62 protein-coding genes, 1 pseudogene and 2 riboswitches (1 of these 65 cut by a window edge) are annotated in these 55,339 nt (G+C 48.3%); of the genes and pseudogenes, 28 read left to right on the top strand and 35 right to left on the bottom strand.

What is annotated here, in order from left to right:
- Positions 1-84: 84 nt before the first annotated feature.
- Positions 85-885, bottom strand: a complete 801-nt coding sequence (locus FC07_RS06025; RefSeq protein ID WP_057904226.1) for a helix-turn-helix transcriptional regulator — start codon at positions 883-885, stop codon at positions 85-87.
- A gap of 120 nt (positions 886-1,005) precedes the next feature.
- Between FC07_RS06025 and gap the strand changes: the two genes are divergently transcribed.
- Entirely contained in the window at positions 1,006-2,028 is a 1,023-nt protein-coding gene (gene gap, locus FC07_RS06030; RefSeq protein ID WP_057904227.1) for a type I glyceraldehyde-3-phosphate dehydrogenase, read from the top strand.
- A gap of 17 nt (positions 2,029-2,045) precedes the next feature.
- Here the strand turns inward: gap and FC07_RS06035 are convergent, their stop codons facing one another.
- The 4 genes from FC07_RS06035 to deoC all read right to left on the bottom strand — a co-directional run bounded on the left by FC07_RS06035 (position 2,046) and on the right by deoC (position 5,026).
- A complete protein-coding gene (locus FC07_RS06035) occupies positions 2,046-2,489 on the bottom strand; it encodes a GNAT family N-acetyltransferase (protein WP_057904228.1) in 444 nt (147 codons plus the stop codon).
- Between the two features lie 144 nt (positions 2,490-2,633).
- Positions 2,634-3,374, bottom strand: coding sequence for a GntR family transcriptional regulator (locus FC07_RS06040; protein WP_057904229.1), 741 nt, complete (start codon positions 3,372-3,374; stop codon positions 2,634-2,636).
- A gap of 72 nt (positions 3,375-3,446) precedes the next feature.
- Positions 3,447-4,295 (bottom strand): aldo/keto reductase, encoded by an 849-nt coding sequence (locus tag FC07_RS06045; RefSeq protein ID WP_057904230.1) that lies wholly within the window; start codon positions 4,293-4,295, stop codon positions 3,447-3,449.
- Positions 4,296-4,309: 14 nt separating this feature from the next.
- Positions 4,310-5,026: a deoxyribose-phosphate aldolase gene (deoC, locus tag FC07_RS06050; RefSeq protein WP_057904231.1), complete on the bottom strand. Its 717-nt coding sequence runs from the start codon at positions 5,024-5,026 to the stop codon at positions 4,310-4,312.
- A 176-nt stretch (positions 5,027-5,202) separates the two neighbouring features.
- On the opposite strand from deoC, the gene FC07_RS06055 reads away from it, so the two are divergent.
- The 5 genes from FC07_RS06055 to FC07_RS06075 all read left to right on the top strand — a co-directional run bounded on the left by FC07_RS06055 (position 5,203) and on the right by FC07_RS06075 (position 9,193).
- The gene (locus FC07_RS06055) at positions 5,203-5,817 is read left to right on the top strand and encodes a TetR/AcrR family transcriptional regulator (protein WP_057904232.1); all 615 of its coding nucleotides are present in this window, start codon (positions 5,203-5,205) and stop codon (positions 5,815-5,817) included.
- Between the two features lie 71 nt (positions 5,818-5,888).
- Positions 5,889-6,422 (top strand): nitroreductase family protein, encoded by a 534-nt coding sequence (locus FC07_RS06060; RefSeq protein ID WP_057904233.1) that lies wholly within the window; start codon positions 5,889-5,891, stop codon positions 6,420-6,422.
- A 90-nt stretch (positions 6,423-6,512) separates the two neighbouring features.
- Positions 6,513-7,835 carry a replication-associated recombination protein A gene (locus tag FC07_RS06065; protein WP_057904234.1) on the top strand — a complete coding sequence of 441 codons (1,323 nt, stop codon included), beginning with the start codon at positions 6,513-6,515 and terminating at the stop codon, positions 7,833-7,835.
- A 50-nt stretch (positions 7,836-7,885) separates the two neighbouring features.
- Positions 7,886-8,326 carry a hypothetical protein gene (locus FC07_RS06070; RefSeq protein ID WP_057904235.1) on the top strand — a complete coding sequence of 147 codons (441 nt, stop codon included), beginning with the start codon at positions 7,886-7,888 and terminating at the stop codon, positions 8,324-8,326.
- 66 nt (positions 8,327-8,392) lie between these two features.
- Entirely contained in the window at positions 8,393-9,193 is an 801-nt protein-coding gene (locus tag FC07_RS06075; RefSeq protein ID WP_057904236.1) for an HAD family hydrolase, read from the top strand.
- Positions 9,194-9,389: 196 nt separating this feature from the next.
- Here the strand turns inward: FC07_RS06075 and FC07_RS06080 are convergent, their stop codons facing one another.
- Entirely contained in the window at positions 9,390-9,704 is a 315-nt protein-coding gene (locus FC07_RS06080) for a DMT family transporter (RefSeq protein WP_057904237.1), read from the bottom strand.
- Positions 9,705-9,877: 173 nt separating this feature from the next.
- Complete coding sequence (locus tag FC07_RS06085; RefSeq protein ID WP_057904238.1) at positions 9,878-10,789, bottom strand: ketopantoate reductase family protein; 912 nt, start codon at positions 10,787-10,789, stop codon at positions 9,878-9,880.
- A gap of 136 nt (positions 10,790-10,925) precedes the next feature.
- On the opposite strand from FC07_RS06085, the gene FC07_RS06090 reads away from it, so the two are divergent.
- Both FC07_RS06090 and FC07_RS06095 read left to right on the top strand, forming a co-directional pair.
- Positions 10,926-11,420 carry a TetR family transcriptional regulator gene (locus FC07_RS06090; RefSeq protein ID WP_057904239.1) on the top strand — a complete coding sequence of 165 codons (495 nt, stop codon included), beginning with the start codon at positions 10,926-10,928 and terminating at the stop codon, positions 11,418-11,420.
- 82 nt (positions 11,421-11,502) lie between these two features.
- Positions 11,503-12,564, top strand: a complete 1,062-nt coding sequence (locus FC07_RS06095) for a hypothetical protein (RefSeq protein ID WP_057904240.1) — start codon at positions 11,503-11,505, stop codon at positions 12,562-12,564.
- Between the two features lie 38 nt (positions 12,565-12,602).
- Here the strand turns inward: FC07_RS06095 and FC07_RS06100 are convergent, their stop codons facing one another.
- From FC07_RS06100 to FC07_RS06130, 7 genes are all read right to left on the bottom strand, one after another.
- Positions 12,603-13,829, bottom strand: coding sequence for a dicarboxylate/amino acid:cation symporter (locus tag FC07_RS06100; protein WP_057904241.1), 1,227 nt, complete (start codon positions 13,827-13,829; stop codon positions 12,603-12,605).
- A gap of 16 nt (positions 13,830-13,845) precedes the next feature.
- Positions 13,846-15,027, bottom strand: coding sequence for a M20 family metallo-hydrolase (locus FC07_RS06105; RefSeq protein ID WP_057904242.1), 1,182 nt, complete (start codon positions 15,025-15,027; stop codon positions 13,846-13,848).
- The gene (locus tag FC07_RS06110) at positions 15,027-15,791 is read right to left on the bottom strand and encodes a thiazole synthase (RefSeq protein ID WP_057904243.1); all 765 of its coding nucleotides are present in this window, start codon (positions 15,789-15,791) and stop codon (positions 15,027-15,029) included. The genes FC07_RS06105 and FC07_RS06110 overlap by 1 nt, the downstream gene beginning before the upstream one ends.
- 5 nt (positions 15,792-15,796) lie before the next feature.
- Entirely contained in the window at positions 15,797-16,450 is a 654-nt protein-coding gene (gene thiF / locus FC07_RS06115; RefSeq protein ID WP_057904244.1) for a sulfur carrier protein ThiS adenylyltransferase ThiF, read from the bottom strand.
- Between the two features lie 17 nt (positions 16,451-16,467).
- Positions 16,468-16,665 (bottom strand): sulfur carrier protein ThiS, encoded by a 198-nt coding sequence (gene thiS / locus FC07_RS06120; RefSeq protein WP_057904245.1) that lies wholly within the window; start codon positions 16,663-16,665, stop codon positions 16,468-16,470.
- 141 nt (positions 16,666-16,806) lie between these two features.
- Positions 16,807-17,430, bottom strand: a complete 624-nt coding sequence (gene thiE, locus FC07_RS06125; protein WP_057904246.1) for a thiamine phosphate synthase — start codon at positions 17,428-17,430, stop codon at positions 16,807-16,809.
- Between the two features lie 66 nt (positions 17,431-17,496).
- Positions 17,497-17,587: riboswitch (TPP riboswitch) on the bottom strand.
- 124 nt (positions 17,588-17,711) lie between these two features.
- On the bottom strand, positions 17,712-18,116 hold the full coding sequence (locus FC07_RS06130; protein ID WP_057904247.1) for a winged helix-turn-helix transcriptional regulator: 405 nt from the start codon (positions 18,114-18,116) through the stop codon (positions 17,712-17,714).
- Between the two features lie 119 nt (positions 18,117-18,235).
- On the opposite strand from FC07_RS06130, the gene FC07_RS06135 reads away from it, so the two are divergent.
- The gene (locus tag FC07_RS06135) at positions 18,236-19,213 is read left to right on the top strand and encodes an aldo/keto reductase (protein WP_083483222.1); all 978 of its coding nucleotides are present in this window, start codon (positions 18,236-18,238) and stop codon (positions 19,211-19,213) included.
- Between the two features lie 45 nt (positions 19,214-19,258).
- A complete protein-coding gene (locus FC07_RS06140) occupies positions 19,259-20,119 on the top strand; it encodes an aldo/keto reductase (protein ID WP_057904249.1) in 861 nt (286 codons plus the stop codon).
- A gap of 51 nt (positions 20,120-20,170) precedes the next feature.
- On the opposite strand, the gene thiC is transcribed toward FC07_RS06140, so the two are convergent.
- From thiC to FC07_RS06165, 5 genes are all read right to left on the bottom strand, one after another.
- Positions 20,171-21,469: a phosphomethylpyrimidine synthase ThiC gene (gene thiC, locus FC07_RS06145; RefSeq protein WP_057904250.1), complete on the bottom strand. Its 1,299-nt coding sequence runs from the start codon at positions 21,467-21,469 to the stop codon at positions 20,171-20,173.
- Between the two features lie 132 nt (positions 21,470-21,601).
- Positions 21,602-21,713: riboswitch (TPP riboswitch) on the bottom strand.
- Between the two features lie 150 nt (positions 21,714-21,863).
- Entirely contained in the window at positions 21,864-22,514 is a 651-nt protein-coding gene (locus FC07_RS06150) for a TetR/AcrR family transcriptional regulator (RefSeq protein WP_057904251.1), read from the bottom strand.
- 19 nt (positions 22,515-22,533) lie between these two features.
- A complete protein-coding gene (locus FC07_RS06155; RefSeq protein WP_057904252.1) occupies positions 22,534-24,156 on the bottom strand; it encodes an ABC transporter permease in 1,623 nt (540 codons plus the stop codon).
- The gene (locus FC07_RS06160; protein ID WP_057904253.1) at positions 24,143-25,054 is read right to left on the bottom strand and encodes an ABC transporter ATP-binding protein; all 912 of its coding nucleotides are present in this window, start codon (positions 25,052-25,054) and stop codon (positions 24,143-24,145) included. Before FC07_RS06160 ends, FC07_RS06155 begins: the two co-directional genes overlap by 14 nt.
- A gap of 217 nt (positions 25,055-25,271) precedes the next feature.
- Positions 25,272-26,678 (bottom strand): DHA2 family efflux MFS transporter permease subunit, encoded by a 1,407-nt coding sequence (locus FC07_RS06165; protein WP_057904254.1) that lies wholly within the window; start codon positions 26,676-26,678, stop codon positions 25,272-25,274.
- Between the two features lie 501 nt (positions 26,679-27,179).
- On the opposite strand from FC07_RS06165, the gene FC07_RS06170 reads away from it, so the two are divergent.
- The gene (locus FC07_RS06170; protein WP_057904255.1) at positions 27,180-27,938 is read left to right on the top strand and encodes a DeoR/GlpR family DNA-binding transcription regulator; all 759 of its coding nucleotides are present in this window, start codon (positions 27,180-27,182) and stop codon (positions 27,936-27,938) included.
- A 290-nt stretch (positions 27,939-28,228) separates the two neighbouring features.
- Here FC07_RS06170 and FC07_RS06175 read toward each other — a convergent pair whose 3' ends face one another.
- Together FC07_RS06175 and FC07_RS06180 are read right to left on the bottom strand one after the other, a co-directional pair.
- On the bottom strand, positions 28,229-28,912 hold the full coding sequence (locus tag FC07_RS06175; protein ID WP_057904256.1) for a type 1 glutamine amidotransferase domain-containing protein: 684 nt from the start codon (positions 28,910-28,912) through the stop codon (positions 28,229-28,231).
- A gap of 238 nt (positions 28,913-29,150) precedes the next feature.
- The gene (locus tag FC07_RS06180; RefSeq protein ID WP_057904257.1) at positions 29,151-29,972 is read right to left on the bottom strand and encodes a MurR/RpiR family transcriptional regulator; all 822 of its coding nucleotides are present in this window, start codon (positions 29,970-29,972) and stop codon (positions 29,151-29,153) included.
- Positions 29,973-30,057: 85 nt separating this feature from the next.
- On the opposite strand from FC07_RS06180, the gene FC07_RS06185 reads away from it, so the two are divergent.
- Both FC07_RS06185 and FC07_RS06190 read left to right on the top strand, forming a co-directional pair.
- Positions 30,058-30,720: a ribose-5-phosphate isomerase A gene (locus FC07_RS06185; protein WP_057904258.1), complete on the top strand. Its 663-nt coding sequence runs from the start codon at positions 30,058-30,060 to the stop codon at positions 30,718-30,720.
- 1 nt (position 30,721) lies between these two features.
- Positions 30,722-31,699, top strand: a complete 978-nt coding sequence (locus FC07_RS06190) for a Gfo/Idh/MocA family protein (protein WP_057904259.1) — start codon at positions 30,722-30,724, stop codon at positions 31,697-31,699.
- Here FC07_RS06190 and FC07_RS06195 read toward each other — a convergent pair.
- Entirely contained in the window at positions 31,696-32,136 is a 441-nt protein-coding gene (locus tag FC07_RS06195) for a MerR family transcriptional regulator (RefSeq protein ID WP_057904260.1), read from the bottom strand. The two genes, FC07_RS06190 and FC07_RS06195, sit on opposite strands and share 4 nt — an antisense overlap.
- Before the next feature lie 110 nt (positions 32,137-32,246).
- On the opposite strand from FC07_RS06195, the gene FC07_RS06200 reads away from it, so the two are divergent.
- Positions 32,247-33,200, top strand: coding sequence for an aldo/keto reductase (locus FC07_RS06200; protein WP_057904261.1), 954 nt, complete (start codon positions 32,247-32,249; stop codon positions 33,198-33,200).
- Positions 33,201-33,244: 44 nt separating this feature from the next.
- Here FC07_RS06200 and FC07_RS06205 read toward each other — a convergent pair whose 3' ends face one another.
- Complete coding sequence (locus tag FC07_RS06205) at positions 33,245-34,156, bottom strand: NAD(P)H-binding protein (RefSeq protein WP_057904262.1); 912 nt, start codon at positions 34,154-34,156, stop codon at positions 33,245-33,247.
- Positions 34,157-34,296: 140 nt separating this feature from the next.
- On the opposite strand from FC07_RS06205, the gene FC07_RS06210 reads away from it, so the two are divergent.
- The 7 genes from FC07_RS06210 to FC07_RS15845 all read left to right on the top strand — a co-directional run bounded on the left by FC07_RS06210 (position 34,297) and on the right by FC07_RS15845 (position 39,332).
- Positions 34,297-34,866, top strand: coding sequence for a TetR/AcrR family transcriptional regulator (locus tag FC07_RS06210; RefSeq protein WP_057904263.1), 570 nt, complete (start codon positions 34,297-34,299; stop codon positions 34,864-34,866).
- A complete protein-coding gene (locus FC07_RS06215; protein WP_057904264.1) occupies positions 34,863-35,441 on the top strand; it encodes a TetR/AcrR family transcriptional regulator in 579 nt (192 codons plus the stop codon). The genes FC07_RS06210 and FC07_RS06215 overlap by 4 nt, the downstream gene beginning before the upstream one ends.
- A gap of 176 nt (positions 35,442-35,617) precedes the next feature.
- On the top strand, positions 35,618-36,628 hold the full coding sequence (locus FC07_RS06220; protein ID WP_057904265.1) for an NAD-dependent epimerase/dehydratase family protein: 1,011 nt from the start codon (positions 35,618-35,620) through the stop codon (positions 36,626-36,628).
- Between the two features lie 71 nt (positions 36,629-36,699).
- Entirely contained in the window at positions 36,700-37,542 is an 843-nt protein-coding gene (locus FC07_RS06225) for an aldo/keto reductase (RefSeq protein WP_057904266.1), read from the top strand.
- A 248-nt stretch (positions 37,543-37,790) separates the two neighbouring features.
- On the top strand, positions 37,791-38,684 hold the full coding sequence (locus FC07_RS06230) for a metal ABC transporter solute-binding protein, Zn/Mn family (RefSeq protein WP_057904267.1): 894 nt from the start codon (positions 37,791-37,793) through the stop codon (positions 38,682-38,684).
- On the top strand, positions 38,685-38,954 hold the full coding sequence (rpsN, locus tag FC07_RS06235) for a 30S ribosomal protein S14 (RefSeq protein WP_057904268.1): 270 nt from the start codon (positions 38,685-38,687) through the stop codon (positions 38,952-38,954).
- 228 nt (positions 38,955-39,182) lie between these two features.
- On the top strand, positions 39,183-39,332 hold the full coding sequence (locus tag FC07_RS15845; RefSeq protein ID WP_155797828.1) for a hypothetical protein: 150 nt from the start codon (positions 39,183-39,185) through the stop codon (positions 39,330-39,332).
- Positions 39,333-39,365: 33 nt separating this feature from the next.
- On the opposite strand, the gene FC07_RS06240 is transcribed toward FC07_RS15845, so the two are convergent.
- Positions 39,366-39,935: an NAD(P)H-dependent oxidoreductase gene (locus FC07_RS06240; RefSeq protein WP_057904302.1), complete on the bottom strand. Its 570-nt coding sequence runs from the start codon at positions 39,933-39,935 to the stop codon at positions 39,366-39,368.
- A gap of 153 nt (positions 39,936-40,088) precedes the next feature.
- On the opposite strand from FC07_RS06240, the gene FC07_RS06245 reads away from it, so the two are divergent.
- The gene (locus FC07_RS06245) at positions 40,089-40,439 is read left to right on the top strand and encodes a winged helix-turn-helix transcriptional regulator (RefSeq protein ID WP_057904269.1); all 351 of its coding nucleotides are present in this window, start codon (positions 40,089-40,091) and stop codon (positions 40,437-40,439) included.
- On the opposite strand, the gene FC07_RS06250 is transcribed toward FC07_RS06245, so the two are convergent.
- The 4 genes from FC07_RS06250 to FC07_RS06265 form a co-directional block, all read right to left on the bottom strand.
- Positions 40,436-41,053 carry a response regulator gene (locus FC07_RS06250; protein ID WP_057904270.1) on the bottom strand — a complete coding sequence of 206 codons (618 nt, stop codon included), beginning with the start codon at positions 41,051-41,053 and terminating at the stop codon, positions 40,436-40,438. The two genes, FC07_RS06245 and FC07_RS06250, sit on opposite strands and share 4 nt — an antisense overlap.
- Position 41,054: 1 nt before the next feature.
- On the bottom strand, positions 41,055-42,281 hold the full coding sequence (locus FC07_RS06255) for a sensor histidine kinase (protein WP_057904271.1): 1,227 nt from the start codon (positions 42,279-42,281) through the stop codon (positions 41,055-41,057).
- A gap of 74 nt (positions 42,282-42,355) precedes the next feature.
- The gene (locus FC07_RS06260) at positions 42,356-44,389 is read right to left on the bottom strand and encodes an ABC transporter ATP-binding protein/permease (protein WP_057904272.1); all 2,034 of its coding nucleotides are present in this window, start codon (positions 44,387-44,389) and stop codon (positions 42,356-42,358) included.
- Between the two features lie 108 nt (positions 44,390-44,497).
- Entirely contained in the window at positions 44,498-45,175 is a 678-nt protein-coding gene (locus tag FC07_RS06265) for a TetR/AcrR family transcriptional regulator (RefSeq protein ID WP_057904273.1), read from the bottom strand.
- Positions 45,176-45,239: 64 nt separating this feature from the next.
- Between FC07_RS06265 and FC07_RS06270 the strand changes: the two genes are divergently transcribed.
- The 3 genes from FC07_RS06270 to FC07_RS06280 all read left to right on the top strand — a co-directional run bounded on the left by FC07_RS06270 (position 45,240) and on the right by FC07_RS06280 (position 49,134).
- The gene (locus FC07_RS06270) at positions 45,240-47,918 is read left to right on the top strand and encodes a YhgE/Pip domain-containing protein (protein WP_057904274.1); all 2,679 of its coding nucleotides are present in this window, start codon (positions 45,240-45,242) and stop codon (positions 47,916-47,918) included.
- 119 nt (positions 47,919-48,037) lie between these two features.
- The gene (locus tag FC07_RS06275; RefSeq protein ID WP_057904275.1) at positions 48,038-48,556 is read left to right on the top strand and encodes a flavodoxin family protein; all 519 of its coding nucleotides are present in this window, start codon (positions 48,038-48,040) and stop codon (positions 48,554-48,556) included.
- A gap of 56 nt (positions 48,557-48,612) precedes the next feature.
- A complete protein-coding gene (locus FC07_RS06280) occupies positions 48,613-49,134 on the top strand; it encodes a flavodoxin family protein (RefSeq protein ID WP_057904276.1) in 522 nt (173 codons plus the stop codon).
- A gap of 69 nt (positions 49,135-49,203) precedes the next feature.
- On the opposite strand, the gene FC07_RS06285 is transcribed toward FC07_RS06280, so the two are convergent.
- The 5 genes from FC07_RS06285 to FC07_RS06305 form a co-directional block, all read right to left on the bottom strand.
- Positions 49,204-49,869: an ABC-2 transporter permease gene (locus tag FC07_RS06285; protein WP_057904277.1), complete on the bottom strand. Its 666-nt coding sequence runs from the start codon at positions 49,867-49,869 to the stop codon at positions 49,204-49,206.
- Positions 49,866-50,720 (bottom strand): ATP-binding cassette domain-containing protein, encoded by an 855-nt coding sequence (locus FC07_RS06290; RefSeq protein WP_057904278.1) that lies wholly within the window; start codon positions 50,718-50,720, stop codon positions 49,866-49,868. Before FC07_RS06290 ends, FC07_RS06285 begins: the two co-directional genes overlap by 4 nt.
- A complete protein-coding gene (locus FC07_RS06295) occupies positions 50,721-51,086 on the bottom strand; it encodes a GntR family transcriptional regulator (RefSeq protein ID WP_235807470.1) in 366 nt (121 codons plus the stop codon).
- Between the two features lie 132 nt (positions 51,087-51,218).
- Positions 51,219-51,725, bottom strand: a complete 507-nt coding sequence (locus tag FC07_RS06300) for a cysteine hydrolase family protein (RefSeq protein ID WP_057904280.1) — start codon at positions 51,723-51,725, stop codon at positions 51,219-51,221.
- Positions 51,726-51,954: 229 nt separating this feature from the next.
- Entirely contained in the window at positions 51,955-52,653 is a 699-nt protein-coding gene (locus tag FC07_RS06305; RefSeq protein ID WP_057904281.1) for an SDR family NAD(P)-dependent oxidoreductase, read from the bottom strand.
- A gap of 89 nt (positions 52,654-52,742) precedes the next feature.
- Here FC07_RS06305 and FC07_RS06310 point away from each other — a divergent pair, with 89 nt between their 5' ends.
- From FC07_RS06310 to FC07_RS06320, 3 genes are all read left to right on the top strand, one after another.
- A complete protein-coding gene (locus FC07_RS06310) occupies positions 52,743-53,183 on the top strand; it encodes a MerR family transcriptional regulator (RefSeq protein WP_057904282.1) in 441 nt (146 codons plus the stop codon).
- A 139-nt stretch (positions 53,184-53,322) separates the two neighbouring features.
- Entirely contained in the window at positions 53,323-53,526 is a 204-nt protein-coding gene (locus FC07_RS06315; protein ID WP_057904283.1) for a hypothetical protein, read from the top strand.
- Between the two features lie 6 nt (positions 53,527-53,532).
- Positions 53,533-54,465 carry a serine hydrolase domain-containing protein gene (locus FC07_RS06320; RefSeq protein ID WP_083483225.1) on the top strand — a complete coding sequence of 311 codons (933 nt, stop codon included), beginning with the start codon at positions 53,533-53,535 and terminating at the stop codon, positions 54,463-54,465.
- A gap of 119 nt (positions 54,466-54,584) precedes the next feature.
- On the opposite strand, the pseudogene tnpA reads toward FC07_RS06320, so the two are convergent.
- Together tnpA and FC07_RS06330 are read right to left on the bottom strand one after the other, a co-directional pair.
- Positions 54,585-55,059: pseudogene (gene tnpA / locus FC07_RS06325) on the bottom strand (IS200/IS605 family transposase).
- An 83-nt stretch (positions 55,060-55,142) separates the two neighbouring features.
- Positions 55,143-55,339, bottom strand: the end of a protein-coding gene (locus FC07_RS06330; protein WP_057904285.1) for an MDR family MFS transporter. The gene runs 1,213 nt beyond the window's last position; the window shows 197 of its 1,410 coding nt (coding positions 1,214-1,410); its start codon lies off the right edge, out of view; it ends in the stop codon at positions 55,143-55,145.

Here is a 55,339-nt window from a genome sequence, read left to right on the forward strand (position 1 = left end):
AAGCCATGATTGCTTAATTCAAAATCTAAATTGTCTAACTTTTCTATTGCACTTCAGGTTGAAGTTGACTTGGCGGGCGCTTTTTTAGGTTGCGGTTGCAAGCGACTTTAGTTTGGCCAAGGTTGCCGCGTCCCCAGCGTTTTCAAAGACCACATACTGTTCCGTTGCTGGTAGTTGTAACACAGTTTCAAGCAAATATAGCTCCCCATAATTCGGCAAATTAAATAACAACGGTTGGGTTTTAAAATCAGTGACCGTTAAGGCGGCCCAAGTTTGGTTAAAGATCGGGTCAGCCTTGATTGACGTGTAAACTTGATACCAGAAAGGCGACTCAGGTGCTAAACTGTAATACTGGCGAAAAACGGCGGTGGCATAAGCTGCGTAGTGGGCCCACTCGGTGAGTCCAGTGCGAAATTGAGCTTGGTGAAACGTGCGCCAGAGCCAATTATTTTGTAAAGCAGTGGTAAGCGGCCCAAATAAGGCCTGGTAACTGGCATTGGCTGCTAAAATGGTAAACTGTTGATCCATGATCAAAGCCGGTGTTGGCAGTTGCGCGTCAATGAAAGCCAAGGTGGTCGCAGCCACTTCTGTATGGTGGGTTAAAGGCGAGGTTAAGCCAATTAAGTTGAAAACATAGTCCATTTCAGCTTGACTAAATTGCAGAACTTGGCCCAAGTTTGCCAGCACAGCGCCTGAAGGTGTTACGCCAGCACGGCCTTGTTCAATGCGGCTATACCAGTCTACGCTCACGTTGGCCCAGGCAGCGACCTCATCGCGGGTTAGGCCAGGGGTACGGCGCTTGCGCTTTGCCGTCACCGGAAAATGAGCTAAAACAGCATGCGTGCGTTTGTAGCGCAAAAAATGGCCTAAAACTTGTTCATTCATTAAAATTCCCCCAAGGTAGGATGATTTATCCTAGGATCAAGTCGAACTTCCTGTTGTGGTGTTTCATTTCTATACTATAACTGTTCAAATCAATGAACAACCGTATAGGAGGGATTTTGGATGACAGTAAAAATTGGTATTAACGGTTTTGGCCGTATTGGGCGCTTAGCCTTTCGGCGGATTCTGGCACTTCAGGCAACCAGTGACATTGAAGTGGTTGCAATCAACGATTTGACCAACCCTGCGTTGTTGGCCCATTTATTAAAATATGATAGCGCTCATGGGACATTGGCGGCTGAAGTGCATGCAACTGAAACGGCATTGGTGGTGGCTGGTCACACATATCCGGTTTACGCTGAACCTCAAGCCGACCAGTTGCCGTGGGTGGCTAACGATGGCGTGGACCTGGTGTTAGAATGTACCGGCTTTTATACCAGTGCGGCTAAGGCACAAGCGCATTTAGCGGCTGGGGCCAAACAAGTCCTGATCTCGGCACCAGCAGGTGACACCGTTAAAACAGTGGTGTATGGTGTTAACGACAATATTTTAACCGCCACTGATCAAATTGTATCAGCCGGCTCTTGTACCACAAATTGCTTAGCACCGATGGCCGATGCGTTGGACCGAGAATTTGGCGTTCAGGCTGGGACCATGACGACCGTTCACGCTTATACAGGGACCCAAATGATTTTGGACGGCCCTGTACGTGGCGGTAATTTACGAGCTGCTCGTACTGCTGCCAGCAGTATCATTCCCCATTCATCAGGAGCCGCTAAAGCCATTGGCCTAGTGTTGCCCCGTCTAAATGGTAAATTACAGGGACATGCCCAACGGATCCCGGTGCCAGATGGGTCATTAACGGAATTAGTGACGGTGTTGAACACGGCTAACGTAACCGTAGACTTGATCAATCAACGGTTGAAGCCGTACACCACTGATAATCCAAGTTTCGGCTGGAATGCTGATCACATTGTTTCAGCTGATGTGGTAGGGACCACATTTGGTTCGATTTTTGACCCGACTCAAACCGAAGTCGTTACGGCTGGCACCACACAGCTTGTTAAAACGGTGGCTTGGTATGATAACGAATTTGGGTTTACATGCCAACTGGTGCGGACCTTGTTGAAATTGGCTACATTATAAGCGAAAAAGGCGTATTTTTACGCCTTTTTTACTTGCACCATATCCACATGGGGAATGCCATCTTCCAAATAAGTTTCTGAAACGGGCTTGAAACCAAAGGAACCGTAAAAATCCCGTAAGTAGTCTTGCGCCTGAATTTTAATCGCTTGATCAGGATAGCGCTGGGTAATGGCATCAATCGTGGCGGCGACAATTTGTCGACCATACTGCTGACCGCGAAAGGCTTGTGCCACCAGTACTCGGCCAAAGCTGATGTGTTGGCCGTCGTCGTGGGGGATGATGCGGGTGTACGCCACTAGTTCCGTGCCGTGCCACAGCATTACATGAGTGGCGGTGGTGTCTTTGGCGTCCACTTCTTGGTACGGGCAATTTTGTTCCACTACAAACACAGCGACTCGCGCTTGCATAATGGTGATCAGTGCCGCCGGTGTCAGTTCAGCGGTGGTTTTAATTTCTAGCATATTTAACCTACTTTCTCAAAAAAAGCCGGTTAACACCTGCCTCGCAATTTGCATTGCGCCCTAATGGCAAGGTGTAACCGGCTTAGCCGTCTGATCCGGGGGTCAAACGGTGCATGATTTTTTAGTTAGTATAACAGATAACGGCTAGTTGCGCCAAACTGACTGTAAGCTCTGATTTTGATCAATATCAAATACGAAATAATTCAAATCGCCACGGTATTTGGCAATCGAATATTCTAAAGTGGTGCCATCGGCGGTGTGACCTTGGGTGTGAAAATAAAATAGTGGCGCTTGTTCAGGAACGTTGAGCAAAGCTGCCGTGGTTTCATCTGCGGCCAGCACTTCCAGCTTGCGCCGCACATTGGTAATGGCTAACTTGCGGCTAGCCAGCTCAGCATAAAGTGAGCGCTGGGTAAAATCGATTTGGGCTAAAGTGGCCAATGGTGCTACTGGCAAATAAGAGGTAACCAATACCACCGGCTGGTTGTTGGCAAAACGCAGCCGCAATAATTTATACACTGGGGCCGTTTCAGCCAACCCTAATGCAGCTTGGACTTCGGCAGTGGCTGGTTCTTGTTGAAACAACAACACTTTGGTTTGCGTGGTGAGGCCTTTAGCGGACATCTCTTGATTGTAGCTTTGGATCACATGGGTAAATTCTTGGGCAATTTTGGTGCGCTTAACCATGGTGCCACGTTTGCGCTTTTTTTCCAAATAGCCTTGGTCCACGAGTTGCTGAATCGCTTGACGGACCGTGGGGCGACTGACCCCAAATTGGTCGATTAGCGCCATTTCTTTGGGGATCAGGCTACCTTCTGGATAAGTGCCATTTTGAATTTTCGCTAGCAAATCCCGAGCAATTTTTTTGTATTTAGGTTCTGACATGATGCACCTCTTTTTCAATAGGACAGGACCTATTATAACAAAAAACAAGCCTGAATTGGCTTGTTCATGGTGCTAGAATTTGCGATTATCTGGATCTTTGGCCAAACCGGCCACGCCATGCAGGCTATCAATGGTAGCCATATCTTCAGCGGTGAGTTCAAAATCAAACAGTTGGGCGTTTTCTTGGATTCGGGCGGTGTGCACGGATTTTGGCAATGGAATGAAGTCGTGTTGCAGGGACCAACGCAGTACCACTTGGGCCACGGTTTTACCGTATTTAACGGCTAAGTCTTGCAAAGCAGGCACTTCAAAAATTTTGCCGGTGCCCAGTGGACTGTAAGCTTCATTAACCATGCTATGAGCGTTGTTGTAAGCCACCAGTTCAGACTGTAAGTCAGATGGATTTAAGAAAATCTGATTGACCATGGGGTTAACGGTAGCGTTTTGATAAAGCACGTCCAAATGGTGTTGGCGGAAGTTCGATACCCCAATGGCCCGGGCTTTCCCTGCCTGTAAAATGGCTTCCATGCCACGCCAAGTTTCAGCAATATCGTCTTGCCAATGGTCTCGAGATTGGATCGGGTTCGGCCAGTGCACCAAATATAGGTCCACGTAATCCACGTTTAGTGCCAGCAAACTTTTGTCGATGGCGGCTAAGGCTGGTTGATAGCCGTGGTCAGGGTTCCACAATTTGGTGGTTAAAAATAAATCAGCACGCTTCACACCTGATTTGTGAATGCCAGCGCCTACACTGGCTTCGTTGCCATAAGCGGTGGCAGTGTCGATGTGGCGATAGCCGGCGTTTAACGCAGCCAGCACGCTTTGTTCGGCAGTTTCACCATCAGGCGTTTGCCAAGTGCCAAAGCCAACGATTGGAATTTGAACACCGTTACTTAAAGTTTTTGTGGTTGTTAATGCCATGAAAATCGTCCTTTCTAACGTTGCATCTCAATGCTGTTAACGTGATCGACCGCCATGCGTTGTTTTAAAGCATTGATGATCTTAATGCCAGCGCTGGTCCCAATGCGGTCGGCACCAGCTGCAATCATAGCCAAAAAATCATCAGAATTGCGAATCCCGCCAGCCGCCTTGACTTTTACGTGAGGTCCGACCGTTTGTTTCATTAAGCGCACATCCGTTACTGTAGCGCCGCCAGTGCCAAAGCCAGTGGCGGTTTTAATGAAATCTGGTTGGACCTTTTTGGCAATGGTCGCCGCGCGCGTGATTTCAGCTTTGGTCAGGTAACAGTTTTCAAAAATGACTTTGCAAGGCACATTTGCGGCATGACAAACTTGTACGATTTGGGTCATTTCGTCGGTGATATAGGCGTCATTGCCGGCTTTTAGTTCGGTGATATTTAACACATAATCAATTTCATTAGCGCCGTTGGCAATCGCATCTTGGGTTTCAAAGACCTTTGCGGCAATGGTGGTTTGGCCTAGTGGAAAGGCAATCGCGGCACCGGTATCAATGTCGGTGCCTTTTAAGGCCTCCGCACAACGTTTGGCTTGGACTTGGTTGATCGCCACCATCTTGAAATGGTAGTCTTTGGCTTCTTGACACAGCTGTGCCATATCGGCTGGGCTGGCGTCAGCGTGTAAGTTGGTGTGGTCGATCAAACGGGCAAAATCATCTAGGGTATAAGCAGTCATGAAAATTACCTCCTATATGTTATGACATAATAAAGATAACCTACGCTATTTTAAAAGTCAAATCAGATATATCGCGAATAGTTTTATATTAAGTCATGACAATAACGACAAATTGTTGGATGGGCCGTCATTTGTGATAAGATAACTAAGAAGACGATCAAGGGGGAAAACCGAAAATGGCAACGCAAAAAAGACGGCGGGGGGCCGCGTTACAACAAGCCTTGTTGGAAAGTGCTTGGGCAGAGTTACAGGAAAAAGGTTACGCAGCTGTGACCATGGCTGGCGTGGCAAAGCGGGCAGCAACGACGAAAACCGTGTTGTATCGCCGGTGGCCTAAAAAGGTCAACATGGTCATTGCTGCCGTCCGGGCCCATCTGCCGTCTGTGCTGCCAGCGGTGCATGATACCGGTAGTTTAGCGGGAGATCTTTACGATTTATTAGCGCAAATTGCAGCGCTGTTTCAAGCGATTCCTAAGGGGGTCTTAACGGGAATCGTCAAGGATGCCGTGGCCCAAGTTGATTTAAAGCGGTTATTTGCGTTGATGAATCAAGGCGACGGTCAGGATTGGCCGACGCCGACAATTTTAGTCACGGCGGTGAATCAAATTTTGCAGCAAGCCACCCAACGGGGAGAGCTTAATGGCGCGGCAATTTCGGCTAAACAACGAAATCTATTTAATTTGTTATTGGTAAATGCTGTGCTAACAGAACAAGTGCAACCAGCTGAATTGCGTGCGCTAGCCGATGACGTGCTGTTGCCATTGTGGCGCCAAGTGGGTCAGGTGAAATAAAGTTGAATCCGATTTTAAATAGCTTATAATAAGTAAGTGTTCAATTCCGATTTTAGAAAGGATCGATTTTAATGGAAACAATGACAACAATTACCAGCCGCAAGGCCATTCGCAGTTACACCGGCAAAAAGCCTTCCGAAGCGGCAATGCAACAGATCTTAACCGCTGTCCAAGCTGCCCCTGTGGCCATGGGTGGTTATGACAAATTACACGTTACCATTATTGAAAATCCAGCAATTTTAAAGGCCATCGACGCAGCTGGCGCCAAGTTCTTTAAAAAGCCAGACGCTCATCCTTTATATGGTGCGCCAATCTTAGTCTTGATTTCAGCAAAACTTGGCATGGGACCTGCTTTAGGCAATGCGGACTACGCCAGCGCTGGCATCTTAGTGCATAACATGGCGTTAGCCGCAACGGACCAAAATGTGGGCAGTTGTTACATTTGGGGTGCGGTAATGGGCATGAATCAAGATGCTGATTTGGTGGCCAAATTAGACTTACCAGCAGGCTTTGTTCCTTGTTGTGGGGTCACCCTGGGTGAAACCACAGAAACATTTGCACCACGGGAAATTCCTGCTGGCCGGTTAGCGATTACAAAATTATAATGCTCAGCAACCAGCGTCGATGGCGCTGGTTTTTAATTCGGTTGAAAACGAACATCAGTTCTGGTATGATCATATCAAGGGGGTCAGGTCATGAAACAAGAATCATTATTTGAAGCCAACAATGCGGCATCAGAACCACTGGCAGCGCGAGTCCGCCCGCGCACTTTACAGGCCTTTGTCGGGCAGCACCAGCTGTTAGGACCAGGTAAAGTGCTGCAAACCATGATTGAAAGTGACCGACTACCTTCCTTGATTTTTTGGGGCCCGCCAGGCACCGGCAAAACCACGCTAGCTGAAATTATTGCCAATCAAACCCATGCCCGTTTTGTACGCTTTTCAGCGGCTAATGGCAGTGTGGCGCAAGTGAAAAAAGCCATGGCTCAGGCCGCTGAGCATCAAGAACTAGGCGAACGCACGGTGATGTTTATTGATGAAATTCATCGTTTCAATAAAGCCCAACAGGACGCGTTTTTACCTTACGTGGAAGCGGGGGCAGTCACCTTGATCGGGGCGACGACGGAAAATCCGTCTTTTGAATTGAATTCAGCGCTATTGTCACGGGCCAAAGTATTTGTGTTACAGGCGCTAAGTCCTTTTGAGCTGGTGCAGTTGTTGCAACAGACTTTAGCACACCCGCAGGCTTTTCCTGACTTAACCGTCCAGATTCAGCCTACCGAGTTGCAGGCGATTGCTGACTTTGCCAATGGGGATGCCCGGCGTGCGTTAAATACCTTAGAAATTGCGGTGTTAAATGGTCAACGGGATGGGCAAACGGTCACCGTTGATGCCGCCAGTCTGGATCAATTAACCAACCAACGTTTGTCCCGTTATGACAAAAAAGGTGATGAACACTATAACTTGATTTCGGCGCTGCACAAGGCTATGCGCAACAGTGACACCGATGCGGCAATCTACTGGCTGTCCCGCATGTTGGCTGGCGGGGAAGAACCACTTTATATTGCCCGGCGCTTAGTGCGCTTTGCGTCAGAAGACATTGGACTAGCGGATACCAATGCGTTAAACGTGGCGGTGAATGTGTTTCAAGCTTGTCAGTTTTTAGGGATGCCGGAATGTGATGTGCATTTAACGGAGGCCGTCACTTATTTAGCGTTGGCCCCAAAATCCAATGCGATTTACCGGGCCCGGGAGAAGGCCAAACAAGACGTGCACCGTTATCCCAATGCAGAAGTGCCGCTGCAAATTCGCAACGCCCCAACGGCTTTAATGAAGGCATTAGATTATGGCAAAGGCTATCAGTACGCCCATGACACGGCGGCCAAGTTAACGGACATGCAAACCATGCCCGATGAATTGATTGGCGAAACATACTATGAACCCACGGATCAAGGCCGGGAGCCGCGGTTTAAGGAACGTTTAGCCGCCATTAAGCGCTGGCATTTGCAACAAAAATAACTGAAACGTTGTTGGTTTGCGGAGTTTATCCTTAGTGAGGTGAATAAACAATGCGACAACAATTAGGCGCATTAGGCGCAGCAGAACGGCATCAATTTGTCGGTACTTTTAAGCGTTACGGGTTTAAAACAGATTACGGACATGCTAAACCAACGCTTTTGTTGGTTGACGTGACATTATTACCCGATCAGTGGTTAACGGATCACGCATGGTTTAATTTAACCAAAGGTTTTGCCACATTAGGCCAGTTACAATCAGGGGATCAAGTTCAATTTAACGGTCGGGTGGCACGTTATCAAAAGGGTTATCGTGGCCACAATTTTGAACGGCGCCAGGCAGCCCCTTTGCGCTGGGATTACAAAATTGAGCGCCCGACTAAAGTCCAGTTAGTCGACGCAACCTTGCAGCGACCACCTTTGCCGACAACCCAATTTGAGTTGCTCCAAATGATTGCACAAGCGACTGAAACCACACGCTATTTGCCTTGGTAGGGATTTGACGTTGCTGGTAGCACATGGGATACTGGGGGCATTATGTTGTAAAGGAAGTTATCCGTTGTGCACAATGTTAAATTAATGGCCTCTGATATGGACCATACCTTATTAACTGAGGCAGGGGCGTTACCACCACATTTTGGCGATTATTTAGATGCGTTAGCCGCTAAACAGATTAAATTTGTGGTGGCTTCTGGTCGGCCGCTGTATACGTTGCAGGACCTATTTCCAGAACATGGGGATCAAATGGTATTGATCTCTGATAATGGGGCAGTGATCGCAAATGAAGGCCAAGTGATTGCGAAAACACTGATTCCAACGGCTGAATTGTTAGAAATTTGCCAATTTGTTAGCGCTGAGCTTGCCGGACATCCATTATTATGCGGGATTCACGGGGCAGTAGCTGCTCAGTCCGACCAGCAATATGACGCCGTTTATCGGGAATTTTATCATCAGCTAGACTATTTAGCTGACTTGCAGCAATGGTCTGGTGAGGGCGATAAAATTACCGTTTATTTTCCCGAGGGCAATGCTGAGACCGTTTTTCAGACGGTGCTGGCACCGCGTTACGGGAAATGCTATTCGGTTGCAGTTAGCGGTCCCAATTGGGTGGACATTATGCCGCAACATATTAACAAAGGCCAAGCCATGGCAAAAATCAGCCAGCTGTTCCACATTGACGCGGACGAAATGGTGGCCTTTGGTGATACGTTTAACGACGCAGAAATGTTGCAATATGTGAAGTATGGGTACTTGGTGGCCAACGCCAATCCGGGGATGTCCCCTTACGCCCATTACCACACAGCTAGCAATGATGACTACGGCGTGGTCCAAGTCATTAAGCAAGTTTTAGCCGACCAATAGAAAATGCGATTCTCGTTTGAGAGTCGCATTTTTTAGCATAAGACTGGACAATCAGCGGAAAGGAGACCTTTGCGACAGCAAAGGTACCTTATAGACCTTAGCTGGTGCCATGTGTCTTGCGGTGCGGTCTGCCGCCACAAGACTGGACAACCAGTGGAAATCAGACCTTTGCGACAGCAAAGATACCCTATAGTTTTTAGCTGGTCAATTTAATACCAATTAACCCAATCAACAAGAACGCCACAAAAACCCAAGTAATCGGGTTGATGCGATCACCTAGTAGCAACACGCCAACGGCCACACTGCCAACAGCGCCGATGCCGGTCCAAATGGGATAGGCCAAGCTCATAGGGAGCCGCTTAATCGCCAGCGTGAGAAAGACGAAACTTAACACCATGCCAATGACGGTTACACTGGCAAAGCCCAACTTGTGGAAGCCGTCGCTTAGTTTGAGACAAGTGGCCCACACCACTTCAAATAAACCTGCAATCAATAACTGTAACCATGCCATCATAAAAACTCCATTCTGCCATTAAAAAAGCACCACTGATCATCCTATTAAGCCTAAAGGATGATTAGCGGTGCCCACTACCCGGCGGTAGTTTTATTGCATTCAGCTTAACAGATTGAAAATCGGGCGTCAATGATTGTTGATGAAGGCCTAATAACAGGCAGTCACAAGTTTTACGCAGTTGGCTTAAAAATTCTAGTTGCTTGTTGTGCTAAGCGCTGAAAAGCCGGTGTGGCGCGTTGTTGCTGTACTGAAAATTCAGTGAAGCGCTGATTTAACGCGGCAATTTCTTTAAAATTACCAGCAGCCAGTTTCAAAATAGGGGTGTGGTACAGCAGGCGCAATCCTAGGTTCATCACCCAAGGCGTTGCGATGAGCCGCTCCTGCCAGTGAGGACGTTGTATGTGACGGTCAATCAGTAATGCTTGTAGCTCACCAAAGGCATGTGCTGCGACTTTGAAATAAGGGCGGGCTTTGTGTGCATCCGTTTGGTACAGCATATCAAAATTGTTTAAAACAGTGATCAAGGCCGCGTGTTGGGCGAGCCAGTCAAATAGATCTAGGCGTTGTCCCCAGGTGTAGGCCGTCTTTTGAAAAATCTGGTGTAAGGTGGCTTGTGGAACGGGCGCTTGACTGCCAGCAATCACATCTAAGTGGCCTTTGCCAAAGCGTAATACGTTGATTTGGGCGCCTTGCCGGGTGCCACCTGTGTTTTGAAAGCCAAAATACAGTGCTTTTTGTGGTAATGCTTGTTGTAAGGGTTCTGGTGTAAGCTGGTTGCCAATCAGCAAAATCTGGTGACTACAATTTGCTTGAAGGACGGGGACGACAGTTGGAAAATCGTTGTATTTCATGGTTACAAAAATAAAGTCGTAGGCGTCGTCAGCGGCCAATGTTTGAATCACATGAATTGGGGTTTGCGTGGTTTGATGCTGTAAAATATGGTGCAGGCGCAGACCGTGTGTGACGAGCTGCTGATAGCGGGGACCGCGGGCTAAAATGGTGACGTGGTTTTGCGGATTGTTACAAAGTTGAGCGGCTAAAAAGCTGCCTTGAATCCCAGCGCCATAAACTAAAAGTTTCATGAGCAACACTTCTTTCTGGACAGTTGTTGTTTAATCAATTGATGTCGCTTATTATAAAAGGGACCGAATCAGGCAACAACCAACAATATTGGGATTGTGTTGCTTAATCAACGATTATCAGAAAGTGGGTGGCGCAATGGACCGCCGTAAACGAAAAACACAAGCTTTATTAAAGGAAACGTTATTAAGCTTATTACATCACCAAACGTTTAACAGCATCACGATTCGCCAATTGTGTGATCGGGCGGATCTTAATCGCAGTACCTTTTACCTCAATTTTCAGGATAAGTATGATTTGTTAGCCCAGATCATTCGGGGTGAAATTTTACAATTGGTGCAAGCCTGCCACCAGCAACCGGCCACAGAACAATTAAATGCCACATTTCATTATTTAACCCAGCATCGGCAACAATTTCGGTGTTTATTACAAGCGGATGATCATGGGGTTTTTGCGGCAACATTTGGCCAGTATTTAACCACTCATTTATCTCAGAAGCGGACCTTATCACGGTTGGAACAAGCCTTTTTTGTTGGTGGGATTATTGCGGCATTGCGGACCTATTTATTGGAACCAAATGTGGCGATTACGGAATTGAATCAAGTGGCCCAGTTATTGCAACAAGCGCAATAAGTGCGACTGGAAAACAGGCCGCAAGACCGAGGTGGTGCGACACAACTTCTGCTATACTCATTTTTGAAAAGGAATGATGAGGATGCAGGATGGGTTCGGTGATCAGCGCTGGTTAGGTCGCGCTGAATTCGGCGGTTGGTTGATACTGGGGCTTTTTGGAAATTTACCGTTGTTTGTGGTGAGTCATGCGTTGATCGCCACATTTTTATTAGTGAAAACGATTTGGTGGCCGCAGTGGCGCCCGAGACTTAAATTGGGGTTAAGCAGTGCTTACATCATTATTTTAACGTTACAAGTGGTTTTTGAAACAGCGGTGGTCTTTGCGGACGATCCGTGGGGTCATGTGTTGTTACGCTTGGTGGCCGCCAGTTTAGTACCGGTGCCGTTTTGGGTGGCACGTTGGTTGACGCAAACACAGGCCTTTGAATGGCCGTCGTTGGCTGACTTGACCACCATTAGTTTAAACACCTACCAGCAAAATCGCGCACGTGTTGCGCAGGTGGTGACGCAAACCGGACATGTGCGCCAAGTGTTGTCATTGCCCCATTTACAGGCCCTTTTTATGGAGCTGCACCGACACAGTTTGGTGCAGTATCACAATGCAGCTTCCTTGGATCAGGCCTACTTTGAGCGCGCAACGGCAGCGTTAGGAGACCCTTATTTGTACATTGTGATCTCTAACACTGGTAGTACCGCCAGTGAGGTGATCGGGTTATTTACCCAAAAACAATTTAACCATGCGTCGCTGAGTTTTGATGCGGCTTTGACCACGTTACTCAGTTATAACGGTGGGGAGCGGGTGTATGCACCAGGGTTAAACCCAGAAATGGTGCAGGCCTTTCATCAAAAAGCCGACGCGTCAGTGTTAGTATATCGTTTGTCGGTGACAGTGGCGCAAAAGCAAAAAGTGCTGGCGACCGTGCAAGCAATCAATGCCACCGGCAGTGCGTACAATATTTTAGGCTTGGTCACCAAGCACTCATTACGTCGGAACATGATGTTCTGTTCGCAATTTGTTTATCGCATGTTACAAATTGGCGAGGTGGCCTATTTCCAGAAGCAACCTGGTGAGGTACGGCCAACGGATTTTGTGGAGTTGGACTATCGTCGGCAGTTAGAATTTGTTCAGGAAATTCAATTTTAGCGCACACAAAAACGGACGTCGCAAGACGTCCGTTTGCTTTAGGCTTTGGTTTGGTACACTTGACGGTCTAATTGGTCTTCATCTGCCGCAATCATAATCGCAGTGGTGGTGTCGCCAACCACGTTGAGAACGGTGCGGAAAATACCAGAGAACCAGTCGATGCCGGCAAGGAGACCAATGCTTTCCAGGGGCAAGCCGATGCTTGGTACAATAATGGCCAAGGCGACTAAGCCGCCACCAGGCACCACCACCGTGCCGAGACAGGCCACAATCGATAAGGCGACAATTTTGATCATGATGATCGGTGAAATCGCTAGGCCGTAAAACTGACTCATGGTGACGCAGGCTAAGGCTAGATACATGGCCAAACCGTTGCTATTTAGCGCCATGCCCAGGGGTAGCACAAGTTCACTGATTTGTTTATGGACGCCTAGGCGTTTTTCGGCGTCGGCCATTTCAACCGATAGGGAGGCGGCTGAAGAGGTGGTGGTCATGGCGACAATAATAATGCGAGAAAAGCCATGTAAAATGCCACGAAGCGGGATGTGTGCGCGGATCGTGATCATGGCGAACAAACCGAATAAGAACAACAGGGTACCGGCGCCGAACAAAATGAGAAATTTCGACAGCGGTAGAATCACTTTGGCACCATTGGTGGCCGTCACCCAAGCCATTAGCGCACCGATGCCGATAGGGGCGAGCTTCATGACTAAGGTAATCAAATCAATGAGCAGTTGATTGATTTGGCGAATGCCAGTGAGTAAGGTTTGATAGTGCTGATTTTGGTTGGCTTTGCTTAACGCAATGCCGAAAAATAAGGCGAAAACAATAATTTGGATCGTGTTGCCTTTGGCCAGTGCCTCAAAAATATTCGTGGGAAAGAAGCCTAAAATCGTATTTTGTAATGACGGCTGGTGGGCCAATAATTGTTTAGCGTTGGTGCCTGCCAAGCTGAGGTGCAAGCCGTGGCCAGGGTTAAACCACCAGCCAGCAACCAAGCCGATACAGGCGGCTAAAATGGTGGTGACGGTAAACCAAGCGGCAGTTTTAAGGCCTAAGCGTCCCAGTTGTTTCATGGGCAAACTACCAATGGCCTCGATCACGGCACAGAAGATCAAGGGGATCACCGCCATTTGGATCAGGCGGAGAAAAAGGTCGCCGACGATTTTAATACCAGCGACTTGTTGACCACCGACCAAGCCTAACCCAATGCCCACTACCATGCCGATGATGATCTGAGTGGTTAAATTAAACTTTTTATGCATCATACACCGCCTTTATTTAATAAGCTTGTTGGTACAAGCTGGCCGCTAGTAACGCCACACCTTTGGCCAGGTCTGCCGCCGATGTGTGTTCTTCAGGACAATGACTGACGCCGTTATCGCTAGGGACAAAGAGCATCGTGGTGGGCACCGCTGTGTACATGATCTGGCTGTCGTGGCCGGCACCAGAAAAAAGTTGTTCGTAAGGCAGGCCAAGTTCTTGCGCTAAAAGTTCATTTTGGCGTAACAAGGCGTGGGATAAGCGGGTCGCTGACACGGTTAAAGTGGGTGTTAAAGTGACTTGCGGATCTGCGGCCACACAGGCGTCTAATTGTTGGGTGAATTGCGTCAGTTTGGCGTCAGTTTCGTCACGGCAATCCACCGTAAAACGACATTCACCGGCAATTACGTTGTCCACGTTAGGGTGAACGGTGATGGCACCAATGGTAAAGGTCAAGCTAGCCGAACCTTGCTGGGCCACGTCATACAAATGGGTCATTAAGGCGCTGGCCCGTTGGACTGCGTCTTGGCGGTGGATCATTGGGGTGGTGCCAGCATGGTTGGCCTGGCCGTGCACCGTTACCACGTACCGCCGTTGCGCCACAATGCCAGTGACTAAACCAATGGCTTTGTGGGCTAACTTTAACCGTGGGCCTTGTTCAATGTGTAATTCCGTAAACGTTGCTGGTAGCGCGGGCCGTTTGGTGTGCACCTGCGGCAAGGCCTGCAGTGGGGTCACGGCTTGTTGGCGGGCGGTTTCAAATGAAATGCCGGCGTCATCTAAAAGCGGTTGGGTTTGTGGCTGGCCAAGATAAAATTTTGAGCCGGTAAACGCCGCAGGAAAGCGGCTGCCTTCTTCTTCACTAAATGCAATCAAACGTAACGTTTTACGCGGTCGATCATAGGTTTGCCGCAGTTGTTCAATGGCGCATAAGCCACCAAGCACACCGTATAACCCATCATATTGCCCGCCGTGTTGCACGGTATCCATGTGCGAACCAGTGGCCACCGCCAAGCCAGGTTGGCTGCCTGGAAAGTCTAAATAGACGCTGCCGTAGTCGTCTACCGTTACTTTGGCGCCAAATTCCTGGCCCAGTTGGATCAAACGTTGTTGGTTGGCTTGCCAAGCGGCATTGTAGACCAAGCGATTTTGACCGGATTTGTCCGCAACGTTAAACTGGGCCAGCAATTCAGTGAGCATTATTGGCTAACGCCAGTTAAAGGTGAGGATGCGGCAGCTTTTTTATCTAACACCCGTCCAGGATGGGCCAAGAACCCTTTGCGGCCTGCTTCAACGGCTAGCTTAAACGCTTCGGACATTAACGGAATATCCCCAGCAGTGGCCATGGCAGTGTTGGCCATGACGGCAGCGGCGCCCATTTCCATGGCTTCCGCAGCGTGGCTTGGGCGGCCGATGCCGGCGTCTACGATGATCGGTAATTCAATTTCATTGATCAAAATTTGGATCAACGCTTTTGTGGCCAAGCCTTTGTTGGTGCCAATCGGAGCCCCTAATGGCATGATTGCTGCAGCGCCAGCGTCGACTAATTTATGGGCTGCGTTTAAGTCAGGGAGCATGTAAGGCAATACGGTAAAGCCTTCATCCGCCAAGACTTTCGTGGCCTTAATGGTTTCTTCGTTGTCAGGCATGAGGTATGTCTTATCCGGCACGACTTCTAGTTTGATAAAATCACTGCCGCTGAGTTCTCGAGCCAAATGCGCGGTGCGAATGGCTTCTTCGGCGTTGGTCGAACCGGAAGTATTGGGTAAGATCGTCACATTATCGGGAATAAAATTGAGAATGTTTTCATCGGCGTTGTTGGTCCGGCGTAGCGCCATGGTAATGATTTGGGCGCCGGCTTTATTAACCGCGGCGTCGATCAAGTCGTAAGAATATTTACCAGAGCCTAAAATAAAACGGGATGTGAAATGATGACTGCCTAAAATAAGTTCGTCTGCTGACATAATGATTATTCCTCCTCTAAAACAGGTAAGTGCATGAGTAAGCGTAAAATCGCGTTGGCTTCGTGACCGGCGCACACCATCACCCGCGGCGCCATTAAACCTTCTGCGCCTTTAGTGGTGCCGTCACCACAAATATAAACATGGGGTAACTGTTGTTTAGTGATCATGTTATTGGTGGGATGAATCCCGGCCATGCCGTTGCCCATCACCAGCGGTTTGTCTGGAAAATGCGCGGTGATGCCATTCATCAGCATGGCTTTAGCGGCTGGATTATCAAAGGCTTCACAAGCCACGTCGCAATCCGCAAACAAATCAGGAATGTTGGCGTCCGTGATCTCCAGTTGCTGAGTGTCGATGGTGATAAAGGGATTGAATTCCAACACATTTTGTTTCAGCGCAGTGACTTTAGGCAGGCCAATTTGACTGACTTTGTATTGTTGCCGGTTTAAATTACTCAGCTCAATGGTGTCAAAATCAATCAAGGTCAAATGGCCTACGCCACTACGCGCCAAAGCAATGGCAATGTTGGAGCCAAGGCCGCCAGCCCCGGCAATGGTCACATGGGCTTGGCTTAACGGTGCAGTGGAATCCGCCACGTTGCGTTCTTTCATACCTAAATAAAAATCTTGTACGTCTAATCCTTCAAACTTGAGTGTCATACGATCTGTCCTCTCTGTTACCCACCACCGACAAATGAAATTAATTCAACGTGGTCGTTTTCTGACAACGTCATGGTGTCAAGCTCATCGCGATGAATAATGGCGCCATTGAGTTCAACGACAACGTTTTGTGTGGTGTCTGTTTTTTGTTGTAAGAGTTCTGTTAAGGTTTTACCGACAAAATTAGCGGTCGGTTCGCCGTTTAAATTGATCAAAAAAAGTCCTCCTTTCAGCGACGCGAAAGAAGGGCAATTTCCTGCAATGCGTACTTCCTTCGGCCGTGTTAACGATATCAGGTTCATGGGTCTATTCTCAGCCTTGCGGCACCCCAGACGATGTGATGGATGATGAAATTTTCAGGCCATCACCCCCTTTAGTGTTTCCCGGAGTTGATGGACTTTGGTGATAACATTTGGTGCTTGCATGATCTCGCTGACCACCGCCACACCGGCAATTGGAATGTCGGTAAAGGTGTTCAGACGGTGCTCTTTAATGCCGCCAATGGCCACAACTGGAATGTTCACGGCTGTGATAATGGCTTTTAGCGTGTCGATGGAGGTGCGGTGGGTGACCACTTTGGTTTGGGTGGGATAAATAGCCCCCACGCCAAGGTAATCCGCGCCAGCTGCAGCAGCTGCTTCAGCGCGAGCCACACTTTTAGCTGAAACCCCCAAAATCTTGTCGGGGCCTAGCAGTTTGCGCGCCACGGCGACAGGCAGGTCCGCATCACCAATATGAACACCAGCCGCATCGACGGCTTGGCACACGTCGATGCGATCATCAATGATCAACGGCACGTGGTAGCGGTCGGTTACGGTTTTGACTTGTTGGGCCAGGTCATAATAGCGACCAGTGCTCACGTCTTTTTCCCGTAATTGCACCAAGGTCACACCGGCACCACAAGCTTGTTCAATATGTTTTAAAAACTCGGTGTCAGAATCGTTGTAGCGATTGGTCACCAGATAAAGTTGATAATTCATACGGTTATCCTCATTTCCATAAAAAAAACAGCCTTTTTGCCTGTGCAAAAAGACTGTCCGTGATTGTCATTAAGGACTGTATCTTCCTTCGCAGGTTTTAACCAGAGCAGGTTCGGTGGGTATGATCTCAGCCATTGCGGCACCCCAGATACGTTAATTAAGTTAACAAGGTAAAAGTAGCACATCTTTTGAGAAAGCGCAACCACTTTTTTTAGAATCATTGCGCTGTGTGTTTCAGCCAGCCGGTATGCGGCTGGGCCTGAAGTTGAGTTTGAACTTTTTTAAGCACCAGGCAACGCCGCTTCATTCGCCGAAAAGTGCGGGGTGACTTGTAACTGGGCTAAGCGGGCATCGCCCCAGTCACACATGGCGTCGATAATCGGCATCAGTGATTGCCCAAGGGGGGTAATCGTATAAATGACTTTTAGCGGTTTTTCTTGTTCCACCGTCCGGGTGATCAGTTGGTCTTGGGTCATTTCTCGCAGTTGGTTGGTAAGGACTTTGTGGGTGACTTTCGGTAGTAAGCGCCGCAGCTCATTAAAGCGGTAAGCACCGTGTTCGTTTAGCTGGCACAAAATGATCAATTTCCATTTACCGGCAAACATGGCTAAAGTGAATTCTTTGGCACAGCTGTAATCACCGTTTTCAAGGCGGTTTAACACGTCTTCACGGGCAGCATCTGTCATGGTAACACGTTCCTTTCCTAAGGCACTTTCAAGTGCGTACTTGTTTCAAAGTGTCTTTCAGTATAAGTTAGACGCAGTGAGATGTAAATAGAAGCGGCGTTTAAGAAAGTGAGTGAATCATGAATTATCGAACATTAGGTCAAACAGGTTTTAAAGTGAGTGACGTATCACTCGGCACCTGGCAACTTGGTGGCAAATGGGGTGCGCCTTTTGATCAAGCCGATGCGGAAGCCACATTGGCAGCGGCTTATGAAAAAGGGGTTAACTTTTTTGACACCGCAGACGGCTATCAAGACGGTGCCAGTGAAAAAGTAGTGGGCGCCTTTGTCAAGCAGCACCCAGATGTGCATTACACCACGAAAATTGGGCGGAAAGAAGTGCCGTTAAGTTTAGACCACTTTGACCCCGCACATTTGCGGCGCTATGTGGATGAATCGTTACAAAATATGGGCGTCGAGGCCTTGGATCTGGTGTTATTACATTGTCCACCCATGCAAACCTATTACCAACCAGAAATGTTTTGGACGTTGGATCAATTGAAACAAGCCGGGAAAATCAAAAACTACGGCGTCAGTGTTGAGCGGGTGGAAGAAGCCATTAAGGCCTTAGACTATGACATTGCAGCGGTTGAAATTATTTTCAACATGTTCCGGTTACGCCCAGCCGAGTTATTTTTTGATTTGGCGAAACAGCACAATGTGGGCATCTTGGCGCGGGTGCCGTTGGCCAGTGGTTTGTTAACTGGGAAACTGACCCAAGACACACAGTTTGCCCCAACCGATCAACGGGCCAACAACCGCCACGGTGAATTATTTGACAAAGGGGAAACCTTCTCCGGTGTTGACTATGCCACCGGCGTGGACGCCGCCAATGAATTGAAAACGCGATTAGGCACCGACAATTTGGCTGCCTTGGCGTTGCGCTACATTTTAATGTACGACGCGGTGTCCGCGGTGATCCCTGGTGCCAGTAATCCAGGTCAAATTGAACGTAATACGATTGCATCAGACTTACCAGCACTTACCCCGGCTCAAATGGCGCTCGTCCAGGATGTTTACAACCAGCGCATCAAAAAGCCGGTACATTATTTGTGGTAGTGTTAAAATAAAGGGAACAACTATTTTTGAAAGAAGGTTACATTTATGACAACATTAAGCAGTTTGACGGATACTTACACGTTAAGTAATGGCGTTGAAATTCCAATTGTTGGGTTCGGGACTTGGCAAACACCAGACGGCGATGTGGCACGGGAATCCGTTAAAGCCGCGATTGCAGCAGGCTATCGTCACATTGATACCGCCGCAGCGTATGGTAATGAGGAAAGTGTTGGCGCCGGGATCCAGGAAAGTGGCATTCAGCGCTCAGACCTTTTCGTCACCACTAAATTGTGGAATCCGGATCATGGCTATGACAACGCGAAAAAAGCCATTGATACTTCTTTGCAAAAATTAGGCTTAGACTACGTGGATCTCTATTTGGTACATTGGCCAAATCCAATCGACTACCGGGACAACTGGGAAGCTGTTAACGCTGAAACTTGGCGGGCAATGGAAGAAATCTATGCCGCTGGTAAAGCGCGGGCCATTGGAATCTCTAACTTCTTCCCGCGGCATTTTGAAGCGCTAATGAAAACCGCAAAAGTCACCCCAATGGTGAACCAGATTTTCTTAAATCCTTCTGACCTGCAACCTGAAGTGGTTCAAATGAACAACGACAATCACATGCTCAGTGAAGCTTACAGCCCACTGGGCACCGGGAAAATTTTTGAAGTACCGGCTTTAAAAGACATTGCAGCGAAATACCATAAAACCGTGGCCCAAGTCGTGCTCCGTTGGTCCTTGCAACACGGCTTCTTACCATTACCAAAGTCAGTCCATGCGGATCGCATTGCGGAAAATACCAAGCTGTTTGATTTTGAGCTAACGGCTGCGGATATGACAGCAATCGATGGGTTGCACGGTGTGGCTGGTGTAGCTAAGGATCCAGATACACGCCAATTCTAATTAGAACATAAAAAGCGTTGCTCCTGGGAGCAACGCTTTTTATATGCCGTGCTATAAAATATCAATGGTTTCCCCAGCCAGCGCCTTATTCATGCTGCGCACGGCACAGAATTTACCGCACATGGTACAGGTGTCTAAGTCGTTGGGCTTCCGCGCTTCCCATAAATTTTGGGCGGTTTCAGGATCTAGCGCATACTGCCATTGGGCGTCCCAGTCCAGCTTTTGGCGGGCTGCGGCCATTTTGTCGTCTTGGTTGCGGGCGCCGGGGACGCCTTTGGCAATGTCAGCGGCGTGGGCAGCGATTTGTGAGGCGATAATCCCTTGGCGGACTTCATTAATATTGGGTAACGCCAGGTGTTCGGCTGGGGTGACATAACAGAGAAAAGCAGCGCCAGACGCGGCGGCAATGGCCCCACCAATGGCGGCGGTAATGTGGTCATAACCCGGGGCAATATCGGTGACCAGTGGGCCAAGTACGTAAAATGGGGCACCGTGGCACAAGGTTTGTTCCAGTTTCATGTTGGCCTGAATTTGATCCATGGCTAAGTGGCCAGGGCCTTCCACGATCACTTGCACATCCCGCGCCCAAGCCCGTTGGGTCAATTCGCCTAGCCGAATCAGTTCGGTGATCTGACAATTGTCTGTGCCGTCAGCCAAACAACCGGAACGGCAGGCATCGCCTAAGGAAATGGTCATATCGTATTCCCGACAAATGTCTAAGATTTCATCGAAATGTTCGTAAAACGGATTTTCTTCACCGGTCATGGTCATCCAAGCGTACAGCAAGGAGCCACCGCGCGAGACAATGTTCATTTTGCGGTGGCCACCTTTGATTTGTGACAAGGTTTCCCGGGTAATGCCACAATGCATGGTAGCAAAGTCCACGCCGTTTTCCGCATGGAGCCGCACCACGTTAATGAAATCCGCAGCGGTTAAGGTGCTTAAGTCTCGCTGGTAATGGATTACGGCGTCGTAAACGGGCACCGTGCCGATCATGGCGGGACACTCACGAATCAGTTGTTGGCGGAAGGGTTGGGTGTTGCCGTGGGAGGACAGATCCATAATCGCGTCGGTGCCCATTTTAACGGCTAATTCAACCTTTTTCACTTCTTCCGCGTAATTTTTAATATCCCCGGAAATCCCTAAATTAGCGTTGATCTTGGTTTTCAGCATGGCGCCAACCCCGCTAGGATCAAGGGATTTGTGGCGTTTGTTGGCACAGATCACCACTTGCCCAGCAGCGACTAACGGCAACAGTTCTTCAACGGTGCGATGTTCTTTTTCAGCGACGCGGCGGAGTTGTTCGGTGATAATGCCTTGTTTTGCGGCTTCCATTTGGGTAGCATACATTTGAAACGCATCCTTTCTATGACGACCAGCAACGACTTACAGCATTAAATGGGACTTGCCAGCACGACAAAAAAGGTGGTTGTAGCAAATTAAAAAGCCAGCAGCTCGCAACAAAGCAGAGCCACTGGCAGTATTTCACTACTCGTTTGATCCCTACGTTGGCATTATCCAAATCAGGTAAAATGGGTCAAAGCGCAGAACGCTTACTCTCAGCCCACTGATGTGAGCTCCCCGATGTCATTTAATTGGCCTAACCTTAAACCCAGGTTTCAATTTTTGTCAACTTGTTTTTGAAAACGGTTTCTAAAACGCGACGGTAAAAGCGCACTAGGGCAAGCCATCATCACTTTGAAAAACGAAATTGTTTATTTTTGAAATTAAAAAACAACGCACGTTAATGCGTTGCATTTGAATCCAGAAAGCCGTGTTCTAAAATATCCATGTACGTCTTAGTTTCGGCGACAATGCCGTCAAAGGCCTCGATTTTAATGTGCGGATCAGCTTGGATCATGGCCTTACTTTCTTCGGAGATCAAATTGGTAAAGCTTAAGATCAGGCGGGTCACCGTTTTAAGCTCAACGCCAGGGCGTAGTGGCAGCCGTTTTAAAATCGGATCGATCAACAGCGGCACGGAATCATTAAGCAGATTGGCCCAAATGGCCTGGACTTGCGGTTGTAAACTGGCAGGCAGGCTGTCGCTGGCGCTATAAGCTTGCATGGCCAAGGTGAATTCGTCGGGGTATTGCAGCTGCAAGGCGATTTTATAGCGTAAGGCGCGCGCCACCATTTCTTGCAAATTAGGGGCGTCTTGCCACACGTGCCAGTCAGCGACAGCGTTGATTTTGTCAAAGGTTTGTTGCACCGTTTCCAGGTACAAATTGGCCTTGGATTTAAAATAGTGAAACAGCAGCCCTTTAGACACGTTGGCTTCGGCGGCAATCACATCAGTTTTGGTGTCGCGATACCCGCTCGCCGCAAATTCATGGCAGGCTACGGTGATAATGCGTTGGGTCTTTTCAGGGTCGATGGCAGGGCGTTTGGTCATGGTTGATGCACACCTTTCTTTAATTCGTTAACAGGTCCCGACGCCGATAACCCAGGTAGCCAAGGCCAATCAGCACAATACCTAAAGCCGTCATCCAGCCTGCTGTGCCCCAATTGATCGTGTGCACAGGCACCGCGTTGACCCAACCGTAAGGGGTGAGCCGCAAGGCCCATTTTGGCAAGTCCAGCATGCTGCCAAGGTACAGGGAAAAGAAACCGTAGGCCGGTATCAACCACGCAATATTTTGCCACCGTGGGAGGAAGCCCACTAGGCAGGCGGTGATACCAAAAGTGACGATCAAAGCTGGGGTAAAGCCCCAAAAAGCGCGCATGAAGCGGGTGAGATCAATGGCGTTGTGGCCCATGGCCGCGGCGCCAGCCACATCCATGCCGTAAATGCCTAAGGCAAAGGCCACAATGGCGCCGATCAAACCGAAAGCACTAAAGCTCAGGTAAAGCCGTAACCGCGAGATGGCTTTGGCGTGCAGCTGTTCAAAGTAACCTTTACTGTCGTCCCGGTTCAGGCGTAGCAACGTGATCAAACCAGGGATGGTGGCCAGCACTACGAAAATAAGGGCCAGTTTATTGGCAAATTGTAACACCAACGTTTGGTTGGCTGTTTTAGTAGCTGCAGCGCCAATTAATTGGGCCATGGCGGGGTTGGTTTTAACCAGGTCCCCAGCCGTGCCGAAAATCGACCCATAAGTGGCGCCTAAAATGAATAACGCCACCAGCCAAACAATGGTGCTGATCCGTTCCAGCCGGGCAATCAAGCTAAGCGGGCCTTGTAACCAACGACTGGCAAACTGGCGGCCTTTACGTTGGGGCAGTAGCCCAGCGCCTAAGTCGCGGCGACTGCTTAAGACAAAGGTGATCACGGCAACCACGGCTGTTAACGCCAACATGTAAATCACCGGTAACCAATTGTTTTGACCATAAATATCTAACTTTTCGATCCAACCATAAATGGTCCACCAGGTGTAATCTGGGTTTTGGACATCGGTACCCATCCGCGCAATGAACAATACGCCTAGGACCAAATAGCTCAGCATGGTGGCCCCACGACTGCTGTCGCTGATTTGGGCCACCAGTAAGGTGAATAAGCCAAACATCAGGCCAAAAGCGGCCAGGCCTAAACCGAACAGCCAGTTGCCAGCGGCGTTGCTGCCCGTCATGCCAGCTGCTTGTAAGCCTAGTGCTTCTAACACGCCAGCTAAGCCGTTGATGAGGATCAGTTCTAACAAACTGGCCCACAGGCTGGCGTGTTGACCCACGGCGTGGGCACGAATCAGCTCGGAAACACCAGAGTCTTCATCGGCGCGGCTACTGTGAACGCCAAAGTAAATGTTCATCATGGCCACAAATAAACCCATAAAGACCATCATTTCGGCGGCGTAAACATCGGCAACGGTGTAGGGTTTGTTGGCGGTGAAAGGGCCTAGCAACGACACCATAGCGGGGGTTTTCAGGGTGGTAATAATGCTGGCCATGGCCTGTTGCGACCCGTATAGGCCGTCAAATTTAGCAGCGGCACCGGCCATTAATCCCACTAAACCCAGCCACCAGAGACCAATTTTTAGCCAGTCGCGCCGCAGGTAAAGGCGTAATAACAAGCCGGTTTGAGCCGTTTTAGTGTTGCGCATTGGACCCCACCTCCTTTTGGTTGTAGTAACGCAGGAAGAGATCTTCTAAGGTTGGTGGGGTACTTTGCAAGGCTTTTACCCCTAAAGGTGCCAAAGCCGTCATCACCTCACCTAAGGCTTCTGAATCTACGGCAAAGGTGGCGTGCTGGTCCGTTTGCTTAAAGCCGTGCACCGCTGGTAAGGCCGCTAATGCCCCGGCTGATTGTGTGGTGGTCACGGTGATTTGGGTGCGGCTTAACTGCCGCATGTCTGCCAGTGAGCCAGTTTCAATGATCTGCCCATCACGAATGATCCCAATGCGGTCACACATGCGTTCCACTTCGCTGAGAATGTGACTAGAAAGCAAAACGCTTTTACCAGCGTCTTTTAAAGCCAACACTTCTTGTTGGAAAATTTCTTCCATCAACGGATCCAAGCCACTAGTGGGTTCATCAAAAATGTATAAGTCGGCCGCTGTGGAAAAGGCTGCAATCAAAGCAACTTTTTGCCGATTCCCTTTGGAATAAGTGCGACATTTTTTAGTCACGTCTAATTTGAATTTTGTGATCAATTCATCGGTACGGGGGCTGTGCTTTTGCCCGTTTAGCTTGAGAAACAGGTCGATGACTTCACCACCGCTTAAATTAGGCCATAAATAGACATCGCCAGGCACGTAAGCCAAGCGTTTGTGAATCGCCACTGCGTCGGTCCAAACATCTTGGCCAAAAATGGTGGCCTCACCGCCGCTTTTTTTCAAAATACCTAACAACGTGCGAATGGTGGTGGATTTACCGGCACCGTTGGGACCAATAAAGCCAAAAACTTCGCCAGCGTTGACGGTTAAGGTCACATCTTTTAATGCCTGAAACTTGCCGAATTTTTTTTGTAAATGATTGATGGTGACAACTGCTTCTGTCATATAACTCAACTCCTTTTTGTTGGGAACCCTTGATAGCACCTTAAGCTTAACCGCCGTTGACCAGTGAGTCAACGAATAACGAGTCAATGCGACACTTGCGCTAGAAAGGCGTCAGATCGGTATTTCGGCCAAAAAAATAACCCAGTCAATGGACTGAGTCATTGGAAAACAGCAAGTGCAGCATAAAGGGCTACAACAAGTCCTTTTGATGAGGCAATTAGTGCGCCTTCAGCCGATTGGTCAGGAATAAGGCTGGCAGTGCCAAAATAGCGGTGAAAATCACAGCCCACAAAAAGCCTTGTTGATAGCTGGTGGCAATTTGGGTCAACGTGTGGGCGTGTTGGTTTTGGTAGCCGACCACGATTGTGGCAAGAAAGGCGGACCCAAACGCACCGCCGACGTTTTGCATGATCCGGGTGGCAATAGACACTTGGGCGGAAAATTGTTTGTCAGCCCCGACAAAGGCGTCGGTCATCAGCGGGCTTAAAATCGCACCGGCACCGATCCCCCGGACAAACAGCACCAGCATGAGCAACCAGTAGGCGCTGTGTTGGTTAAAATAAATAAACGGCAGGGAGCCGATCAAGGTAATTGCCAAACCACCTAACGTGACCCACCGGGCGCCAATTTGGTCGATCAAACGACCAACCACTGGCCGTGCCAGCAACATCCCGATGCCTTGCGGTAACAGCGACAGACCTGCAATGGCCACCGATTCCCCACGTAAGTTTTGGAAGAAAAGGGGCAGTAATAACATGGGACCATTGGTGGCCACGCCGGCTAAAAATAAGCCCACCATGGCCGCGCTAAAGTTGAGCCGTTTGAACAAGGTCAGCGGAATCAAAACGTTGGTGCGTTTAAAGGCGGCGTACACCAAGTAGCCCACCAGTAAGACTAAACCAATGGCCACATCCGTTAGGGTGGTATGGTTGGTGAAGTTGGCTTTTTGGCTGGCTTGAACTACGCCGTAGATCACGCTGGCGGACATGCCAGCAAGGAGTAATACGCCGATCCAGTCAAATTTGGCCTGGGGATTTTTCGCCGGCGTGGCTGGTAGTTTGGTCCAAAGGAGCCACGCTGCAATGATCGTTACAGGGACGTTGACCAGGAAAATCCAGCGCCAAGTTAAATATTGTACGATCACGCCACCAATCACCGGGCCAACAATGGGGCCCAGCATGATCGGTAAGCCGACCACCGCCATCAACCGGCCCATGGCGCCGCTGCCGGCCACATCGACTAATAACGTGGTGAGCAGTGGCGTGATCAAGCCAGCGCTAAAGCCTTGCACCAGCCGAAAGGCAATTAAGCTGTCAATGTTCCAGGCAAAGGCTGCGCCTAAGGACATCAAGCCAAACAACAGCTCGGCTACCAAAAAGGTGTTTTTACCGCCAAAGCGTTGGTCCAGCCAACCCGTAAAAGGCACCGCCACCACCATGGCCAATAAATAGCCAGTGACCACCCATTGGACGGTATTTAAACCAGTGTTAAAATCATGGGCCAAGTGATTGATGGCAATATTGACCATGGTTGAATCTAACATTGGGGCAATTGCGCCTAAAACAATGAGCCACGCTTGATTGACCACCGAACGCGGCAATGCTGTTTGATCTGATTTTTGCATGATAAGCCTCCAATAAGATACTTAAGTTTCTAATTTAGAATACTAGAGTATCTTAATCTGATTGACAGCACTTGTCAATCTTTTTTCAGAAAAATAGTGCGGAACATGAAGCAACCTCAGGTAAGTTTTCCTGAGGTTGGTTTAAATGCTATTAATGGTCGTGTTTCGGGCCATCCAGTTACCGACCGGCTACAAGTTCGAATCAGTCGTGCTGACCACTCGTTGCGTGTCGCAGGATCCTTTCAAGATTGCAATTTTAGATCAGCACCCCGCTGACATTGCGAAAGGCAGTTTTTAAAGCCGGCATGCTAGGGTCAATGTCATTGAGACGCAATTTTTGAATGTTCAAAATCAAGCCGTGTTTGTTTATGGTGTCATGATGCACCCTTATTTCACAGGTATTAAGTTTCAAACATAAATGGAAAAATTACGTCTGAATGTAAAACGGTCTCGTATTTGTAGTCGTCACGTGCTAAACTATTGGTATTGGAGGTGGTTGCTATGGTCGCAAAACGAGTTGATCGTATTTTACAGCGGGTGACAGAAGCCGGCGAAGTGGAAGTCAGTCAGCTGGCAAAAGAGTTGTCCGTGTCGCAAGTTACTATTCGCAAGGATTTGACGTTATTAGAAGAAAAAGGACTGTTGCAACGCCAACATGGGGTGGCTATTATCAATGACCCAACAGACTTACGCGCCCGCTTGGCACAAAATTATGAAACGAAACGCCAAATTGCGTTATTAGCTGCTGAAGCGGTGAAGAATCAAAGTACGATCATGATCGAATCTGGCTCGACTTGTGCATTGCTGGCCGAGGTTTTAGGGCAACAAGGTAAGCGTGTCACGATTATTACGATTTCAAGTTTCATTGCCGATTACGTCAGGGACTATCCGAATATTGATGTGATCTTGTTAGGCGGTAATTATCAAGCTGCTGCGCAGGTAGTCGTTGGGCCGCTGACCAAAGTGTTGTTAGCGCAGTTTCAAGTCACCCAGTGTTTTGTCGGAACCGATGGGTATGCTGCAGACTCAGGCTTTTTCGGCAACGACTTAATGCGCAGTGAAGTGGTGCAAAATATGGCACAACATGCGGATCGGGTCATTATTTTAACCGATTCGCAAAAATTTAATCGCACTAGTTTGGTCCATCAACTGGGGTTTGACGCCGTTGATGCAGTGGTCACCGACAGCGGTATTACACCTGAAGTGCAGCAACAATTGGCCCGCCATCAGGTTAAAGTGAGTATCGCAAAATCAAAATGAAAATCATTGTCAGTCGATCATGTTGATCGGCTTTTTTGTTTGGCTGCAGCTCGCTTGCAGAATGGTTATTAAACGCTGACTGTATTGCAATCCATTTAAGCAATTGAGGGGACGACGGACCTCATGTGGACTTTTAAGTGGTTTCCATTTGAAATATAAATGAATGCTGAATAGCTGGTCTTAAAGGGTAAATCAAGCTGGCTGCCATTCAAACGCAAAGTCCTGTTGTACGAAGGCTAATCGCAATATAAAAAGCGCAACGCCTTCAATTTTTGGCATTGCACTTTTCCTTAATGCTGTTCAAAATAATCAATGACGGCCAAGCCGATACCTTTAGCGGATTGGGGATTTTGGCCGGTGATCAAGCGGTCTGCCACCACTACATTTTCAGTGTAAGCGGCGGCTTTGGTGTACTGGGCCCCGGCTTTTTTCAAGGCGTCTTCAGCTAAAAATGGTACTTTATCCGTTAGTTGGTTAAGGGCTTCTTCTTCGTTGGTAAAGCCAGTTAACGGTTTGCCGTTGATCAAGGCGCTACCGTCTGGATTTTTCACAGCTAATAAGCCAACGACACCGTGGCAAACGGCCGTGATCAAGCCACCATTTTGATAAATGGTTTGGGCGATCTGGGCAATCGCCGTGCTGTTAGGAAAGTCCCACATCACCCCGTGACCGCCGGCGTAATAAATCACATCATAGGCAGCTGGGTCCACTTGGTCAGGACGTAAGGAATGCGCTAAATTTTGCTGGCGGTACGCGGAATCACCATAGTACCGCCAATTGAGATCATCCATTTCGGTTAAGCTACCAGGATCTAACGGCACATAGCCGCCAGTTGGGCTGACATAATCCACGGCCACATCATGTTCACGCATGACATCATGGAAGTGGGTGGCTTCGCTAAACCAAACCCCAGTGGCACGGTCGGTGCCGTCAAAACGCGCATGGTTAGTGACTACGATCAAAGCTTTTTTCATTATCAAGACTTCTTTCACTAAGTTTGTGGCCCTAGCTTACAAAAAGTCAGTACGAACTGTCAATTGGTGTAAATCGCTTGTGCCGCACTCAGTGGTGGTGTAACAGTGTTTTGGCGCGTGATTCAATTTTGCGCTGGTTAAGATGCCGGTTTGGAATAGTTTGGTAAAATGCCGGTTTAAAGGTAAACAACAATCAGAAAACCGAAAATCGGCACTGAGCAGGTACTGGCGAGCTTCGTTACAGTTTGGTAGCGGCCAGCCAGTTTTCGTGGGCCTTAATATGGGTTAAGGCCGTTTCAGCTTGCGTTAATAACAGTAAAAATAGCGCTTCAATTACAGCCGTGGCCGCCACTCGGGAAAAGTAATATTCCGATGCGAACACTTGTTGGCGCACAGCAGTTTGAATGTGCTGATCGGCGGCCAACGCAATGGGGGAGTCAGCGCGATTGGTAATCGCAATGACAGGTAAGTGGCGTTGGTGAGCAGCTTGGATTTGCGTGAGCAGATCGCGGGTTTCGCCAGAATTGGAGATCACCAGCAACACCGCATCAACCGGTAAGTTTAAGGTTTGGCCCATTGCCGTATCCCAGGTCGGGTCGGTGAGGGCTAATTTGCCCAGCTGATTAAATTTATAAACCGCATCAGCAGCCACTGGTTGGGTGCCGCCAGCCGCGGCAACTTGGATCACGCTGGCTTGGCGCAAGGTTTTTAAAATGATTTTTAACGTAGCGGGGGCCACGTTGGTCAGGGTTTGTTGCACCTCGGCCACTTTATTGGCGGTAATGCCAGCTAACGCTTGGGCCAAATCATCCGCTAGCACCGTTGGTGTAGTGGGGGCCGTCAGCTGGGCCAGTTGAATTTTGAGTTGGTGAAAGCCAGCTAAGCCGAGGGTTTTACAAAACCGGGAAATCGACGCCTGGCTGACTTGGGCTTGTTGGGCCAAGTTAGCAATGGTCAGGTCCACCACTTGTGTCGGCGCCTTTAAAATGGTTTGGGCAATTTTACGATCCGTTTGCGAAAAAGTGGGCAGTTGGCTATTCAGTTGATCAATGAGATTCATGGTAGGTCATCCTTGTTTGACAAAATTTAATTTCAATCATATTATAACAATGAAATTAAATTTTAACAACGAAGGAAGTTTGAAAATGACCGCTCAAATTCAGCAAGCCTTAGCCTTGATCCAACCAGGGATGACCGTTAGTTTAGGTGGTGGCCGTCATATGCAATGGTTAGCGGACGTCATCGCCCACAGTCCTTTAACCGACGTGCAATTGTGTAGCCCCTCGGCCTTAACCTTGGCCGCTTGTCGGCAATTGCAGTTACCAATTTGTGAGCAACCAGTCAAAATAGACTTGGCTTTTGACGGCTGTGACAGTGTGGACCAGCAATTTAACTTATTGAAAAGTAATGGCGGCATTCATACAGATGAACATTTATTTGCGCAACTGGCTGATCAGTATGTGATTCTCACCGAAGCGGCTAAAGTTACACCGCGGTTAAACGCTAAGGTACCACTGACGGTAGAAGTGTTGCCAGCTGCGGTAGCAACTTTGTTAACCCACGCAACGCATTTAGGCTTAACCGCCCAAGTGCGGGTTGCGACGAATTACCAAGGTTATGTTTACACTCGCGCTGGCAATCTGTTGGTGGATTGTCAAGCTACCAACTGGGATAATTTAGCCGGTTTAAACGCCATGTTGCTGCAATATACCGGGGTGATTGCCACGTCATATTTCCCGCAAGCGGCGACACTAGTATTGGCTGAAGCAGACAACGGTGCGGTGCAAGTTTTACGAAAGGAAGGGTAAAATGACTTACAATTGGGGTTTAATTGGAACTGGTGTCATTGCCCATGAAATGGCAGACGCCTTGCAACAGGTCAACGGCGAGATCTATGGCGTAACGGCGCGCAATCAAACACGGTTACAAGCGTTTGCCACAGCAAAAGGCGTCGCCCACACGTATCCAGATGCCACTGCGTTGATCAATGATCCCGCAATTGACGTGGTGTATGTGGCGACGCCGCATAATTTACATTATGACTTAATTAAGGAAGCCTTGCAGGCCGGCAAGCATGTGTTTGCGGAAAAGGCGATTACGGTAAATGCCGCCCAATTGGCTGAATTAAAGCAGTTGGCCCAGGCCCAAGGTTTGATTTTAACCGAAGGCTTTACCTTGTTTCACATGCCGATTTATCAAAAGGTGCAACAGCTGATTGCTAGTGGCAAGCTAGGCCAAATTAAATTGGTACAAGTGAATTTTGGCAGTTTAAAAGATTATGATCCGACCAATCGCTTCTTTAGCAAGGACTTGGCTGGTGGCGCCTTGTTGGATATTGGCGGCTACGCCACGGCGTTTGCCCGGCTGTTTTTAGGGAGTCAGCCGAATAATCTGCTTACCACAGTGAAGTTTTTTGAAACCGGCGTGGACGAGCAATCTGGCATTATTTTAAAAAATCAGCAAGAACAAATGGCCGTGATGGCGCTGTCGTTACGGGCTAAACAGCCTAAACGTGGGGTGATTTCTGGCACCAAAGGCTACATTGAGATCAACAATTATCCCCGGGCCACGGAAGCGCTGGTGACTTATACCCCAGATGCCCATGCCACCACTACGGAAACCTTACAAGCTGGGACTGCAGATCAAGCGCTGGCCTATGAAGTGGCAGACATGCAGCGCTACATTGCCCAAGGTCACGATGACGGGCAATTGGCGCTGTCGTATGATGTCAGCCAAACCATGACCGCGATCCGCAATGCTTGGGGGTTGCGTTTCCCGGAAGACTAAGCGCTATGGTCTGGGGTTTCCGCGGCAGCTGGCACTACAGGTAACACACACTGGCCGGTAACCGCGGCTTCACTACCAGCGTCACAAGCGGCTTGGAAAAAGCGCACTTTGTGGTCTAATTTGGCTAAACGAGTTTCAGCGTCCTGAATTTGTTGCCGGACAGCTTGTTGCTGGCGCTTAAATAACGCCAGTCGTTGGGGTAAAGTCACATCGCCAGCCAGGGACATATCCACAAAATTCTTAATTTCGGCTAGCGACATGCCGGTATCTTTTAAGCAGGAAATTAAATTAATAAAGTCCACATCGGCGCTGCTAAATTGCCGCCGACCTGCGGCATTGCGCTTCACAAAAGGTAACAGGCCTGCTTTATCATAAAAACGTAGGGTGTATTCGGTGATCCCAGTTTGGGTGGCCACTTGGCCGATTGAGTAAGGCATGAGACAACTTCCTTTCAAATAACATGACCTTAGTGTAGCACAGTTTGCCCTTGACTTAGAGGCTACTCTAAGTCTTATACTGAAGGGATTAAAACAAGGGAGCGTTTTAAATGAAAACAGTGCAACTTGGCAACACAGAGCTTACCGTTTCAAATGTAGCCTTAGGTATCATGCGCATGGACAGCTTAAGTACCGACGAAGCGGCCAAGGTGCTAACCACGGCTAAAGCTGCTGGCATTAACTACATTGATGCCGCTGATATTTATGGTGGTGGCGATTCTGAAAAAGTCTTTGCCGCCGGTTTAGCTGCCGCTGGCTTGTCGCGCAACGATTTTTACATTCAGTCCAAAGCGGGCATTATTGTGGACAACGCAGGGAGCCACGGCGATGTGTTCGTTGGCCATCGGTATGATTTTTCCAAGCAACATTTGTTAGCTGCTGTTGACGGAATTTTAAGTCGGTTACACACGGATTATTTGGATGCTTTCTTATTGCATCGCCCAGATCCATTAATGGAGATGGACGACGTTGCCGCTGCGTTTGACACCTTACAAACTAGCGGTAAAGTCCGGCATTTCGGGGTATCGAACTTTAATCCCCAACAGGTGGCCTTGGTGCAAAGTGCCGTTAGCCAACGCTTGTTAGTCAACCAGTTGCAATTTGGGTTAATGCACACCGGCATGGTGGACTATGGTATGCACACGAACATGACCGATCCGGATAGTGTGAGCCACGATAGCGGCCTGCTGGAATACTCCCGGCGCAAAGGGATGACCATTCAAGCTTGGTCACCTTACCAATATGGCATGTTTGACGGGCCATTTGTAGACAATCCCAAGTTTCCAGAATTAAACACGGAATTAGCCAAAGTAGCAGCCGCCAAAGGTGTGACGAAAAACGCCATTGCCACGGCTTGGATCTTGCGTCATCCCGCCAAAATGCAAGTGATTCTGGGCAGTATGAACCCGCAACACATCCAAGAAAGTGCCGCTGGTTCTGACGTTGAATTGACGAAACAAGAATGGTATGACTTGTACTTTAGCGCTGGCCATACTTTACCTTAAGACAAAAAAGTGTGTCAACTGAGCCATCAGTTGACACACTTTTTTTACTTGCTGATCACCGTATGGGCTTGGGGGCCATTGCCGCTGCGATAAGCTGCCGCAAATTGTTGGGCGAAGTCGGCCAGTTTCACTTGGCCGGTGTAAACATCGTGGTTAGCCAGGTCGGCGTACAGTTGGTCAGGGTGTTTTTGGTATTGGGTGCTTTGTAGGTAAGGACCCACAATGGTTTCAGGGACCCCAGCTTGACGCAAACCGGCAGCGAATTGGTCATCAGTGATCTCAACGTATTTTAAATCCGGCAAGTCTAAGGCTTGGGCTAGTGCGGCAATCAGTTGGTCGCCGGTGAAGGTATCGCTGATCACGTAATGAATAGTTTTACCAGTTGGCACTTGGGTTAATAAGGTGAAAACTTTCGTCGCAATATCGCTAGGCGCCACGTATTGATGCACGGCGTTGCTAGGAATGTTGTTGAAAATCGCGTGTTGGGCTTTAATGCTGGTCATGTTGGCATACAAGTTGTTATAAAAGCCAGTTGGGCGCACAAAGGCCACGTCTACATTGGGCAGGCTGGTTAAAGCGTCTTCAATAAAATGATAAGCGTATAAGGTGCCGGCGGGTTTGTCTTGCGCGGCGATACTGCTGAGATTGACCACCTTTTTTACCCCGGCGTTGGCCACGGCGGTTTTGAAAATCTCGGCTTGGCGTTTGGCGCTGCCAAATAAATCGGGATCTGAACCGGAGATCATTAAGTACACCACGTCGCGGCCGGTAAATTGTTGGGTGAGAAAGGCCACATCCGTCATAGTCCCCACGGCAGCCGTAGCGCCTAGCGCTTCAATTTGGGCCTGGCGTTGGGGGTTGGTGGTGATCACCGTCACGTCATGCCCTGCTTGGATCAATTGCGGCACGACAATGCGGTTAATGTTGCCTAGAGAACCGAGTAATGTATATTTCATGTGAAAGTCTCCTGACGAATTATTATTTAAAAGATAATGCTATCTTTTTAGAATGATGCTAGTATAAAAGATAGCTCTATCTTTGTCAAGCTTGTTTATTACGCTGATTTTCGGTAGACTCATGAAAAAGGGGTGTATAGATGCGTACGAAAGATACCACCAAAACCACGCGGATCTTAGATGCCGCGGCAGCGATTATTTTAAAAAAAGGGGCCGCCGCCGTTTCAACGGTGAAAGTGGCGAAAAAAGTTGGCATTGCCCAATCCAATGTTTATTTATACTTTAAAAATAAAGACGCACTGTTACAGGCCGTTTATCAACGGGAGCAGGCACGGATTCGGGAAAGTGGGGATTTAAGCCAACTAGCAGATCGACAAGTGCCGGTGCAACAGCGACTGCGATTGTATTTACAGTCGTTGTACGATTTTGCTTTGGCCCATCCCGACAGTTTGACCTTGATCCAGCAAGTGAAGTTTTTGCTGGGCCATGATATTGTGTTTGCTGAAGCACCTGGTAATTTGGTGGTGGCATTGTTGCAGGAGGCCATTGCCGCCAAAGTGATCAAGGTGGTGCCAGTGAATATTCACATGGCGCTGGTGTTTGGGGTGCTTTACGCCCACGCGTTAAATGTGCAGCAGGGCCATTATGCGGCAACAACTTATGATTTTGAAACTTTTTATCAGTTGATTTGGCAGGGGATGGCAGCATGAGACAAAAAGACCCACGTAAAATAGCAGCGTTACAGACAGCGGTGATCCAAGTGTTGATCACTGAAGGCTATCAAAATTTAAGTGTGGCGAAAATTGCCAAACTGGCGGGAATCTCGCCGGCTACGTTGTATATTTATTATCAGGATAAGCAGGACATGCTGAGTCAAGTTTACTTACAGATCAAGGATCACATCGATACCCAACTGTTTGCGGCACACGATGAACAGGCAACGGTGGCGGCGCAATTTCGGTTGCTGCTCACCAATTATGCCCACGCGTTGCGGCTGTATCCCAAAGAAGCAGCGGCTATGCGAATTTTTAACCAAACGCCCGAATTGGTAGCGCCAGCTGCGTATGCGCAAAGCATGGCCCGGGCTAAGCCAATTGCTCGGTTATATCAACAAGGCATTGCCACAAAGGCCCTACGCAATTTGGCCCCAGAACTGTTAATTGCTTTTACGTTTCAGCCGCTGGATCAGTTGGCTGAAAATCACTTTCGGGCGGCGACACCTTTTACAGATGCTGAGATCGCGATGGCAATCGACATGGCTTGGGCGGCGTGTGCGCAGCATTAATTTAAACGTGGTAACCCTTGGGGCCACTGGCTTTGCGACGTTGACGTGATTAACTTATGCCAGGCGCTTGTTTTTAAGTGAATGACCATTTATGATAGAGAAACTTTCAGACGTGCGCTGTGCGTCTTTTTTAAATCATTAAAATGAACATTCATTCACTTAAAGGAGCTTTAAACATGCAAAAAAATGATTTGGTTTTGGTCACTGGGATTACCGGCTACATGGCCACTTGGTTGGCTCAAGATTTGTTACAACGAGGCTACCGGGTACGCGGGACTTACCGTTCCACCAGCAAGTTACCGCGCATCAAACAATTATTGCCGGGCATTGAATTGGTACCAGCAGACTTAAACGGAGATGCCGGTTGGGCGGCCGCGCTAAAAAACGTGCAATGGTTGTTTCACGTGGCGTCACCACAAGCAGTGGCCACAGAAAGTCATCGTACGGATACGGCAATCAAAGGCATCGACAATATCTTTAAAGTGGCTTTAGCCAGCCCAACGTTGCAAAAAATCGTGCTCACCAGTTCAGAAGCCGCGATTGCCTATGGCAACCAAGGTAAAACCGTCTATACTGAAAATGATTGGACGAATGCGGCCGCGCCAGGCCTGGCAGATTACATGAAAAGCAAGACTTTGGAAGAACACCGAGCGTGGCAATTGATCAATGACCCGCAACGCAATCCCCGTCAAATTGCGATGACGGCTATTAACCCTAGCTTTGTGCTAGGCCCCTCATTAGTGCCTTGGGCCCGGTATTCGGCGCAACAGATCAAGCAGTTATTGCGGGTGCCGTTTAACATTCCCATGCAAGGCTATGCGGTAGACGTGCGGGATGTGGCACAAATGCAAATGGCGTTAATGCAGCAACCTGCCGCTAACGGCACCCGTAACTTGGCGATTGGGATGCCGATGAGTATGGCGGAATTGAAGCATTTCGTGTTAACGGATTTTCACGCGCAAGGGTTACGTGGTTGGCAATTACCGTTTCCCACAGGTTTATTGCGGCCTTTTCAGCGCAATACCACGGTTGGTGATTTTTACCCACGGTTAAAAGGACAGGTGACCTATCAGCCGTTACATCCAGCGTTTTACCAGCCTCAATTTACCGATCTACGCCAGTCCTTGCGGGCCATGGTGACCCAGTTGTTACGGGATGGGTTGATTGGTAGAAAACAAAATGCTTGACCTAGAGTAGACTCTAAGGTGTAAATTGAATTTTGTAAGCATCAGCTTTTCACATTGAAAGGAAGCGCAACATGCAAAAAACATTCACTTTTAAAAACGGCAAAACCATTCATCGTTTAGGCTACGGGACCATGCAATTACCTGGTAAAGGCATTTGGGGCCCAGCCGCTGACGCCAAACAAGCCGCCAGCGTGATCACCACGGCCATTGACAATGGGGTTAATTTCATTGATACCGCCGATAGTTATGGGCCATTTTATGCCAATCTTTATTTGCGGGATGCCTTGCAACAGCGGCCTGACGCTGATGTGATGGTGGCGACTAAAGTCGGTTTGACCCGTCAAGGCCCTGATATTTGGACGCCAGTTGGGGCGCCAGCTTATTTGCGCCAACAAGTCGAATTAAACCTGTTTAGTTTAGGTTTGGATCACCTTGATCTGTTGCAATTGCATCGTATCGACCCCAATTACACCTTGGAAGAACAAATCGGTGAATTGGCTGCCTTACAACAAGAAGGCAAAATCAAGCAAATTGGATTAAGCCAAGTTTCAGTGGCTGAATTAAAGGCAGCCCAAAAAATTGCCCCAATCGTTTCCGTCCAAAACCGTTACAATTTAATCGATCGGGCAGACGAAGACGTGTTAGATTACGCGGAAGCCAACGGCATTGCCTTTATCCCATGGTTCCCATTGGCCACTGGTAAATTAGCCCAAGGTGAGACCTTACAACAAATTGCGGCGAAGTATCACGCCCAACCAGCGCAGATTGCCTTGGCCTGGTTGCTGAAGCGCTCAGATGTGATCTTACCAATTCCTGGGACTTCTTCAGTGGACCATGAAAAGCAAAATATCACAGCCCAAGACATTGATCTCAGTCAAGCTGATTTTGATGCGTTGGCTCAATTAGGCAAATAAGGCAAATTTGGAATCGTAGCTAACAAACTGGCTGCGATTTTTTTGTGCGGCGCAGTCGAGGCACTACAACGGATCGCGGACCTTGATTACAAAAGACAACTTGACGTTTAACCAAAAACGTGTAAACTCTTAAAATGTAAATCGTAATAGTTACTATTTACAAAATGATCAGCGCTGATCAAATGAATTAACATAGCAGCTGCAATCTGGCCATTTCATCAGATTGCGATGATAAGGGGACGTGACTTTTGAAATTAAAGCGAATCATAGCAAGTTTAGGCTTCATCGCCTTGTTGGCGGGCTTAGCGGGATGTGGTCAAACCACGAAACTGGCCCAATCAGGTCATTTACAGGTCGTGGCCAGTGTGGATTTTTATGGGGAAGTGGCACAAAAAGTGTTGGGGAAACAAGGCACCGTCACATCGATTATCGATCGGCCGAACGTGGATCCGCATGATTATGAACCCACGACAAAAGTCGGCAAAACCGTGGCCAAAGCGGATGTGGCCGTGTTAAATGGTGCCGGTTATGACACCTGGTTAACCAAACTCACCAAAAGTAGCAGTCACCACATTGCCACCGTATCGGCGGCCAAAGTGGTCGGCGTGAAAAATGGCGAAAATGAGCATATTTGGTATAAGCCGCAAACCATGCCGGCCATGGCGCGTGCTTTGGCGAAAAAGTTTGGCCAGTTAGATCCGAAACACCGTCAAGTTTATCAAAAAAATGCGCAGGCCTATATTCGGTCATTAAAGCCGTTGCAACAACAAATCAAGCAGTTAAAGGCCCATGCGCACGGTGAAAAAGTGGCCGTATCGGAGCCAGTTTTCGTGAATGCGTTGCATGCGCTAGGGTATCAAGTCAGTGACGCCCATTTTGCGGCGGCCATTGAAAAAGGCAGTGATCCTAGTGCGAAAGATGTGCGGCAGTTAAGCGCCGCGCTAGCCCAGCATCAAGTGGCCTTTTTCGTGCAAAACACCCAAGTCCAAAGTGCGGCGGTGACCAACATGGTCAAAAAAGCCCAAGCGGCCGGGGTGCCGATTTTAAAAGTGACAGAAACCAAACCCGTGGGCAAAACATATCAACAATGGATGACCGCGCAATATCAAGCGTTGGCCAAAATACAACAAGCAGGTGATTAAATGGCTCGGAAAGCTAAAATTGAAAAGTTAAAACGACAAAACCAAACGGTGGCCCGTTATGCTGCCCAACGGCAGGCCTTAAAAGCAGCAGGGGACTATGCTGGCTTGGCCCAATTACCACGAGATGCCAGCCCAGTAAGGTTACGCCAGCGTGACCAAATCGACGGCCGACCACGCGGCTATATGCGCAAATTTGGCGTGTCGCGGATTCGCTTTCGGGAGCTGGCCCATGCTGGCCAACTGCCTGGGGTGCGTAAGGCGAGTTGGTAAAGCGTTACTTGACGTGGTCTCAGGGTCTGACTAAACGAAAAGCATCAAATCCGAAAGTAGGCGGGACAGGTTAACTTTAACGGATTGATGTGCAACGCCAGCTTCAGTGGTGACGGGTCAGGTAATGCTACCAGGCTTGATTGCGGCCACCCAGCAAAGTAATGTCAGGTTTTTCAAAATCAAAAAGACCCATTGCAGTTTACGCTCTTCGAAAAACGGTAAGCTCAAGTGGCCTACGCTGCCAGTGCCGAGATGCAGGCTTTTAACCAGCAAAAAGCCACGTTATTTCCGGCGGTATCGGCGGAGCTGGTCACCGAATTAACACCAACAAAAAAACTGATGCCGCAGCATCAGTTAGGAGGCAAGCAGCACTTGTAAGTGGTTGCTTGTTTTTTTTAGATTGTACAGATACTAGCGTGTTGTCAGTTGTTCTAAATAGGCTTGGCGTTGTGCAGGGGTACTTGAATTGATTTCACCAAAATGAGACCAAGTCACTTGTTGCGCAGGAATGCCTAAATCACGTAGTAATGTATTGATTAGCCAGTTTTGAATGGGATTACCGTAGTTATTTTCCAACTGAGATTGACTAACCTCAGAGGTCGTAAAAATAGCGACTTGTTGGATCCAAGTTAAATGACCATGCCAATTGGTATCTTCGTGGTAGGCAAACCCAGGTAACATGACTTTATCAATAAAGCCTTTGATGATTGCCGGTGCGTTGGACCACCAAATTGGGAAAATGAAGGTTAATTTAGAACTAGCACGTAATTGAGCTTGATACTGTTTGACCAGTGGATCTAGGGCAACCCCGTGACTGAAATTTTTTAATTCTTCAGCCGTGTAGGCCGGCCGAAAGCCATCATGATAAAGATCAATGATTTGATAGGCCGTTTTAGCCGCCGCTAATTTTGTAGTAATGGCTTTTAATTCAGCGTTGTTAAAACTACCAGACCAAGGATGTGCGTAAATGATTGTTTCCATAATCGACAAAACCTCGCTTTCTATGTTAAGTTCATCATACTGGCACAATAAATTGGCAACAAGTACGGTAATCATTGTGCCTTACGCACTTAAAGGTGCGTAATTGGTAAAAGATAGGCATTTTGTGATTAAAATTTAGGAAGAGGTTTTTTTATGTCAGATGTCGATTATGTGAATCAAGTGGATCTCGCTCAAACTGGTTTTGGCTATACGATGAAGCTGATTGGTGGTAAATACAAACTGTTGATTTTATATGCGCTTGCTTTAAACGAAAAGCCAGTTCGCTTTAATATGCTGGAACGCCAACTTGGCAATGTGACGCATAAAACGTTGACCAATAGTCTGCAGGAACTCGCGCATGCTGGGTTGGTTAAACGCACAGCCTATTCGGAGATCCCGCCGCATGTGGACTATCAGTTAACTGACCAAGGGCGTTCCTTGTTGCCAGTTATGGATACAATTTGTCGTTGGGGGGAACTTCAGCTTAATCAGCAAACTTGTTAAAGTTCAATCAGATTCAACTGCAACGCCTTCGCCACTGCTTCCGCCCGGGAAAACACGCCTAGTTTATTGTAAATGCTTGTCAGGTGGGCCTTGATCGTCCGTTCACTGACGTCTAAATTGGAGGCAATTTCTTTGCTATGCAAGCCTTGGGCCACTTGGGTGAGAATGGCGTGTTCCCGTGATGTCAGGTCAATGGCAGGGGGGTGTGGGGCAAAGGCCTTGCCGGTAAGGCGCGGCTCTAAATAGGTTTCACCTTTAACAGCGCCGCGAATCACCTTTAAAATGGTGGCTTGATCGGCGTCTTTTAGGAGAAAGCCCTTGGCCCCAAGTTGCATGGCTTGTTGAATCGGGGCTTGATCGTCAAAGGTGGTGAGCACTACCACAGGCAGGTCGGGCTGTTCTTGTCGCAGTTGTCGCAAAAGGGTAATACCATCCATTTGTGGCATGCGAATGTCAGTTAACACAAGGTCAGGGTGTTGTTGGCGGGCCAGTGCTAAGCCTACCACGCCATTTTCGGCTAGGCCGACCACCTCGATGTCCGGCACCGTTTCAAAAATCAATTCTAAACCGGTGCGTAAAATTTGATGGTCATCTACGATCAATAGTTTCATCATGTCATTCCTTTCGAGTTATGGGCAAGGTCAAGGTGACGGTGGTTCCTTCATCAATGGCACTGACCACGGTAATCACACCGTTTAAGCGTTGGGCCCGCTCTTGCAGGCCTTGTAAGCCAAAATGGCCAGATTTTTGTGCCTTATATAAGTCAAATCCGACGCCAAAATCAATGATCTTCAGCTTGAACACTTGGTCATGTTGTTGACTGGTGATCAAGGCTTGGTCGGTTTGCGCATGTTTGGCCACGTTGGTTAACGCTTCAGTGACGATCCGGGTGATCTCAGTAAGTTGACTGGGACTATAATCCGGTACGAGGCTTAAGCGCAAGGTTGTGGTTAAGTGATAGTTTTTGGCAATGGCGGTGGTGACTAAATTGAGCCGGGCAGGGAGGTCTTCTTCAGGGGTGCTGCGTAAATCCGTTAAGGTCAGCCGGGAATCTTTAAGTGCTTGCCGCGTGGTCGCGCGACTTTGCGCAATGATTTTGGCAGCACGTTGGGAATCGCCATTTTTAAGAAACGTTTGGGCGGCGTCTAATTGGAGCACCACGCCGGCCAGATCTTGGGTAAAGGTGTCATGTAATTCTCGTGCTACCCGTTGACGTTCGGTGCGAATTGCTGCGGCTTCCACTTGGTTGTAAGCCAATTTTAGTTCATCATAAAGGTTTTCTAATTCTTGGCGTGAGGCGAGTTGACGCTGATAAAAACGCCAGTAATAAAAAACAATGGCTATCACAAATACAAAGGATTCCAAAGTGATGGTGCCTAATAGTGGGCCAACCATCAGGAAATACAGCCCCCACATGCCAAGATATAAAAACGTGATGATATTCAATACCAGGTGTGATCGCTGGTAAGTCGTAATGGCCTCGATCATGAGCACTGGATAGGTACCAACTAAGATCACGGGTGACGCATGGCCTAACAACGTGGTGTAGATCAGAATTAACCCTAGGGGCAGCCCAATCAACAACCAACGCCGTTTAGTATATAACCAGGCGTTAAACCAAATCGTGGCAATAATGCTGAGTACCGCACCGATCACAAATAAAGAATCCAAAAAGTGTGCATTTTGAGGAACCTGTTCAAAATGGAAGGTCGCTTGACGTTCAATTGATAAACTGGAACTCAGAACATAAATCGCAATAAAGCCAATCATGATCATCCCAATAATCAGTGGCCCGCGAATCGTGCGTAATGTTTTTAATTTTTGCGCTTCTGTTTGGTCCATGGGGACACCTCACTTTCAAAGGCTATCATACCGCAAAAATCGCGTTACAGCTGGGCTGTAACGCGATTTTAAGCTTATTCTGCTGCTAAAGCGTCGATTGGGTTGAGTTTTGCAGCACTACGCGCGGGTAATAGTGCAGCTAACAATGCAATGATCAACGCTACAATGAACACAGTGATCACGTTGCCCAAGGAAATCTGCACAAAGGCGAAGTTAGCAATATTGCTGAGTAGGCTATTAGCAATGAACTCTCCAACAAAGGCCAAAACAGTGGCTAACACGGCACTTAACACGCCAATGATCAAGGATTCGCTAATGAATAACTGGCGCACATTGCGCTTACTTTCCCCTAAGGCCCGAAGAATTCCGATTTCCTTCGTGCGGGCGCTAACGGACATGTACATGGTCACAATGATCATTAATGCAGAAACCACTAATGAAATCGCTGCGATTGCTGCTAACACATTGGTGGCCAAAGAAACGTAGGTCTGAATGGTGCTGATCATGGAACTGATCGAGGTAGCACTAAATTGACGCTTGCTGCTGGTTTCTAACTTGTTGATTTTTTTAGTGACGCTTTTAACGTTGTCTAAGTGATCAATATTGACGGCAACGCTGGTGGCTGCGGTGCTAACGTTGGCCGCTTTCATGGCACTGGTCAACGTAGCGGTGTTGACATAATTATCGTTAGCCATGCCCATGCTGTTGGATGTGGCGGTAATGCCGGATACTTTGGCAGTCAATTTCACGGTCACTTTTTTGCCGGCCTTATTTTGGGTTTGGTAATTTAATGTAATGGTTTTGCCGATCAAGGACTGCCAGTTGTTGCCAGCTAACTTTTTAGCAACACTGTCACGATCGACCACAATTTCACCTTTGCCCGGTTTGTTCCCTTTTTTAATCGTATTGGTGGTGGCGCTGGCGTTCCAGTTGGCGAGGTTCGTCATGGTTACGGCTTTGCTGCCTTTTTTGGCTGTTACGGTACTTGCTGAATACACTTTGTCAACGGCCGTAATGTGCTTGACGTTTTTCAAACGGCTAATCTGAGCGCTGGTGACTTTTGGTTGGCTGGTGGTACCAGTAGTTGACGCTTGCGTGGTTGCGGCTTGTTGCGGCTGTTGCGCTTGCTGATCAGCACCACCTTGTTTGCCGCCGCCTGCGCTAGTTTGCGCCGGTTTTTGATACCGGCTGACGCTGACCACTTGCGGATTGACCATATCGGTGACCTGTTTGTTAATGTAGCCGCTGATTCCATTGCCTAATCCGGAAAACAGCATCACCGCAAATAGGCCAATGGCGGTCCCGATGACGATTAAAAAGTTACGCCAGAAATTATATTTAAAATGTTTGGCAGCCACTTTATAGGAAACACTGGCTGGCAACAATTTGGATTGGATCCGCGGTTTATCGCTTACCGGATAAGGGTCATGCAGACGCTGGTTGTGATCGATTTGCCCATCGGCTAAATGGACGATGCGGCTGCCAGCGTCGGCGACGGCTTGAGAGTGGGTCACCGTAATGACTAAGCGGCCATCTTTGGCAATCTCATCTAAAATCTGCAAGACTTCTTGGGTGTTTTGTGAGTCCAAGGCGCCAGTGGGTTCGTCGGCAATGATAATTTTGGGATCACTGGCTAAGGCGCGGGCAATGGCCACTCGCTGTTTTTGCCCACCGGATAACTGGTTGGGGTACTTTCTGGCCTGTTCAGTTAAGCCCACCCGCGCTAGTAATTCTTTGGCTCGCTGTATCCGCTTTGTTTTATTTAAGGTGGTCATGTCCAGTGGAATCAGGACATTGTCCAACACGGATAAATGGCTGATCAAGTTGTAAGACTGATAAATGTACCCAATGGTGTCCCGCCGGTAAGTGTCCATGGCCTTTTCATCATGGTGGTCCAACCGCTGTCCGTCCACGGTAACGCTCCCTTGGAACTGGCAGTCTAAGCCACCAATGATGTTCATTAAGGTGGATTTACCCCCACCAGATTCCCCTAAGATCGACACGAAATCTCCGAGATCGAAATCTAAATCGATTCCCTTTAATACGGGAAATTCTTCTTTGCCGAGATAGTAAGATTTATGAATGTCACGTAATTCTAAATAGCTCAATTGTTTAGCCTCCATCACTGATTGGTAGTTGATGGGACTAGTTTACTGAAAATAGGGCGACATGCCATCGTCCAAAGGGACCGAAAAAAGCTGCCCAAATGGGCAACTTTAAAAAAGAAAACTGCTCATCCCGGAAGTGTTTAGGCGCACAATGGTTTGGCGCAGTTTCGCTTTGGGCAAAACGTCAGGTTGCCGTAAGGATAATTGAAACAAGGACAACGTATTATTAATGGTGAAATGGGCCACAATAGCAGCATTTTCAGAAGAGATCGGATAATCTTGTTGCAGTCGTTGGGCAAAAGCGGCCGTGGTACGGCGTCTGATTTTTTGGGCAAACGGACTGTAGGCATCATCGAATAAAATCGTACGGGCAAAGGCATCATGTTCTTCAAATAAGGCATTTAATTGGTCAAAAATAAAGCCAGGTTGTAAATGCGTATTGGGAAAAGGTTGGGCCGTTAAAATCTGCTTTAAATGCTCTGAGATCTGGATCACATAGCTGGCTAGCAGATCGTCAATTGAATTGTAATGCAGATAAAATGTTTTACGGTTAATATCGGCGACCTCTGTCAACTTTTTAACGGTGAGCTCAGGTAGCGGGGTGGTTGGCGCCAACGTTTCAAAAGCTGTTTGAATAGCAAGCTGGGTGCGCTGGGCCCGTTTATCAAGCGTCATGGCAATCGCTTCCTTTAAGTTAATAATGACCAGTTTTCTAAAATTTGTGGCATAAACCCCAGATGTTGCAAACGTGATGTGGTCAAAGCCACCTGAGATGATTATGCTCATAGACACGTGGTCATTATCTACTAGATGATCGGTATTTTCAAGCTAAGGAAGCGAGTTGAAATCAATGTTTAAAGCAGAGTGGGCCTATATTCGACAACATCGTTTATTGCTGATCGTTTTATGTGTCGTGATGTTGATTCCGTCAATCTATGCGGTGATCTTTTTAAAATCTATGTGGAATCCTTATGGCGAAGTTAAGCAGCTACCGGTGGCGGTGGTGAATCAGGATCAAGCGGTCACTTACCAAGGCAAGCGTTTGGCTGTGGGCCAGCAACTGACTAAGCGTTTACGGCAGTCCCACGCAATGGCCTTTCACGAAGTAGCCGCTCAAGCACAGGCGCAGCGAGGCCTAAAAAGTGGGCGCTACTATATGGTGATCACCGTTCCGCGGCATTTTTCCAAACAGGCCACCACGTTGACTCAGCGACGGCCTCAAAAAATGGTGTTACATTATACCACCAGTGCGGGGCATAATTACATTGCTAGCAAAATGGGCAGTACAGCTGCAGCAAAAATTCAAACGCAAGTCAGTCAGGAAGTCACGCGCACTTATGCCAAAACTTTATTAACTGGGCTGCAACAGCTGGATCAAGGCCTGACAACTGCTAGCAAGGCCAATGCAAAACTAGCAGCAGGCGCCCAGCAAGCCCAAACAGTGAACCAAAGCTTAACCCAGAATTTGCAAACCTTGACGCATAGTTCGTTAACGTTGGCGCAGGGCAGTCACAAGGTCACCACTGGGTTACAAACCTACGTTACCGGTGTCGATCGGGTCCAAACAGGCAATCAAAAAGTGACCCAAGGGTTGGCGCAATTGGCCAGTCAAACAGGGACGTTGCAAAGTGGGACGCAAGCGTTAAACCATGGTGCGGCGCAAGTCAGCACTGGGGTGCAGCAGTATGTAACCCATGCGGGCCAGTTAAGCAGCGGAACAGCGCGCTTAAATACCGGCACGCAGCAACTGAATGCCAGTGTTAGCGGTTTGGCCACCGGTGCCCAGCAGTTGGCTCAAGGCAGTACCAGTTTAGCCACGAATTTGCAGCAGCTCCAAGCCAGTAGTCAAACTTTAAATCACGCGGTACAACAGTTGCAAAGTGGCGCCCAGCAAAGCGCTGCGCAAACGACGCAACAGTTGGCACAATTGAAACAAGCGCTGAATCAAGTTAGCGGTGCTGCAACTCAGGTCACCGCCGTGAAAACGGCCTTGAGCCAGTTACAAACGGCAGTGACCGCCTTAGGTCAAACGCAAAGCAACAGCAATGCGTTGCAAGCCAAAGTGGCGGCAGTAGCGGATCAGCAGCATTTAACTGCGACCCAAAAGCAAGCGTTGGTCAGTGCTGTGGGGACGACTAACGCGGCCCAGCCGGATACGGCAGCGGTGACCCGTGCCATGACAGCGTTAAGCAGCGCCGTCACCAGTTTAGCCGATCAAACCAATTCGACGCAGTCGTCAGCCATCACCACTGGCCTGAACCAGCTGCAAAGTCACCAAGCTAGCTTAAACACACAATTGGCGCAATTGGCCACCGGCACCCAGCAACTCACCAGCGGGTTAACAGCAGCTAGCGGTGGCGCGCGAACCCTAAAGACCCAAATGGGAACATTGGCGCAACGGACCCCGACCATGGTGGCTGGGGTGCAGCAGTTGGCCACAGGGACGCAAAACTTGGCGCAGCAAACCAATCAATTTGCGCAAGCCGGCAGCACCTTGACCAGCGGGGCTGATCAGGTCAGTGGTAATTTAGCCACTTTAGCTGGTAAAACACCAGCTTTGACCAATGGGGTGCAACAGTTAGCCCAAGGAAGTCAAACCTTAGGCACCGGGTTAGAGCGCTTGATTGCAAGTAACCAAGCGTTGTTAAATGGTGCTGGTCAAATTAGCCAAGGCAACCAAAAATTAGCCAGTGGCGCCACACAATTAACCAGTGGTGCCGGTCAGTTAGGGCAAGGCTTAGCCCAGCTTCACAGCGGCAACGCGCAACTTGGTACCAAATTAAAAGCCGCGGCTGAAAAAGGTACTTTAAAGCCCACAGCGCAAACGCAGCGTCAACTGGCACAGCCAGTTCGCTTAAGCCATACGGAATTAGATCAAGTGCCCAATAATGGCACTGGGATGGCGCCATACATGTTGTCGGTTTCCTTATTTGTTGGGGCATTAGCCTTAAACATGATGTTTGACCTGTACACCCCACGGCGTTATCCAAAAACGGCTTTTAGCTGGCTGTTGAGTAAAGCGACCATTTGGGGACCATTTGTTCTTGGTGAAAGTCTAATCGTTTACGCGTTGTTATGCGGGATCGATGGCTTAAACCCAGTGCACGGTTGGGCGACATTAGGGCTGATCGTCCTAACAGCCTTATGTGCCATGTTACTGGTGAATTGGTTGAATTTAGCTTTTGGGAAACTAGGGGCTTTTCTCAGCATGGTACTTCTGGTACTCCAGTTAAGCGGTTCAGCCGGTACCTACCCGATTCAATTATCCAATCACTTTTTCCAATGGCTCCATCCTTACTTACCGATGACGTATAGTGTGGCCGGGTTACGCGAAACGTTAATGATCGGTGGGGCTGCAACTAGCGCTGCGATAACGTTATGCGGCATTTGCGTTGTTTTGCTAGGCTTGATCTGGCTCTTTTATTTACGGCGGCTCCCCCGTCTTAAAGCCATTGATTTTCGAGATCCGCGGGCCGTTCGGGCAACCCAAAGTCGGTTAGCCGCCCGCATTGAAGCGCAAAAAGATTAAATTTTTACAAGGTGCCCGTTCAGATGTGACGGGCCACCTTGTTTTTTTGCAACCAAGCCGTACTAAAAGCAGGGCAATGGTATACTAACGGTGAAACCGTTTGAAAAGGAGATTTTTGCATGGGAAAAAAGATTGTGATGATCACAGGTAGCGCCCACCATCCCGGTAGCTCAGAAGCGTTAGCTGATGCGTTTGAAACCGGGGCTAAAGCGGCCGGCCACGACGTATATCGCTTTAATGCCGGGGCGGAACAGGTTGAACCGTTACGCGTGACGGCCGATCAAGTGACGATCCCGGCTCAAGATACAGTGGCAACGGCTTTGTTGCCCCGGTTGCTAAAGGCCGACATTGTAGTGCTGGTGACGCCAATCTATTATTTCGAAATGGTAGGTACGCTAAAAACGGTGATCGATCGTTTTTATCAGTACAACCATGAATTGAAAGGGAAAAAGAGTGTGCTGTTGGCCACTTGTAATAGCGGACCAGACACATTTGAATCCTTGCAGGCCTTTTACCGCCAGTTTACCCAGTACATGCGTTGGGAATCCTTAGGCACCGTTTTGGCCGATGGCGTTTACTTGCCAAAAGATCTGGCAGATTGGCCGGCACAGGCAGAGGCCCTTGGACGCCGGTTATAAATAAGTTACGCCGAAACAGTGAGTTGCTATTTTTTTAAATGAAAAAAGGTGAGAATTTGTCAAAAAAGATCGTGCTATTAACAGGGAGTGGGCATCATCCAGGCACCTCAGAAGCTTTGGCGGATGCGTTTGAACGTGGGGCGCTGGCCGCTGGTCATCAGGTGGTCCGTTTTAATGCTGGGGATGTGCCGGTTGACTTTTTAAAGTTAGCCGCTGATCAAACCGTGTTGCCCAGCCAAGATCAGGTGGCCACCACTGTGTTGCCCCAGGTGTTGGCTGCGGAGGTGATCGTGCTGGTGACACCGTTGTATTACTTTGGGATGACCGCCCAATTAAAAGCTGTGGTGGACCGTTTTTACACCTATAACCATGCTTTAAAGGACAAACAATGTGTATTGTTAGCCACAGCCCACCGTGGCCCAGAGGCCTTTGCCACGTTGCGGTCTTTTTACCGGCAATTTACTCAGTACATGCGTTGGGAATCCTTAGGCGAAGTGTTGGCCGATACCGTCCGGACGCCAGCCGAACTAGGGGATTGGCCTGCTAAGGCCGAAGCGCTAGGGCGACACCTGACTTAAGCCGCCGTTATGAATAAGTTACGTCAAAAAAAGCCGTTCCTATTTTTTTAGGGTGACGGCTTTTTTGCGTTAACGGACCAATAAGTGGCGGTGACTACGGCGGTAATTAACGTAACCGACCAGCAAGCTTAGCCCAATGAAACAGCCTATAAAAGGCAACGCACCGTGTTGCTGATAGCTTTTAAGTAAGTTGGCAAATACCGTCGCGCCCCAGTGGGTTCGTTGGATCAACAGGTAAATGCCGCCAATACCAGCGGCGACAATGGCGCCTACCAGCGACATGGCCACTTGGGCGACTTCAGGTCCTTTTTGGAGTTGTAATTGTAAGGTGATGCTTAACAACATAAACGTGCCACTACCAATGGCAACGGTAATGAAGCTTAAATCTTGCAGCGGCAGTTGCCAGTGTAGCAGCGCGTTAACGCTGGCGCTAATGATTGCCATTAGTAAGGTGCCACTGGCAATCATGGCCAATAAAAAGAGAAACTTTTGGCGCACGTATTGCCGTTTAGTAATGGGTAACGTGAGTAAGAACGCCAGGCCGTGATTTTGTTGATCAAAGGTGACGGTACTTAAGGTTAAAAACGCCACGGTTAACGCAAACAGTAACATGCTTAGTTCAATGCCGAAGCGTTTAAAAATCAACAGACACAGAAGCGCTAATAAAAAAATCAGACCAAAGGCTAAGCGTTGTTTTTTCAACACCAGCCAATCTTTGACCCATAAGCCTTTCATGCGGTGACACCTTCTTTCGTTAGCAGTAATAAAATTTGGTCTAATGAACCGGGTTCAATCACCAATTGTGGGTAGGTTTCGTGATAGTATTGGCGTTCATTGGTCAGGCATAAATAGCCAAAGTCAGTGGGTTGTGTAACCAGCAGGTGCGCTTGGTCCAAATTGGCGAAATCAGCTGCAGCTACTTGGAGCACCCCATAGGCATTCAGCAGCACATCTGTTTCTTCTTGCAACACAACCTGACCTTGTTCGATAAAAATCAGCTGATCGCAAAGTTGTTCCAAATCGCTGGCAATATGCGAACTGATCAAAATACTACGCTGAGGATCCGAGTCTAAATAGTCCTGTAGTAGCCCCAGTAATTGTTGGCGGACCACCACATCTAAGCCGGCTGTGGGTTCATCTAAAATTAAGAGTTTGGCGTTGTGATGCAAGGCGACTAGTAACTTTAATTTGGCTAACATCCCCGTTGAAAAAGTGCGCAATGGCTTGGCCAACGGCAGCTGGTAGTGGGTACAGGCTGTTTGAAAAGTTGATGCTGAAAACGTGGTATAGGTGGCTTTTAAAATCCGAGTTAGGTCGTTGATCGTAAAGGTTTCGGCAAAGAAGCTATCGGGAAAAGTGGTGCCAATCAAACTGCGTTGTGCAGGGGGCAATTGGGCCACAGGCTTTCCAAAAATCGTGATTTGACCGTGATCAGGTTGAGTCAGCCCTAAAATCAGCTCAAAGGTCGTTGACTTACCAGCGCCGTTGCGACCGACTAAACCGATAATTTGCCCGGTGGGGACATTTAAGGAAATGTTTAAGTCAAAATGAGGATAGTGCTTGGTAACTGCGTTAAGTTGCAACATTTAATTCGCCTCCCATAATAAAGCCACCAAAGTGGTGATGTCCGCTTGGGTCAGCTGATACTGCTTGGCCTTAGTAATTGTTTGGGTCAATTCTTGTTGAATTTCTTGCCGCTGTGCTTCTTTTTCCATTTCTGGGTCAACAGCAGCCACGAAACTGCCTTTGCCAGGGACGGTGTGGATCAGGCCGCTGGCGTCTAGCTGGTCGTAGGCCTTTTTGACAGTTAAGGCGCTAATATGCAATTCTTTGGCCAGCTTGCGGACGGACGGTAATACGGTTTCCGCAGTGAGCTGACCTTTCATAATTTGTTGTTGAATTTGGTTATAAAGCTGTTCGTAAATCGGCACCATGCTATTGTGCTGAATCATGAGTTGCAAGAAAATCACCTCTTTGAATAATAAACAGTATATAACAGCATAGAACAGTGTCAAGTGATTTTACGCCAAAAAATCGCTTGATACCGTTAAGATGCTGGTATCAAGCGATTCTTGTCATAATGATTAGTTGTTTTGGGTGTTTAAAAATTCAGTCCAAGTGCAGACTTGGTGGAACTTGGCCAAGTTGGTGGCCTGTAGCGCTGCGTTACGCGCCATTGTGGCGTCACGGATAACAATGGTGGTGAGGCCATATCCTTCGGCATCGGCCACCGTTTTGGCAATGCCGTTATCTGTAGTCAAGCCGGTGATGACGACGGTTTGGGCGTTGGCTTGGCGCAGGCGTTTGATCAAATTCGGTTGACTAAACGCGCTGGGTTTGGTGCGTCCTAACAGACAACTACCATCATTTAGAGTGGTGGTGAGCAGTGAGCGACTGAAATATTTGGGTAACAAAGGTGGTTGCAGCACCAGGTTAAATACTGGCAATTGGTGCTGGGTAAACCAAGTTACCGCCAGCTGATTGCGTTGCAGTAACGTCTCAAAGTCAGCTGGATCTTGCCGAAAAACATAGTGCGCTAAGGCTTTTAAGCCAGGTTGCAAATCAATGGTGATCAATGCCGTTTTTGACATTAAGCCACGACCTTTCGTTAAAAGTTAGGTTTAGTGTACCTGTTTTTGGTGAGGAAGCCAATCTGACAGTGATTGAATACGTGTGGACGAGAAGTGGACGAGAGTGGACAAGCGTGGACGAGACCGGACGATAACCGGACGATAACCGGACGATAACCGGACGATAACCGGACGATAACCGGACGATAAAACCAGCCCGCAAATGTAATGATTTGCGGGCTGGTTTTCATTACCCACGTAATTGCGGATAAATTTCAATGAATTCCCCATGATGGGACTGACCGTCATTTAGCAAAGCGCTGATTTTCGTGGCCACGTCGGCAGGGCTGTGGAAGCCAGGGTAGGTCAGGTTGCCGTTCAGGTCAGTGGTGGTCGGGCCAGGGTGAATGCTAAAGGTAGTGGCACCGGCCTTGGCTTGGGTCAGGTCTAACGCCATAGCTTGGGTCATCACGTTTTGGGCGGCTTTGGAAGTTTTATAAGCTAGTGGATTCCACAATGGGTTTGGGTCAGTGGGAATGGTAATGTTCACAATGCGGCCAGCGTTTTGGTTCAGGCGGGGTAACAGGCCTTGGGTTAGTTGGTAGGTGCCGAAGAAGTTGACTTGCATGGTGGTTTGCAGGTCAGTTAGCGGGGTGGTCAGGCTATTGGCGGCACCACCAGGAATGCCGGCGTTGTTGATCAGTAGGTCTAAGTCAGGGTAAGTGGCGTTGATTGCAGCAACCGTTTCGGTTAAGGCGGCACTGTCTGCCAGATCCACGTGCACATAGGTGACGTTGGTGATGTCTTGCGTGGCCAATTGGGCGATGGCGGCTTCAGCGCGTTGAGCGTTGCGGGCACCGAGTAACACTTGTTGGGCTTGGGGTGCTAAAGCTTGGACTAAGGCCAGGCCAATACCTTTATTGGCGCCAGTGATTAAAATAGTTTTCATCAGATCACAGCTTTCATTTAATTTGTTATAATGAGCTTAGACCCTCAACCTAGGTTGAGGGCAAGGCTTATTTTGAAAGAAGTGAAAAAATGTCAACTTATACCATTAAAGACGTGGCCCAGCAGTTTCAGTTGCCGATTTCCACCATTCGTTATTACGATGAAAAAGGGTTATTGCCGTTTGTCGCCCGGGATGTGCACGGCAATCGGGTGTTTACTGATTCTGATTTAAACTTGATCAAAACCATCGTCTGTTTGAAAACCACGGGGATGCCGTTGAAACAGATCCGGCAGTACATTCAATTGTGTTTACAAGGCCCCACGAGTATTCCGCAGCGGCAAGCGTTATTAGCCCAGCATAAAGCTGCCGTGTTGCAGCAACAACAAGCTTTGGCGCAAGCATTACAAGAAATTGAGGTTAAATTAAATCGGTACAGTGCGCCAAATGCCGTGGGGATGATCCAGGCTGAGCTGGCTTATGTGGCCCAAGAAAAAGCGGCGCTGGATTTGCCGAACGCGTTTGCGCATTAAAGGTGGGCGGTTAAATCCATGGTGCGTCAGGTTGCTTTCTGAGAAACTCTCATTTTTAATTCATAAATTGTTGAATGCAAATTTGCTCCAAGCTTGTAAACTAAAGCATAATTGTTTTTAGAAAGCAGGCTGAACAAAAGTGAAATTTAAAACACGCCGGCAACGTTATGCGGCACAGCAAGGCCCGAATTGGGCGCTGTTGGGGTTACTTGGCGTTTTCGGATTGGTGGCGGTTTTTGCCATTGGCTGGAGTCTCGGACGGCGCCAGGCCCCACAACGGGTGAAAATCGAAACGGTGCCAGCAGTGAACCATCAGCCTGCCCACGTTAACGCCGCGGCCTAACGTGAGCTGACCCAACAATTTCAAGCGGCCAATTTTTCTGGAACCGCGATCATCATTCAAAAAGGGCGTTTGGTGGCCCAGTACAGCCACGGTTTCGCGAATGTCAGCACCAAACAAGGCAACGGTTTGAAAACCATGTATGAAATTGATTCGGTGCAGAAAAGTTTAACGGCTGGCATTTTGGCCCAGCAATTAAATGCCAATAAGGTGCAGTTTACCACGCCATTAGCCCATTTTTACCCGCGTTTTAAGCCGGAGCCCCAGTTAACGGTGGCCCATGCCTTGCACATGACCTCTGGGTTAAGCACCAAGGCCACCTTGCCTGGCAAAACGGATCAGGCGGTGTTAGCCGCTAATTTACGCAAGCTCACCTATCAACCGAAAAATTTTGGTAAATTTCAATACACGCCAGTGAACTATGTGCTGTTAGCTGGCATTAGTGAAAAGCTGACCCACCGGAGTTACCGGCAGTTATTTACCAGGACGTACATTAAGCCGCTGGGGTTAAAACAGACCCGGTTTGCGGATGCTTTAGGCCAGACGCCATTAGCGGCCCAAGGCTATTACGCCAAGGATTACCACCAAAAACAACTAACGGTGGCCAAGCCGAATTGGGACCTGATTCGCGGTGAGCTGGGCACGGGCCAAGTGTTCATGTCGGTGCTGGATCTGTATCATGCTGAACAGGCCTTGGTCAATGGTAAGATCACCGGCGCTAGTCATGATCTGTTGTACGTGAAAAAGGGCGTTTACAGCGGTGGTTTTTATGTGAAGCAACCGTATTACCAAGCCAACGGCACCGGCTATGGGTACAACGGCAGCATTGCCATTAGCCACAACGGCCAAAACGCAGTGCTGTATTTAAGCAATATCCAAACCAACAATCGCAATCAGCTGTTAACGGCAGAACGCAAGTTAATGGTGAAATATGGGCAATAAGTAAGTATCCACCAGCTTAGCTGGTGGCTTTTTTATTCGTCCTAAAAGGGCTTGCTACACACAAAAGCCCCTAAAAAGGGGCCCAGCAAAGACTACCAACCGCTTACCGTCGTATTAGTCTAGTTGTTATGATTATCGAATGGATCTCGATAATCTCGCTTCGTCATTTTATCGTTGAGTTGATCTTCAGCCTCTTGTTCTCGAATATATTTTGCAATTGTTTTTTGATTCAGTCCTACTGTATTAACATAATATCCTCTTGCCCAAAAAACTCCTGTTACCGTATTTATATTTTAAATTGGCGTGTCGCTCGTGTATGATGATCGCACTACGCCCTTTTAAATAACCTACAAAGCTAGCCACACTCATTTTAGGTGGGATTTTTACGAGCATATGGACGTGATCTGGCATTGCGTGTGCCTCAATTATTTCAACATCTTTCAATTCACATAAACGTCGTAAAATTCTCCCGATGTCTGCTCTTAATTTGCCATAAATAACTTTTCTACGATACTTGGGTGTAAAAACCAAGTGATACTTACAATTCCATCTCGTATGTACTAAGCTACTATCGTCTTTTGTTTGTGAAGACATAAAACATCCTTTCGATTCTATTTTTGGTTGGTAGGATGGCTATTATTACGTATTGGAATTGATTTTTTTTGAACAGTTGGTGTTTACTCTTCGTAGGCTAAGACTTCATCAGATAGCGGTTCTTCTTTCAATGCCAAGGCCAGGACCAGCAGCACAATGGCGACTGGAATCGTCCAGTTGAAAACGGTCTGGTAGGCCACCAGCGCATGGCTGCTGTGAGCCGCCAGCGTCACGGCGAGAATCACGCCGTAGATTGCTGACCCAAACGCGCCGCCTAAGG

The sequence above is a fragment of the Loigolactobacillus bifermentans DSM 20003 genome, from assembly GCF_001434575.1.
GTDB lineage: Bacteria > Bacillota > Bacilli > Lactobacillales > Lactobacillaceae > Loigolactobacillus > Loigolactobacillus bifermentans.

Bases quoted from the DNA above. Each gene is read 5' to 3' on its own strand.
- FC07_RS06025 (WP_057904226.1), bottom strand. From the start codon at position 885: ATGAATGAACAAGTTTTAGGCCATTTTTTGCGCTACAAACGCACGCAT.
- gap (WP_057904227.1), top strand. From the start codon at position 1,006: ATGACAGTAAAAATTGGTATTAACGGTTTTGGCCGTATTGGGCGCTTA.
- FC07_RS06035 (WP_057904228.1), bottom strand. From the start codon at position 2,489: ATGCTAGAAATTAAAACCACCGCTGAACTGACACCGGCGGCACTGATC.
- FC07_RS06040 (WP_057904229.1), bottom strand. From the start codon at position 3,374: ATGTCAGAACCTAAATACAAAAAAATTGCTCGGGATTTGCTAGCGAAA.
- FC07_RS06045 (WP_057904230.1), bottom strand. From the start codon at position 4,295: ATGGCATTAACAACCACAAAAACTTTAAGTAACGGTGTTCAAATTCCA.
- deoC (WP_057904231.1), bottom strand. From the start codon at position 5,026: ATGACTGCTTATACCCTAGATGATTTTGCCCGTTTGATCGACCACACC.
- FC07_RS06055 (WP_057904232.1), top strand. From the start codon at position 5,203: ATGGCAACGCAAAAAAGACGGCGGGGGGCCGCGTTACAACAAGCCTTG.
- FC07_RS06060 (WP_057904233.1), top strand. From the start codon at position 5,889: ATGGAAACAATGACAACAATTACCAGCCGCAAGGCCATTCGCAGTTAC.
- FC07_RS06065 (WP_057904234.1), top strand. From the start codon at position 6,513: ATGAAACAAGAATCATTATTTGAAGCCAACAATGCGGCATCAGAACCA.
- FC07_RS06070 (WP_057904235.1), top strand. From the start codon at position 7,886: ATGCGACAACAATTAGGCGCATTAGGCGCAGCAGAACGGCATCAATTT.
- FC07_RS06080 (WP_057904237.1), bottom strand. From the start codon at position 9,704: ATGGCATGGTTACAGTTATTGATTGCAGGTTTATTTGAAGTGGTGTGG.
- FC07_RS06085 (WP_057904238.1), bottom strand. From the start codon at position 10,789: ATGAAACTTTTAGTTTATGGCGCTGGGATTCAAGGCAGCTTTTTAGCC.
- FC07_RS06090 (WP_057904239.1), top strand. From the start codon at position 10,926: ATGGACCGCCGTAAACGAAAAACACAAGCTTTATTAAAGGAAACGTTA.
- FC07_RS06095 (WP_057904240.1), top strand. From the start codon at position 11,503: ATGCAGGATGGGTTCGGTGATCAGCGCTGGTTAGGTCGCGCTGAATTC.
- FC07_RS06100 (WP_057904241.1), bottom strand. From the start codon at position 13,829: ATGCATAAAAAGTTTAATTTAACCACTCAGATCATCATCGGCATGGTA.
- FC07_RS06105 (WP_057904242.1), bottom strand. From the start codon at position 15,027: ATGCTCACTGAATTGCTGGCCCAGTTTAACGTTGCGGACAAATCCGGT.
- FC07_RS06110 (WP_057904243.1), bottom strand. From the start codon at position 15,791: ATGTCAGCAGACGAACTTATTTTAGGCAGTCATCATTTCACATCCCGT.
- thiF (WP_057904244.1), bottom strand. From the start codon at position 16,450: ATGACACTCAAGTTTGAAGGATTAGACGTACAAGATTTTTATTTAGGT.
- thiE (WP_057904246.1), bottom strand. From the start codon at position 17,430: ATGAATTATCAACTTTATCTGGTGACCAATCGCTACAACGATTCTGAC.
- FC07_RS06130 (WP_057904247.1), bottom strand. From the start codon at position 18,116: ATGACAGATGCTGCCCGTGAAGACGTGTTAAACCGCCTTGAAAACGGT.
- FC07_RS06135 (WP_083483222.1), top strand. From the start codon at position 18,236: ATGAATTATCGAACATTAGGTCAAACAGGTTTTAAAGTGAGTGACGTA.
- FC07_RS06140 (WP_057904249.1), top strand. From the start codon at position 19,259: ATGACAACATTAAGCAGTTTGACGGATACTTACACGTTAAGTAATGGC.
- thiC (WP_057904250.1), bottom strand. From the start codon at position 21,469: ATGTATGCTACCCAAATGGAAGCCGCAAAACAAGGCATTATCACCGAA.
- FC07_RS06150 (WP_057904251.1), bottom strand. From the start codon at position 22,514: ATGACCAAACGCCCTGCCATCGACCCTGAAAAGACCCAACGCATTATC.
- FC07_RS06155 (WP_057904252.1), bottom strand. From the start codon at position 24,156: ATGCGCAACACTAAAACGGCTCAAACCGGCTTGTTATTACGCCTTTAC.
- FC07_RS06160 (WP_057904253.1), bottom strand. From the start codon at position 25,054: ATGACAGAAGCAGTTGTCACCATCAATCATTTACAAAAAAAATTCGGC.
- FC07_RS06165 (WP_057904254.1), bottom strand. From the start codon at position 26,678: ATGCAAAAATCAGATCAAACAGCATTGCCGCGTTCGGTGGTCAATCAA.
- FC07_RS06170 (WP_057904255.1), top strand. From the start codon at position 27,180: ATGGTCGCAAAACGAGTTGATCGTATTTTACAGCGGGTGACAGAAGCC.
- FC07_RS06175 (WP_057904256.1), bottom strand. From the start codon at position 28,912: ATGAAAAAAGCTTTGATCGTAGTCACTAACCATGCGCGTTTTGACGGC.
- FC07_RS06180 (WP_057904257.1), bottom strand. From the start codon at position 29,972: ATGAATCTCATTGATCAACTGAATAGCCAACTGCCCACTTTTTCGCAA.
- FC07_RS06185 (WP_057904258.1), top strand. From the start codon at position 30,058: ATGACCGCTCAAATTCAGCAAGCCTTAGCCTTGATCCAACCAGGGATG.
- FC07_RS06190 (WP_057904259.1), top strand. From the start codon at position 30,722: ATGACTTACAATTGGGGTTTAATTGGAACTGGTGTCATTGCCCATGAA.
- FC07_RS06195 (WP_057904260.1), bottom strand. From the start codon at position 32,136: ATGCCTTACTCAATCGGCCAAGTGGCCACCCAAACTGGGATCACCGAA.
- FC07_RS06200 (WP_057904261.1), top strand. From the start codon at position 32,247: ATGAAAACAGTGCAACTTGGCAACACAGAGCTTACCGTTTCAAATGTA.
- FC07_RS06205 (WP_057904262.1), bottom strand. From the start codon at position 34,156: ATGAAATATACATTACTCGGTTCTCTAGGCAACATTAACCGCATTGTC.
- FC07_RS06210 (WP_057904263.1), top strand. From the start codon at position 34,297: ATGCGTACGAAAGATACCACCAAAACCACGCGGATCTTAGATGCCGCG.
- FC07_RS06215 (WP_057904264.1), top strand. From the start codon at position 34,863: ATGAGACAAAAAGACCCACGTAAAATAGCAGCGTTACAGACAGCGGTG.
- FC07_RS06220 (WP_057904265.1), top strand. From the start codon at position 35,618: ATGCAAAAAAATGATTTGGTTTTGGTCACTGGGATTACCGGCTACATG.
- FC07_RS06225 (WP_057904266.1), top strand. From the start codon at position 36,700: ATGCAAAAAACATTCACTTTTAAAAACGGCAAAACCATTCATCGTTTA.
- rpsN (WP_057904268.1), top strand. From the start codon at position 38,685: ATGGCTCGGAAAGCTAAAATTGAAAAGTTAAAACGACAAAACCAAACG.
- FC07_RS06240 (WP_057904302.1), bottom strand. From the start codon at position 39,935: ATGGAAACAATCATTTACGCACATCCTTGGTCTGGTAGTTTTAACAAC.
- FC07_RS06245 (WP_057904269.1), top strand. From the start codon at position 40,089: ATGTCAGATGTCGATTATGTGAATCAAGTGGATCTCGCTCAAACTGGT.
- FC07_RS06250 (WP_057904270.1), bottom strand. From the start codon at position 41,053: ATGATGAAACTATTGATCGTAGATGACCATCAAATTTTACGCACCGGT.
- FC07_RS06255 (WP_057904271.1), bottom strand. From the start codon at position 42,281: ATGGACCAAACAGAAGCGCAAAAATTAAAAACATTACGCACGATTCGC.
- FC07_RS06265 (WP_057904273.1), bottom strand. From the start codon at position 45,175: ATGAGCATAATCATCTCAGGTGGCTTTGACCACATCACGTTTGCAACA.
- FC07_RS06270 (WP_057904274.1), top strand. From the start codon at position 45,240: ATGTTTAAAGCAGAGTGGGCCTATATTCGACAACATCGTTTATTGCTG.
- FC07_RS06275 (WP_057904275.1), top strand. From the start codon at position 48,038: ATGGGAAAAAAGATTGTGATGATCACAGGTAGCGCCCACCATCCCGGT.
- FC07_RS06285 (WP_057904277.1), bottom strand. From the start codon at position 49,869: ATGAAAGGCTTATGGGTCAAAGATTGGCTGGTGTTGAAAAAACAACGC.
- FC07_RS06290 (WP_057904278.1), bottom strand. From the start codon at position 50,720: ATGTTGCAACTTAACGCAGTTACCAAGCACTATCCTCATTTTGACTTA.
- FC07_RS06295 (WP_235807470.1), bottom strand. From the start codon at position 51,086: ATGATTCAGCACAATAGCATGGTGCCGATTTACGAACAGCTTTATAAC.
- FC07_RS06300 (WP_057904280.1), bottom strand. From the start codon at position 51,725: ATGTCAAAAACGGCATTGATCACCATTGATTTGCAACCTGGCTTAAAA.
- FC07_RS06305 (WP_057904281.1), bottom strand. From the start codon at position 52,653: ATGAAAACTATTTTAATCACTGGCGCCAATAAAGGTATTGGCCTGGCC.
- FC07_RS06310 (WP_057904282.1), top strand. From the start codon at position 52,743: ATGTCAACTTATACCATTAAAGACGTGGCCCAGCAGTTTCAGTTGCCG.